Origin of the sequence: Rhodovulum sp. 12E13 (genome assembly GCF_003340565.1) — a bacterium.
GTDB lineage: Bacteria > Pseudomonadota > Alphaproteobacteria > Rhodobacterales > Rhodobacteraceae > HLUCCA09.
The window spans coordinates 56391-111352 of sequence record NZ_QPLK01000011.1 but is presented as its reverse complement, the minus strand read 5'-3'; the positions used below and the strand labels follow the sequence as shown (position 1 = coordinate 111352).

The following is a 54962-nucleotide window of genomic DNA, read 5'->3' as shown; positions in this document are numbered from 1 at the left end:
TCCATGTGCGCGGTATAGGCGGCGAGCCGCTCGGTCAGCTCGCCCACCAGCGCGCGGCCGGCCGCCGACATCTCCCCGCCCGCGGGTACCTCCTCGCCGAACTTCGCACGGCAGAACTTGGTGACGCGGCTGACGAAGTTGCCCAGCACGTCGGCGAGGTCCTTGTTGACACCCGCCTGGAACTTTTCCCACGTGAACTCCGCGTCGCCGCTCTCGGGCGCGTTGGCCAGAAGCCACCAGCGCCAATAGTCGGAGGGCAGCAATTCCAGCGCCTGGTCCATGAACACGCCGCGGCCCTGGCTGGTAGAGAATTGCCCTCCATCGTAGGTGAGATAGTTGAAAGACTTGATGTAGTCGACGAGCTTCCAGGGCTCGCCCGATCCCATGATCGTCGCGGGGAAGGACAGGGTGTGGAAGGGCACGTTGTCCTTGCCCATGAATTGCACGTATCGAACATCGTCCGCGCCCTCGTCGGTGCGCCACCAGCGCCGCCACGCGGCCTCGCCCAGCCCCTGCGCCTCGGCCCATTCGGCGGCGCAGGCGATGTATTCGATGGGTGCGTCGAACCAGACGTAGAAGACCTTTCCCTCCATCCCCGGCCAGTCCGCGTCGCCCTTCTTGACCGGCACGCCCCAGTCGAGATCGCGGGTGATGCCCCGGTCCTGCAGCCCGTCGCCGTCGTGCAACCACTTCTTGGCGATCGAGGTGGTCAGGATCGGCCAGCCGGTCTGCCCGTCGATCCAGGCGTCGAGCCGGTCCTTCAGGAGCGACTGGCGCAGGTAGAGGTGCTTGGTCTGGCGCACCTCGAGATCGGTCGAGCCCGAGATGGCCGAGCGCGGGTCGATCAGGTCCGTCGGGTCGAGCTGCTTCGTGCAGTTCTCGCACTGGTCGCCGCGCGCCTTCTCGTAGCCGCAGTTCGGGCAGGTGCCCTCGATGTAGCGGTCCGGCAGGAAACGGCCGTCGGCGACGGAATAGACCTGCCGCTCGGTCACTTCCTCGATATAGCCGTTCTCGGCGAGCCGGCCGGCGAAGTGCTGCGTCAGCCTGTGGTTCTGCGGGCTGGAAGAGCGGCCGAAATGGTCGAACGACAGGCGGAAGCCCTGGGCGAGCCGCGCCTGCACCCGGTGCATCCTGGCGCAATACTCGGCGACCTCCATGCCCGCCTTGGCGGCGGCGAGCTCGGCCGGCGTGCCGTGCTCGTCGGTGGCGCAGAGGAACAGCACCTCATGCCCGCGCGCCCGGACATAGCGGGCATAGAGGTCGGCGGGCAACTGCGAGCCAACCAGATTGCCGAGGTGCTTCACCCCGTTGATGTAGGGTATGGCCGAGGTGATGAGGATGCGCGCCATGCTGAGCCTTCCCGATATGCCGGCGTGTGCCTAGCCGAAGGACCCCGGCGATGCCAGCGCGACCTCGACGCGTGCGCCCGCCGCCGGAACGGCGCAACGGCCTTGCAAGGCCATTGCCGCGCGCGCATGCGCTCGGAAGGCGCTTGCAAGCGCCTTGCCCCGGCGGCGTCCGTCGCGCACCGCTCACTGGGCGGTGTAGCCGCCGTCGGCGAGGTGGTAGCTGCCGGTGATGAAGCTGGCCCCGTCCGAAAGAAGGAAGGCCACCAGCGGCGCGATCTCGTCCACCGTGCCGAGGCGCTTGACCGGGTGCATCCCCGCCACCGCCTCGAGCGTCGCGTCGTCGAGCGCCTCCAGGATCGGCGTCCTGACGAAGGCGGGGCCGACCGCGTTCACCCTGATCCCCTTTTCGGCATTCTCGATCGCAGCGACCTTGGTCATGCCAACGACGCCGTGCTTGGTCGCCGTGTAGGGCCCCGCGCCCGCGAACCCAACCGAGCCCAGGATCGACGAGATGTTGACGATGGCCCCGCCGCCGGCCTTTTCCATCTCCGGGATCGCGTATTTCATGCCGTAGAACACGCCCGACAGGTTGACCGCGATCACCTTGTCCCAGTTCGCCAGTTCGCAGTCGGCAAGCGGCCCCTGCTGACCGCCGATCCCTGCGTTGTTCACCAGCAGGTGCAATCCGCCGCCCGTCTCGGCCGCGAAGGCCACGGCAGCCTCGACAGACGCAGGGTCGGACACATCGCACGCCCGCGCGTGGGCCTGACCGCCCGCGCCGCGGATCTCGTCCACCAAGCCCGCGCAGGCTTCTTCCTCGAGGTCGGCGCAGATCACCGTCGCGCCACCGCGCGCCAGCTCGCGGGCGATCTCGGCGCCGATGCCCGACGCCGCGCCGGTCACCAGGGCGCACTTGCCGTCGAATCGAATCTCCATGTCCCACTCCTTTCGCTTCTTCCCCGCGGGACGCGCGATGCGCGGCCCGCGCCCTCCGTCGCGGACCAGCCTAACGCGAGCGGGCCCGGCGGGGATTGATCCGGCTCAACCTCGGTGCCGGGCGGGGCGGCGGGCAGGATACGGTCTGCCGTCTCACTCGTTGGCGTCCGGCGGCTCTGCGCGGGCCTGGCGCCGGGGTGTCGCCCCCGGCGGCGCCCCATCCCGCCGCGCGCCGAAGAGTCGGCCGATCGTGAAGGTCGTGCGCGGCAGCCAGACATAAGGTGTCCGCAGCTGCGGGGCGTCGCGCAGCCGCATCCGCACGAGCCCGAAGAGCACGAGGCCCGCATGCGCCACCGCGATCATCGCGAAGAGCGCCCCGGAGCCGAACCGCTCCATCAGGGTCGACGCGAGCAGCGGCGCCGCGATGGCCCCGAGCGCGAAGTAGAACATCAGCGCCGCCGAGAGCTCCACCCGCTCGTGGCTCGCGGCATGGTCGTGGGCGTGCGAGGCCGAGACCGAGTAGATGGGAAAGCTCACCGCCCCGAAGAGCATCGCGTTGAGGAACACCAGCGCGTGCGAGCCGCCGCCCACGACGACCGTCGTCACGCAGGCCCCGATCGAGGCGACAGACAGCCAGATCAGCACCCACCGCCGGTCGTATCGGTCGGCAAGCCAGCCCACGGGGTACTGCGCGAGCGCGCCCCCCAGCACCCAGGCGGCGAGGAACCACGCGATCCGGTCGGCCGACAGCCCCACCCCCTCGCCGTAGATCGGCGAGACCATGCGGAACGAGGCCGACGAGACCGCCGCCACCAGCACTCCCGCCACGGCCAGTGGAGAGAGGCGCCAGGCAAGCGCGGGGATAAGCCGGGGCGCCTCGGGCGTCTCGGGCGGCGAGGCGCGCGTCAGGGTGAGCGGCAGGATCGCCGCACAGCACAGCAGCGCGAGCACGTTGTAGGAGACGTAGGAGGCCGGCGCGAGCACCGCGACGACGAGCTGCGCGCAGAGGGAGCCGCCCATGTCGGCCACCCGGTAGGCCCCCATCACGCGGCCCCGGTTGGCGTTCTCGGCCTTGCCCTGCAGCCACGCCTCGACCACGGTGTAGCAGCCGGCGAGGCAAAGGCCCGTGGCGAGGCGCAAAAGCGCCCAGACATACGGATCGACCAGCATCATGTGCGCGATCAGGCCCATCGCGCCCATCGCGGTGAAGGCCGCGAAGGCACGCGAATGGCCGACCGAGCCCATCAGCCGCGGCGCCCACCAGCAGCCGATGAAGAAGCCCACGAAATGCGCCGACCCGAGCAGGCCGATCTGCGCATTGGTGAAGCCGAGTTCGAGGCCCGACAGCGCGTCGAGCGGCGCCACGCCCCCCGAGGAGAGCTGCAGCAGGATCACCGACAGAAACAGCGCGGCGTAGGAGATCACGAGGGGCATCGGGGAGGGGCTCCGGGGCGGCTCGCCCGCCACACTGCCCCGTCCACGTGCAAAGGTCAGGCAGAAAGGCGACCGTTCCCGTCGCGCCCTGTCCCTCAGTCGCCCCCTGTCCCTCCGTGGGCCTCTGCCCTCGGCCCCGCCACGCTCTGACGACCAGTCGTCCGCCTTGCGCTCCGGCCCGCCTCGCCGTCTGGCTCGTCCTCGCGTGTGCTCCTCCCGGCGCATGCCCGGCGCGAGCGCGTCGCTCGGGCTCCGGGATGCCCCCAGCCTTGCGTTCCGTCCCCCGGTTGTCGGCCACGCCGCGCGCGCAGCCCCGACCGTCCCGCCCTCGCCCTGGTCCGGCCTGCCGGGTCTCAGTAGCCGCGGGCGCGGTCGACGAGGTGAAGCAGTGGCTCCCCCGCCTCGCTCCGGCGCACGTTCTCGGCGATGACCTCGGCCGCCGTGGCGGGCCGGGTCTCAGAGGCGATGTGCGGTGTCACGGTCACCTTGGGGTGCCGCCAGAACGGATGGTCGGCCGGCAGCGGCTCCTGCCGGAAGACGTCGAGCGTGGCATGCCCGATCTGTCCCCGGTCGAGCGCGTCGAGTAGGGCGGCGTCGTCGATCAGCGTGCCGCGCCCCGGGTTGATGAGCACCGCCCCCGCCGAGGGCAGCGCCAGCGTCTCGGCGTTCATCACGTCGGCCGTGGCCGGCGTGTCGGGCAGCAGAAGCACGACGATCGCCGCCCCCCGCAGCGCGGGCGCGAGGCCCGGCTCGCCGGACAGGCACCTGATCCCGGCCACCTCGCGCGCGGTGCGCGACCACCCCGTCACCGGAAAGTTGAGCGCCGCGAGCGCCTGCGCGCAGGCCCGCCCGAGCGCGCCGAGGCCCAGTACCGTCACCGGACGGTCCCGCGCGAGCGGCGGCACGTGCCGCACCCAGTCGCCCGACTGGTGCGCGAGGCAATGGTCGATCCCGAGGTGATGGCGCAGCACGTGGCCCACCACCCATTCCACCATGCCCTCGGTCAGCCCCGCATCGACCATCCGCGCGAGCGGCACCCGCAGCGTGGGGTTGCCGACCACGTTCTCGACGCCGGCCCACAGGTTCAGCACCGCCTTGAGCCGCGTGTAGGGGGTGAAGTCCTGCACGTCCGAGTTCGGCGCATAGACGATGTAGTCCACCCGCGCCGGCTCGAGCGCCTCGGGCGACAGTTCGACCGCGCCCAGCCCGCGTTCGGCGAGCGCCCGCCGCAGGGGGGCCTCGTACTCTTCCCATGCGGCGGGTGACGCGGCGAATCGGATCACGGGCGGCATGCGGTCGGCTCCTCTCATGGGCTCCCGCACCCCACACCAGCCGACGCCCGTCGGCAACCCGATCGCCCCGGCGACCGCCCCATCATCTTGGCCCAAATACTCCGGGGGGAGGCGCCGCAGGCGCCGGGGGGCAGCGCCCCCCTGCGGCCTGTCCGCTCAGGCGCGGCCACGGGGGCGGTGCACGTGGGCCGACTGGACCAGCCCGAAGGCCACCATCAGCACCAGCATCGCCGAGCCACCGAAGCTCACGAGCGGCAGCGGCACGCCCACCACAGGGGCGAGCCCCATCACCATCGACATGTTCACGGCGAAGTAGAGGAAGAAGGCGCCCGCGATGCCGATCGTCAGGAGCGAGGCGAAGCGGTCGGAATTGGTCATCGCCGAGGCGAGGCAGAACAAGATGATCCCGCCGTAGAGAAGCAGCAGCGACGCCGCGCCGAGAAAGCCGAACTCCTCGGCGAGCGTGGTGAAGATGAAATCGGTGTGCTTCTCGGGCAGGAAGTTGAGGCGCGTCTGCGTGCCCTGCATGAAGCCGCGCCCCGTCCACCCGCCCGAGCCGAAGGCGATCGTGGACTGGGTGATGTGGTAGCCCGCGCCGAGCGGGTCCGACGTGGGGTCGAGGAAGGTATCGATGCGGCGGAACTGGTAATCCTGCAGAAGCTGCCAGTCCGTCCCGCGCGAGGCCATGACCGCGCTCACGGTGCCCACGCCCGAGGCGACGACGGCGGCGAAATAGGCCCAGTGGACACCGGCCGCGAACATCACGATCGCGCCGCCCACCACCAGCAGGATCGCCGTGCCGAGGTCGGGCTGGACGATCACGAGCGCGGTGGGCGCGAGGATCATCACCACGGGCAGCGCCACCCAGAGCGGGCGCGAGACCTTGTCGACGTCGAGCCAGTCGTAATAGGCCGCGAGCAGCATCACGAGCGTGATCTTCATCAGCTCCGAGGGCTGCAGGCGGATGAAGCCGAGGTCGATCCAGCGCTGCGCGCCGCCTGCGGCCATTCCCGCCACCTCGACCACCAGCAGGAGCGCGAAGGCGAAGCCGTAGGCCAGGAACGCGACGTTGCGCCAGAACCAGATCGGCACCATCGCGACCACGAACATCGCCGCGAGGCCCAAGCCGAAGCGCTCCATCTGCGGTCGTGCCCAGGGCTCCATCGCGCCGCCGGCGACCGAGTAGAGCATCAGGAACCCCATGCAGGCCACCGCCGTCAGCAGCAGCACGAGCGCCCAGTTGATGTGCAACAGCTTCGACAGGCCGGTGGGGACGGTCTGGACGCGATACTCGAGATAGCTCACGGCGCGTGCCCCCTCAGGCCCGGTCGGCCGGCGGCGTGCCGTCCTCGCGCAGGAGCGGCAGCGACGAGAACAGCGCCTCGAGTTCCGAGCGCTGGCTCGCGGGGAAGATCTCGAGCGGCGGCAGGTCGTCGTGCAGCGCCCGGGCGAGAATGTCGCGCGCCACCGGCGCCGCCGCGGCCGAGCCGCCGCCGCCATGCTCGACCACCACCGCGCAGGCGATGCGGGGGGCGTGGTAGGGCGCATAGCCGACGAACAAAGCGTGATCACGCTGTTCCCAAGGCACGTCCTCGTTGCGCACGACGACCGAGCGCACCTGGCTCGTGCCGGTCTTGCCGGCGATCTTGAGGTCGTCGGCCACGATGCGCGAGCGATAGGCGGTGCCGCGGCGGTGATTGTTGACGTCGAACATCGCCTTGCGGATCTGCGCCATCAGCGTGGGCGACAGGCCGAGCGGCCCGTCGCTCAGCACCGGCTGCTCGCGCCCGTCGACCGATTTCACCAGCCGCGGGCGGATCGCCTCGCCGGTGGCGAGCCGCGCGGTCATCACCGCCAGTTGCAGCGGCGAGGTCAGGTTGTAGCCCTGCCCGATCGCGGCGTTCAGGCTGTCGCCGATGCGCCATGTCTCGCCGCGGGTGCGCCGCTTCCAGTCCTTGTCGGGCACGAGGCCCTCGGCCACCGCCGACAGCGGCAGGTCGAACCGTTCGCCGAGACCGAAGCGGCGCGCCATGGCGGCGATCCGGTCGATGCCGACACGCTCGGCCAACTCGTAATAGTAGACGTCGCAGGACTGAACGACGCTGTCGTGCATGTCCATCCAGCCGTGACCGGCCCGCTTCCAGCAATGGAAGCGGCGCCCGCCCATCTCGCGGAAACCGGGGCAGAAGACTGTCTCGCCGGGGGTGACGACGCCCGCCTCGACGCCGGCGATGGCCACCAGCATCTTGAAGGTCGAGCCGGGCGGGTAGGTGCCCTGCACCGTCTTGGTGGCGAGCGGGCGGTGATCGTTCTCGGTCAGCGTGCGGTAGTCGGGCACCGAGATCCCGCGCACGAAGAGATTGGGATCGAACGAGGGCGCCGAGGCACAGGCGAGGATGTCGCCGGTGTGCACGTCCATCACCACGGCCGAGGCGCTCTCCTCGCCCATGCGCGCCTGGGCGAAGTTCTGCAGGCCGGCATCGATGGTCAACTGCAGGTCGGCGCCGCGCTCGCCCTCCTGGCGGTCGAGCTCGCGCATGACGCGCCCCGAGGCGTTGATCTCGATGCGTTTGGTGCCGGCGGTGCCACGCAGCATCGGCTCGAGCTTGCGCTCGACGCCGACCTTGCCGATCTGGAAGTCCGGGATCTGCAGCACCGGGTCGGGGTCTCCCCCCGCCTGCTCGAGATCGCGGTCCGAGACCGGGCCGACATAGCCCACGACATGGGCGAAATCGCCCTTGAGCGGGTAGTAGCGCGTGAGGCCCACCTCGGGCGTGACGCCCGGCAGGGCGGGCGCGTTGACGGCGACCTCGGCCACGTCCTCCCACTTGAGCTGGTCGGCCAGGGTGACCGGCACGAAGGGCGAGCGGCGCTCGATCTCGCGCAGCGCCCGCTCCACCTGCTCGTCGGAGAGGGGCACGAGGCCGCGCAGCTTGGCGATGGTCGTCTCGAGATCCCCCGCCTCCTCGCGCACGACGACGATGCGGTAATTCTGGGCATTATCGGCAAGGATGCGCCCCTGCCGGTCGAAGATCAGGCCGCGGACGGGGGGGACGAGGCGCAGGTTGACCCGGTTCTCCTCCGCCAGCAGGCGGAAGGCCTCGCCCTGCTCGACCTGCATCCAGCGCATCCGGCCGGCGAGCACGGCCATGAAGCCGAACATGCCCGCCCCCATGATCGCGGCGCGGCGCGAGATGCGACGGGCGCTTTCCTCGGTATCCTTCGGGGGTCTGCGCATGAGCCTATCCTAGCGGGGTCCGTGCCCGGGGGGAACGGCACGAATGGGTGAGCCGGCAAGACCGCGAAAGCGGCGACCGCAGAGGAGTGCGAGCGCAGGCCGGGCAACGCCCACCCACCGAGGCGCGGGCGCATCGGTGTCGGGGCATCCCCCCCGGCGGCATGAGCGGAGACGGCGCTGCGCCCCACGGCGACCGGGCATGCCTTGCGACCTCGCCGGAAGCGGGCGCCGGCGGTCTCGCACCCGGTCCGCCCCTCTACTGCGCGCCGAGGTGCCGTGCCGCGGGGCTGCCCCGCTCACGCCCGCGCCTCCGAGCCGCCATAGTCGCCGGGCGCGGGACGGCGCACCTTGAAAAGCCACACGGTCGCCGCGACGGCGGCCGGATAGACCGCCGCCGTGAACAGCGCCCGGAGGATGTCGAGGCCGAGCGGCGGGCGCGGGCTGATGGTCAGCGCGAGCACCGCCTGCGTGCCGGCGACCATCGCCAGCAGCACCGCCGTGGCCAGCACCCATTCCAGCAGGAACGGCAGCGCCCGCGTCGCCGCCTGCCGCCGCCGCAGGAACTCGGTCGCCACCAGCGCCGCCAGCGCCCCCAGCCCCGGCGGCCGCTGCAACAAGAGGTCGAGCGCGAGAAACAGCGCCACCACCAGCCATGCCGGTGCGTAGGCCGGCCGCCGCATCACCCATGCGATCGTCAGCGCGAGGATCGCGTCTGGCCCGGGCAGCGTGGCCGGGGCCACGTCGAGCGGCATCAATCGCACGATGGCCAGGACAGCCACCATCGCGGCGAAGAGCGCGCGGTAGCCCCAGAGGCGCGCGGCATAGGGGTCAACCACCGCCGCGCCCTTCCTCTGCCGCCTCAAGCTCGTCGGTTCCGGCCGGCTCGGGCGCTTGCACCGGCGGCAGTTGCGGCGGGATCAGCAGCGCCCCCGTCTCGTCGATCACCTCGGCCGAGTGCGAGCGGAGCACGCGCAGGAACTCGAGCCGCTGGTAGTCTGCCGCGAGCCGCACGCGCAACTGGCCCGACGCGGCCACCGCGACCTCGCCCACCAGCAGGCCCGCCGGGAACAGCCCGCCGTCGCCCGAGCTCACCACCCGGTCGCCCGCGCGGATCAGGCCCGGATCCTCGACGAAGCCGAGCTGCGGCGCGGCCGAGTTGTCGCCCATCAGCATCGCCCGCTGCCCCGAGGGCTGCACCGTCACGGGGATGCGGCTGGTCGGATCGGTCAGCAGCAGCACCCGCGCCGTATTCTTCCCGACGCCGGAGATGCGCCCCACCAGGCCGAGCCCGTCCATCGTGGCCCAGCCATCCACGATGCCGTCGCGCGCGCCCACGTTGAGCAGCACCGACTGTCGGAAGGGCGAGCCCGAATCGGCGATCACAACGCCCGAGACAGAGGTCAGTCGCGGATCGAGCCGCACGTTGTTGAGGGCGAGAAGCTTGGCGTTCTGCTGCTCGAGCTGCACCGCCGCCTCGCGCCACGCCTTCATCTGCTGCAACTCGCGCCTCAGGTCGCGGTTCTGCGCGTGCAGACGCTGGTAGGACTGGAAATCGCGCACCATGTCGGCCATCCGCCGGACCGGCACCGACACCCACTCGAAACGCGGCACCACCCGGTCGACGAGGTCGGCGCGGATGCGCTCCACCCGGGGGGAATCGATCCGCCACAGCAGGAACACGCCGAGGCACAGCAGGATGAGCACCCCGAGCCCGATGCGGCGGAGCGGCGAGACGTAGTCAAGCTCGGTGCGGTCCCGTGCCATGGGCGGGCCTCGCGGGCGGTCAGCTCTCGTAGTCTATAGCGTGGCGGAGTTGCTTTTCGTATTCCAGCGCCTTGCCGGTGCCGAGGGCGACGCAGTTGAGCGATTCGTCGGCCACCGAGATCGACAGCCCCGTCTGCTCGCGCAGCGCGAGGTCGAGATCGCCGAGCAGCGCCCCGCCCCCCGTGAGCATCACGCCGCGGTCGACGATGTCGGCGGCAAGGTCGGGCGGGGTGGCCTCGAGAGCCGTCATCACCGCCTCGCAGATCGCCTGCACCGGCTCGGCCAGCGCCTCGGCCACCTGGGCCTGGTTCACCTCGGTCTCCTTCGGCACGCCGTTGATCTGGTCGCGCCCGCGGATCAGCATCGAGGCGCCGCGCCCGTCGTCGGGCATCCGCGCCGAGCCGATCGAGGTCTTGATGCGCTCGGCGGTCGAATCGCCGATCAGGATGTTGTGCTGACGCCGCAGGTAGTTGACGATCGCGTCGTCCATCCGGTCGCCGCCCACCCGGATCGAGCGGGCGTAGACGATGTCGCCAAGGCTCAGCACCGCCACCTCGGTGGTGCCGCCGCCGATGTCGACGACCATGTTGCCGGTGGGGTCGGTGATCGGCATCCCCGCCCCGATGGCCGCCGCGATCGGCTCGGCGATGAGACCCGCGCGCCTTGCGCCGGCCGACAGCACCGACTGGCGGATGGCCCGCTTCTCGACCGGCGTGGCGCCGTGGGGCACGCAGACGATCACCTTGGGCTTGGTGAAGGTCGTGCGCTTGTGCACCTTGCGGATGAAGTGCTTGATCATCTCCTCGGCGGTATCGAAGTCGGCGATCACCCCGTCGCGCATCGGCCGGATCGCCTCGATCGAGCCGGGCGTGCGGCCCAGCATCAGCTTGGCGTCCTCTCCCACGGCGAGCACCTGCTTGCGCCCGTCCTTCACGTGGTAGGCGACGACCGAAGGCTCGTTGAGGATGATCCCCCGGCCCTTGACGTAGACGAGCGTGTTCGCCGTCCCGAGGTCGATCGCCATGTCGGAAGAAAACAATCCGCTGAGCAACGCCATCGTTGCGCCCTTCCCGTCTGAGGGCCCCCCGGCCCGCGCCTGCGACTCCCCACCCGCGGGGCTGGAGCCTTATACGAGCGCGCCCTGAACGGCGAAAGGGGCACCGCGCCAGGGTAGCCCGCACGAGCGGCGAGCAACGCCCGCCACGAGCGGCCTCGAGAGACCCGAATGTCGAAAAAGGACAAGCAGGGGGGCCGCAATTGGCACCTCTTCCAGTCGACGTTGCAGAATATGTGCAAGTGCAAATAAATTGGGGGAACGCACCGCCTTGCGTCCCCCCAAGGCCTCCGGAATGTGGGATTGCAGCTCAGGCACCCGGAGGCATCGTCTGCCGCCGGGGCGCGCACAAGCCCATGGGCGACAGCGATTTCGTATGTCGATCGTCGGGCCGATGCATCTCGCCCCGGCACACGCCGTCATATCGGGCAAGCCGGGCGGAAGGGAAGCCAATGGAATTCGAATTTTCGATTGGCTTTTCCTATGCGCCCGCCTATCCCCGCGCAGCCGGCCCCGTCGGGCCAAGGAAGCCGCATGTCCGCCCTGCCCACGCTCCGCCAGCTCCGCTATCTGATCGCCGTGGCCGAGCAGGCCCATTTCGGGCGGGCCGCCGCACGGCTCGGCATCTCGCAGCCCTCGCTCTCGCTCCAGATCGGCAACCTCGAGGACGTGCTCGGCCTGCGCCTCGTCGAGCGCGGGCGCGGCCCCGTCACCCTCACGCCCGCGGGGCGCGAGGTGCTCGCCCGCGCGCGCCGCGTGCGCGACGAAGTGCAGGGGATCGTGGATCTCGCCGCGACGATGGGGGTCGGGCTCGTGGGCACGCTGCGCCTCGGCACGACCCCCACGATCGGCCCCTACCTGCTGCCCCGCGTGGTGGCCCGCCTGCACGCGGATTTCCCCGACCTGCGCCTTTACGTCCGCGAGAGCGCGCCACGCCCGCTGCGCGACGCGCTGCTGGCGGGAGAGCACGACCTGATCCTGACACAGCTGCCCGAGCCCGGCGCCGACCTCGTCGCGCATCGCCTGTTCCGCGAGCCGCTCACCCTCGCCGTGCCCAAGGACCACCCCCTGGCCAACGAGGAGCAGATCGAGCCCGCCCAGATCGCGGGTCTCTCCATTCTCGGCCTGTCGCCCGCCTACGCGCTGCACGACCAGATCGCCGGCCTCTGCCGCGACCACGGGGCCGAGATGGTGCGCGACTACGAAGGCACATCGCTCGACGCGCTGCGCGCGATGGTCGGCATGGGGATGGGCGCGGCCTTCCTGCCCCGCCTCTACGTCGCCTCAGAGCTGGCCCCCCGCGACGAAGGCGTGGTGGCGATCCCCTTCAAGGGCGCCCGCGTCACCCGCACCCTCGGCCTCGTCTGGCGCCGCTCCGCTCCCGATGACGCGGCCTATCGAAAGCTCGCCGACATCCTGCGGGAGGTCGCCCGCGCCCGCTTCCGCGCCGAACTGATTCTCTGACCGCGCCTGCCCGCCCGCGCGGACCGCGTCCTGGCGGACGACGGCCCGCCCGCCCGGGCATCCCTCGCCTGCGCGCGCCGCGCCCGTTCCTTCTTCTTGCGCGAAATATCCCGGGGGGTGCGGGGGGCTGGCCCCCCGCTCCTGCCCCCGCCATCCCGCGTCTGCGCTGTCAGGAGACGTCCTTGTAGGAAATCTCCCGCGCGTCCGTGCCGGTCTTGCCGCGGCGCACGATCAGGCGGTTGAGCGCGGCGATGTAGGCCTTGGCCGAGGCCACGACGGTGTCGGTATCGGCGGCCTGGCCGGTCACGATGCGGCCGGCCTCCTCCATCCGCACAGAGACCGTCGCCTGCGCGTCGGTGCCGCCCGTGACGGCATGCACCTGGTAGAGCTGCAGCCGCGCCCCGTGGGGGAAGACCCGCTTGATCGCGTTGAACACCGCGTCGACCGGGCCGTCGCCTGTGGCGGTCACCTGGTGGTCCGTCCCCTCGACGGTCAGGGTCAGGTCGGCCGATTGCGGCGCCTCGGTCCCGCAGATGACGCGCAGGAACTTCAGCCGCAGGTGCTCGCCCTCGGCCTCGATCTGCGCGTCGGTCATGAGCGCGATCAGGTCCTCGTCGTAGACCTCCTTCTTGCGGTCGGCGAGCGCCTTGAAGCGCACGAAGGCGTCCTTGAGCTCGTTGTCGCCCAGCTCGTAGCCGAGTTCCTTCAGCTTCGCGCGCAGCGCCGCGCGGCCCGAATGCTTGCCCATCACCAGGTTCGATTCCGACAGGCCGATATCCTCGGGCCGCATGATCTCGAAGGTCTGGGCGTTCTTCAGCATCCCGTCCTGGTGGATGCCGCTTTCGTGGGCGAAGGCGTTCTTGCCCACGATCGCCTTGTTGTACTGCACCGAGAAGCCCGAGACGGCGGCGACCCGGCGCGAGATGTTCATGATCTTGGTGGTGTCGACGCCCGTCTCGAACGGCATGATGTCGCCACGCGTCCTGAGGGCCATCACCACCTCTTCGAGCGCGGTGTTGCCCGCCCGCTCGCCAAGGCCGTTGATCGTGCACTCGATCTGGCGCGCTCCGCCCGCCACGGCGGCCAGCGCGTTGGCCGTCGCCATGCCGAGGTCGTTGTGGCAATGGGTGGCGAAGATCACGTCTTCGGCCCCCTCCACCTCGTCGATCAGCCGGCGGATCAGGTCGGCCGATTCGACCGGCGCGGTGTAGCCAACCGTGTCGGGGATGTTGATCGTGGTGGCCCCCGCCCCGATGGCGATCTCGACCACGCGCCTGAGGTAGTCCCACTCGGTGCGCGTGGCGTCCATCGGCGACCACTGGACGTTGTCGCACAGGTTGCGGGCATGGGTGACCGTCTGGTGGATGCGCTCGGCCATCTCGTCCTGCGTGAGGTTGGGGATGGCGCGATGCAGGGGCGAGGTGCCGATGAAGGTGTGGATGCGGGGCGAGCGCGCATGCTTCACCGCCTCCCAGCAGCGGTCGATATCGGTCAGGTTGGCGCGGGCCAGGCCGCAGATCGTGGCGTCCTTCGCCTGCTCGGCGATCGCCTTGACCGCCTCGAAATCGCCCTCCGAGGCGATGGGGAAGCCCGCCTCGATGATGTCGACGCCCATCTCGTCGAGGAGCTGCGCGATCTCCAGCTTCTCGGCATGGGTCATGGTGGCGCCGGGCGACTGCTCGCCGTCGCGCAGGGTGGTGTCGAAGATCAGCACCCGGTCCTTGGCGGGCGTTGCGGTCTGGTCGGTCATGGCGGTGGTCCTTCTCTGGCGTGCCGTGGCTCCGGAGAGCCTGTTTCCGGGGCGCGTGGCTACCTCTGAGCGCTCGCGCCCGGGGGCACGCTCAGAGGCGGCTAAGGAGAAGGAGACCTGCCAGCACGGTGCTGGCGGCCGGGGCGCGGGCGATATGGTCGCGGCCGATCATGCGGCGCACAATAGCCGGGCGCGCGCCGGGCGAAAAGGGGCGATTTCGCGGCCGAGCGCGGAGGCCGGCATTCCGCGACACCGCCCCTCGCGGCGGGTGCTAGTCGGTGCGGCCGCGCAGGCTGGCGATCAGGTTTGACTCGAGGTCGAGCACGCGATCGGCGGCGTCGATCACGGCATGGTCGAGCGGGACAGGCCCCAGTTCCACCCCGCGGCTCAGCACCTCGACGATATGGCGCAGCGCGGCGATGCGGGCGTGCCGCTTGTCGTTGGCGGCGATCAGGTGCCACGGCGCGTCGTCTGTCGAGGTGCGCGCCAGCATGTCGTCGATGGCGCGGGTATAGTCGTCCCATTTCTCGCGGTTGCGGAAATCCTCGTAGGTCAGCTTCCACCGCTTCATCGGGTTGCGCAGCCGCTCCTCGAAGCGGGCGAGCTGCTCTTCGGGCGTGATGTGGAAGAACAGCTTGACCAGCCGCGTGCCGTCTTCGCGCAGCATCCGCTCGAAGTCGTTGATCTCGCCATAGGCGCTGCGCCACCGCGCCTTCGGCGTCAGCCCTTCCACGCGCTCGACCAGCACGCGGCCATACCACGACCGGTCGAAGGCCGAGATCGCGCCGGCGGGCGGCAACCGCTCCATGAAGCGCAACAGGTAATGCCGGTCGAGGTAGTAGTCGCGCGGCGCCCCGATGGGCCAGACCTTGAAACTGCGCGGATCGAGAGCTGCCGACATGCGCCGGATCGTGCCGCCCTTGCCCGCCGCGTCCCACCCCTCGAACACGACCACCGCCTTGTGGCCGCGGAAGAGATAGGTCTGCTGGATCGCCTTCAGCGCAAGCTGAAGCTCGGCGAGCTCGCGGGCGTAGGCCTTCTTGCCCAGCCGGGCGGACATGTCGAGGTCGGCCAGGCGGATCGGCCGCCTGGGGGTGCGCTTTGCCATGGCAGTCCCCGTCGCTGGGGCGGCCCGGGGCGGTCGGGCCACCTCCTGAGTCAAGCAGCATCCGGCAGCGAGGGCAACGCGGCGCTGTGCGCCGTCAGCCCGCGCGCGTCGCCGCTTCCGGCCGCGGGCGCCCCGTCTCGGCGCGGCGCTCGGTCACGGCGCTGCGCAAAAGGCCCACCGCCGCCTGCACTCCGTCGATCACCGGCACGGGCACGACGGGGCCGATGGCGCGGGCGAGGCCGGCCAGCGGGCCGCCGCCCAGAACGATGGCACATGCCCCCTGCCCGGCCATCTCGCGGGAGAGGCGGGCGAGGTCGGCCGCGCAGCGCTCCTGCACCGTCGAGGGGTCGCCTGCATCGCCATCGGGCAGCGACGCCACGCCGACGAGGCGCGGGCCGAGGCCGTGTGCCTCGGCCATCTCGCGCAGGCCGGGCGCGAGTTGCGCGCCGAAGGTGACGATGCCCGTCGGCCCGCCCAGCGCCCGCGCCGCGGCGAAGGCCGCGCCGGCCAGCCCCACCACGGGCAGGCCGGGCCTCGACGCGCGCACTGCCTCGGCGCCGGTATCGCCGAACGAGGCGAGCACGATGCCGTCGACCGGCCCGTCATGGGCGCGGATCGTCGCGAGCACCCCCTCGACCGCCTCCGCCGCGTCCGCGGGGGTCACGATCAGGGCCGGGCCGAAGGCGGCCGAGCGGGTGGTGAAGCGGTCGCCGGGCAGTGCCACGGCCTCGGCCGCGGCGGCGATCCGGTCGGTGACGCCTTGGCTGGTATTGGGGTTGACGATCAGCAGGCGCATCAGAGGATCACCGAGGGCAGCCACAGCGCGATGGCGGGAAAGACGTTGACGAGCAGCAGCGCCACCAGCATCGCGCCGATGAACCACAGCATCGAGGGGATGATCTTCGCGATCGAGATCCTCGCGATGGCGCAGGTGATCAGCACCACCGAGGCGACGGGGGGCGTCTGCTGGCCGATGCCGAGGTTGATCGTCAGGATCAGGCCGAAATGCACCCGGTCGATGCCCAGCTGGTCGGCCAGCGGCAGGAAGATCGGCACCAGCATCAGGATCGCCGGCGTGCCGTGGATGATCGTGCCCGCGAGAAGGAAGAAGGCGTTGATCGCGAACAGGACGACCCAGTAATTGTCGGAGATGCCGAGGATGCCCTGCGCGATCTCCTGCGGGATGCGCTGATTGGTGAGATACCAGCCGAGCAGGGTCGAGGTCGCCACGATGAACATCAGCATCGCCGAGCGCTTGCCCGCCACGCGCAGCGTGTCGATCAGCGTGCCGAGGCGCACCGTGCGGTAGAGCAGGACGGCCAGCACGATCGACCAGAAGGCGGCGATGGCGCCGGCCTCGGTCGCGGTGAAGATGCCACCGAGGATGCCCACCAGCACGAGGATCGGCAGCGTGAGCGGGATCGCGGCGTCCTTGCCCGTCTCGGCCACGCGGCGCAGCGAAAAGGCGCCCTCGGTCGGATAGCCGCGGCGGACGGAGATGAGATAGGCCGTCCCCATAAGCAGCGCACAGACCATGATGCCCGGCACGATGCCGGCGGCGAACAGCTCGGCGATCGAGGCGTTGGCGACGTAGGCGTAGAGGATCAGGTTGAGCGACGGCGGCACGATGATCGCCATCGTCGCCGAGGTCGAGGTGACGGCGGCGGCGAAGGCGGCCGGGTAGCCGCGCTTGCGCATCTGCGGGATCATCACCGAGCCGATGGCGGCCGCATCAGACGTGGCCGTGCCTGAAATCTCGGAAAAGAACAGCGATGTCAGTATGTTGACATGCGCAAGCCCACCGCGGATGTGACCGACGAGCGACGAGGCGAAGGCGATCAGCTTTTCCGCGATCCGGCCCTGGTTCATCACCTCGCCCGCGATCATGAACAGCAGCGCCGCGACGAGCAGGTAGTTGTTGGCCCCGCCGAAGGGGATCAGCCCGATGATCTGCGGCACGACGCCCGGGTCGAGCAGGATCATCGTGGCCGCCGTGACGCCGAGGACGAAGGCGATGGGCAGGCCCGCGATCAGGAGGGTGACGAGGAGGATCAGGATGATCCAGCCGGGATCGATCGGCATCACGCGTCCGCCTCGGGCAAAAGATCGGCCGGGTCGATCCGGCCCGTGAGCACGCCCACCAGGCGCACCGTGCAGAAGGCCGCGATCAGCACGCCGCCCACCGGCATCGCCGCGCGGAAGAGCAGCATCGGCAGGTCGATCGAGATCAGCTGCCGCCCGGCGAAGCTCGCCGCGGCGATCCCGCCATACCAGGCCAGCAGCAGCCCGAACCCGGCCATCAGCGCGAGGTTGAGCGCGGTGACCACCCGCATCGCACGCTGCGGCAACAGCCGCAGCACCGCGTCGAAGCCTAGATGCTCGTTCGTCCGTGTCAGGTAGGCCGCGCCGATGAAGGTCAGCGTGGCGAGGATGTGGGCGGGCAGTTCCTCGCCCCACGACACGCTGTCATTGAGGATGAACCGGGCGAAGACCGCCCAGTTCAGCAGGATCAGCAGGAGCCCGGCAAGGGCCACCACCGCGGCGTCGAGCGCCGCGCCGGCCCAGCGGTCGAGCCGCTCGAAGACATCCGCAAGACGGTCCATCGCGGGGCTCCCGGGTGCGCTCACTCGAGGCCGAGCGCGGTGCGCGTGGCCGCGATCATGTCTTCGCCGATCACGTCGACGAAAGTCGGGCTTTCGTAGAGGGGCGCAGCGGCCTGCTGGAAGGCGGCGAAGTCGATCTCGTTGACCTCGATCCTGTCCGACAGCGCGGCGATGGTCTCGACATCCGTCTGCTCTCCCCAGTCGAAGGTCCAGGGCGCGACGTCGGCCGCGACGCTCAGCACGGTCTCGCGCAGACCCTCGTCGAGCGAGTTAAGGAAGGGCTCGCCGAACACGAGGAAGGTGGGCAGATAGACGTGATTCGACAGCGACATGTAGCCCTGCACCTCGAACAGCTTGGCGGTGTCGACCACGTTGGCGGGGTTTTCCTGCCCGTCGATCACGCCCTGGTCGAGCGCCGAATAGACCTCGCCGAACGACAGGGGCGTGGCGTTGGCGCCGAGCGTGTTGAACATCTCGACCCGCTGGCGGTTCGTGGGCGTGCGGATCTTGAGCCCCTCGAGGTCGGCCGGCACGGTGATCGGGCGCACCGCGTTGGTGATCTGGCGGAAGCCGTTGTCCCACATCGCGGCGAGCACCATGCCGCTGCCGTCGAAGCCCTCGCGCAGCATGTCGCCCGCGGGGCTGGCGGCGAAGGTCTGCACCGCGGCGCGGTCCTCGAAGAGATAGGGCAGATCGAAGATGGCGGCGCGGGTGTTGATCTGCGCGATGGCCGAGGCCGAGAGCGAGGCATGGTGCGTGCCGAGGCCGAGGCCCTGCAGCACGTCCTCCTCCGAGCCGAGCGTGTTCGACATGAAGATCTGCACGTCGATCTCGCCCGGCGCGGCCGCTTCGAGGCGCTGCTCGTATTCCTGCAGGAAGACGTGGGCGAACGAGCCCTCGGGAAGCGACGAGTTGATCTGCAGCACCACCTGGGCCTGCGCGGCGAGCGGCAGGGCGATCGCCGCGGCGGTGGTGAAAAGAGTCTTTCTCAGTTGGGTCATGGCGTGCGTCCCTTTCGATCTGAGCGGCCGCCCGGAATCGGGCAATCCATGCGCAAATCCTGTTTCACAGAACGCTTTCGTGAAAAGCATTTTTCGCGCCTCGGCGCCGTGCGCCCCGCCAACCTGCCCGATGGTGCGGCATGTGCATGGCCGGCTGCCTGCGCGCAAGGCACCTCGCGAACGCTCAGAGCTCGCCCAGCCGGGCATGCCCCTCCTCGATCGCGCTCATCCGCCGCCGCCCCTCGGCGCCCGACAGCTCGATGGCGCGCGCCGCGATCAGGTTGCACACGGCCATCACCGCGACGTGGTTCAGAAGCGGCCCCGGCGCGCTCGTCGCGCAGCCGAAGCGCCAGCGTGCCGGCAGCGAGTCGAGCCCCGGCAGATCGCCGATCAGGGCGAGGGCGGCGCCGCTGTCATGCACCGCCGCCACCGCCTGCGGCAGAAGGGCAGGCGCCCGGCGCAGGGCGACCACGATCACGCAATCGCCCGGCCCCAGCGCGGTCAGGCCCTCTGCGAGCGTCTCGCCGTCGCGGGGAAAGACAGTCACGTCGGGAATCACCTGCTGCAGCTGCCAGCCGAGGTAGCGGGCCATCGGCTGGCCCGCGCGGAAGCCGCCGACGCGGACGCGCGGCGCGGCGAGGGCCGCCTCGGCCAGCGCGTCGATCTCGGCCGGGTCGAGCGCCGCCGCCGTCCGGTCGAGATTGAGGCGCGACTGCTCGAGATGGGCGGCGACGGCGCCCTCGAGCGGCGCGCCGCCCGAGCCGACGCGGAACAGCGGCGCGCCGGCCTGCTGCTCGGCCCGCACGGCCTGGCGCGCCTCCTCGAACGAGCCGTAGCCGATCTTGCGCACGAAGCGCGAGACGGTGGCGTTGGAGACGTTGGCGAGCCGGGCCAGTTCGGTCGCCGTGTAGCTGGCGATGTCGCCGGGGAAGCTGAGCACCACGTCGGCAAGGCGCCGCTCGCTCGGGTGAAGCTCCGAGAGAGCGCCGCGCACCCGCGCGACGAGGGAATCCCGAGGCTTCCGGTCCATGCCGTGAAACCTACTTTTCATGGCTGGCGCCGTAAAGCCGCCGGACGGCGCGCCCCTCCGTGTGGCAGGTGCCTTGCGGCGTCGGTCACGCGGCCTGGCGCGCCCCGGCAGGCTGCAGCGCGTAGCGGGTGTCGCGGCCGCGGGCGGCGGTCAGGCGCCACTCGGCGGGCGGCGCGGAGCGGTCGCGCAGGCGGGCGAGGCGCCAGCGCATCGCCTGCGGGCCGTCATGGGCCGGGTCGAGGCGCCAGCGGCTCTCGATGCCGGCCGCGCCCCCCTCGCCCGCCGACAGGATGAGACCGAGCGGCGCCGTTCCAGACGCTTCCGTCCCCGTTTCGGCGGCAAGGTGCAGGCGGCGCACCGGCGTCAGCGGCGGCGGCTCTGGCAACTCGGCCACCACCAGCGGCACCGCGCCCGCGCGCAGCCCCTCCTCCATGCACCACAGGATGTCCTCGCCGCGCACGGGGTGCACCACGATAAGGCGAGCGGGATCGATCCACTCGGTCACCCCCTCGCCGTTGAGCCGCTCGGGCATCCAGGCGGGCACGATCCACAGCACCGGCCCTGGCCGGGCCGCCGCCACGGCCAGCGCCAGCAGCCGCCGTGCCACGCCGCAGAACTCGTGCGCGCGGCCGAGGGCCAGCGCCATCTCGCCCAGCACCGGCAGGGCGGGCCGGCCGGCATGGGGCGCGCGGGCGAGCAGCGGATGATCGGGTCGGGCCATGGGCGGAGGGTAGCGTGTTCCCGTTTCGTTCTCAAGCCTTCGGCTTGCCCCCGCAGGTCTGCCCGCTCTACATGGCCGCGCAGGCAGGAGACGACGAAAGGGGCAGGACGATGCGCACGCGCAAGCTGGGAACGAGCGACCTCGAGGTGACCGAGTTCTGTCTCGGCACGATGACCTGGGGCAACCAGACGCCGCAAGACGACGCCCACCGCCAGCTCTCGCGCGCGCTCGACGCCGGCATCAACTTCCTCGACGCGGCCGAGATGTATCCGGTCAACCCGATCCGCGCCGAGACGGTCGGCCGGACGGAAGAGATCATCGGCGCGTGGTTCGCCGGCCCCGGCAAGGGGCGGCGGGGCGACTATGTCGTCGCCACCAAGATCACCGGGCCGAACGGCGGCTTCGTGCGCGACGGGCGCGGCATCGACGCCACGACGCTGCGCGAGGCCGTCGATGCCTCGCTCGCGCGCCTGCAGACCGACGTGATCGATCTCTACCAGCTGCACTGGCCCAACCGCGGCTCCTATCATTTCCGCCAGTACTGGGATTATGACCCCTCGAAACAGGATCGCGCGGCCACCGAGGCCAACATGCGCGAGGTGCTCGAGACGCTCGGCGCGCTGCAGGCGGAGGGAAAGATCCGCGAGGTGGGCCTGTCGAACGAGTCGGCCTGGGGCGCGGCCCAGTGGCTGCGCCTTGCCGCCGAGATGGATGCGCCGCGGATGGTGTCGATCCAGAACGAGTATTCGCTGCTCTGCCGGATGTTCGACACCGATCTCGCGGAGCTGTCGGTCAACGAGCGGGTCGACCTGCTGGCCTTCTCGCCCCTCGCGGCCGGCCTCCTGACGGGCAAGTATCGGCAGGGCGCGGTGCCCGAGGGCTCGCGCATGGCCATCAACGGCGATCTCGGCGGGCGGGCGACGGCACGGGCGCACGCGGCCGTCGACGCCTACGCGGCCATCGCCGAGCGGCACGGAATGGCGCTCGACCACATGGCGCTGGCGTGGTGCACGACGCGGCCCTTCATGGGGTCGATCATCTTCGGCGCGACGACCGACGCCCAGCTCGAGCACATCCTCGCCGGGCTCGACCTGACCCTCCCGGCCGAGGCGATGGACGAGATCGCCACCGCCCATCGCGCCCATCCGATGCCCTACTGACATGCGCGCCCTGGCGCTCCTGCCCCTCGTTGTCGCTCTCGCCGCCTGCCAGTTCGGCGCCGGCGGCGCGGACGAAGGGCCCGGCGGCGGAACAGCCGCGGGCGACGGGCCGCACGCGGGCTACGTCCTCGACGATGCGCCCGCAGCGGCGGACGAGACCGAGACAGCCGAGCCCGTGCCAGAGCCTGAGCCCGAGGCCGAGCGGGAGGCCGAGCCGATCCCCGAGCCGATCCCCGAGCCGGAGGCCGAGCCCGACCCGACGGACGCGCGCTTCGCCGCCGCGCGGGCGGCCTGCGAAAAGGAGGGCGGCCGGTTCGGCCGGGCGCCGGGTGGCGGCGAAGCGCGCATCTGCTTCCGCACGCCCCGCGACGCAAACGCGCCCTGCCGCACGGGGGCCGATTGCGAGGGCGCCTGCCTCGCCCGGTCGCGCACCTGCGCGCCGATCCTGCCGCTGCTGGGCTGTCACGACGTGATCCTGTCGAACGGCCTGCGCGCCACCGAATGCGTGCAATAGCGCCGCCGCGCCCCGCTCAGCCCGTGCGGTTGCGCAGCACCCCGGCGAAGCGGGAAAAGATGTCGGCGTTCGCCGCCACCAGCGCGCCGGTCTCGAAGATCTCGCGCCCCTCGTGCAGCGGCTCGACGAAACCGCCCGCCTCGCGCACCAGCAGGATGCCGGCCGCCACGTCCCACGGGCTCAGCTCGCGCTCCCAGAAGCCCTCGTAGCGGCCGGCCGCGACATAGGCGAGATCGAGCGCCGCCGCCCCCCAGCGCCGCACGCCTGCGCATTCGGGCATCAGCCGCGACAGGTCGTGCAGCATGGCCGGCAGCGTGCGCTTGGCGCCGAAGGGGATGCCGGTGGCGAAGACGGCGTCGGTCAGGCGCGACCGGCCCGACACGCGGATACGACTGTCGTTCATCCACGCCCCCGCGCCCTTCTCGGCGTAGAACAACTCGTCCTTCGCCGGGTCGAACACGACGCCGGCGACGACCTGCCCCTTGTGCTCGAGCGCGACCGAGACCGCCCAGTGCGGCATGCCGTGAAGGAAGTTCGTGGTGCCGTCGAGCGGGTCGACGATCCACCGCCGGGTCGGATCCTTGCCCTCGATCTCGGCCCCCTCTTCGGCCAACCAGCCGTAATTGGGACGGGCGCCCAGCAACTCCTCCTTCAGGATCGCCTCGGCCGCGATGTCGGCGCGCGAGACGAAGTCGCCCGGTCCCTTGCGACCGACCTGCAGGTTCTCGACCTCGCGGAAATCCTTCACGAGGCTGCGCCCGGCCTTGCGGGCGGCCTTGATCATGACGTTGAGATTGGCGCTGCCCTGCATGGGGCGACCTCCGCAGCGGAAAACCGAGCGCCGCCCCTACACCGCCACCCGGGAGGGGGCAAGGCACTCCCCGATGACGGCCGTCAATGACCCCTCCCGCCCGTCGCGGGATGCTCGGGCGGCAAGGGACCATCGTTTGGGAGAACGGCATGCAACGCAAGATCATCGCGGGCCTCGGCGCGCTCGTCCTGACGCTCGGCGCGGCCGGCGCCCAGGAAGCCGACATGGAGGCGGGGCGCGTGGAATACCTCTCGGCCTGCGCGGGGTGCCACGGGCGCGACGCCAGGGGCGACGGCCCGATGGCCGACCTGATGAACATCGAGACGCCCGACCTCACCAAGCTGACCGAGCGGGCAGGCGGCACCTTTCCATTCCGCAACACGCTGCTGCTGATCGACGGGCGCAACGAGGTGCGCGCGCACGGGGGCGAGATGCCTGTCTGGGGCGACCGCTACATGACCACGATGACACGCGCGCAGGACGAGATTCGCCCGCCGCGCTGGCCCGAAGACCCCGAACTGCTGGTACGCGGACGGCTGCTGTCGCTCGTCTACTACCTCGAGTCGATCCAGGAATGAGCGGATCCCGGCCCGGGGCGGCCGGGGTGCGCGCGGGGGAAGGCGCGGTGCGCCCGGCTCAGGCCGCGCGCATCGCGTCGGGAATCTCGCGCGCAAGCCGCAGGACGGTCTGCATGAAAGGCTTGTCGGCCTCGTCCTCGCGCACCGCTGCGTAAAGGCGCCTGGTGACGCCGGTCTCGGTCAGCGGGCGGATGGCGATCTCGCCGCGCGACCGTTCCTCGCGCAGCACCCAGTCGGGCAGCACCGCGACGCCCCGGTTCGACGCGACCAGCATCAGGATCACGGCGGTCAGTTCCACCTGCCGCACCGCCCGCGGCTCGACCCTGGCGGGCGTCAGCAACTCGCTGAACACGTCGAGGCGCGCCCGCTCGACCGGGTAGGTTATGAGCGTCTCGGTGCGGAAATCCTGGGCCTCGACGAACGGCTTCCCGGCGAGACGGTGCCGTGCGGCGCAGACGAAGACGGGGTGATAGTCGAACAGCGGCACGAAAGTGACGCCGGGCAGATCCTCGGGGTCGGACGAGATCACCATGTCGACCTCCTCGCGCATCAGCGCGGGCAGCGCGTCGAAGGCGAGGCCGGGGCGGATGTCGACGTCGACGTCGCCCCAGTCGCGGCGGAAGGCGTCGAGCACGGGAAACAGCCACTCGAAGCAGGCATGGCACTCGATGGCGATGTGCAGCCGCCCCGTCCGCCCCTGCCGGAGCGCGTCGAACTCCTGCGTCAGCGCCTCGATCTCGGGCAGGATGCGCTCGGCGGCGCGCAAGAGGCGCTGCCCGGCGGCCGACAGCCGCAGCGGCTTGGTGCGGCGCACGAACAGCTCGCAGCCCGCCTGCTCCTCGATCCCCTTCACCTGGTGGGAGAGCGCGGACTGGGTGATGTTGAGCATGTCCGCCGCCCGCGCGAGGCCGCCGGCCTCGTGAATGGCGCGGATCGTGCGGAGGTGGCGCAGTTCGATATGCATCCCGCCTCATGAAGTTCGTGACGAATATGACGTTGCCTCACAGATCGGCATACGCGATTTGAAGGGGCAGCACAAAGAGAGGTTCACGCATGTCGTCCGCTCCCTCCGTCTCGTTCGAGTTCTTCCCGCCCAAGTCGGTGGAGGCGTCGTTCCGCCTGTTCGACACGGTGCAGCATCTCGCGCCGCTCGGGCCCCGGTTCGTCTCGGTCACCTACGGTGCCGGCGGGACGACCCGCAAGCTGACGCACGAGGCCGTCGAGGCGCTGGTCAAGACGACCGATCTGACGGTGGCCGCGCACCTGACCTGCGTCGAGGCGACGAGGGAAGAGACGCTGGAGATCGCCAAGGGCTATGCCGAGGCCGGCGTGAAGGAGATCGTGGCGCTGCGGGGCGACCCGCCCAAGGGCGCCGAGCGGTTCACCCCCCACCCCGACGGCTTCGCCGATTCGGCCGAGCTCGTGGCCGCGCTCAAGGAGGTGTCGGATTTCACCGTGCGCGTCGGCGCCTACCCCGATCCGCACCCCGACGCGGGCTACGACGATGCCGACGTCGACTGGCTGAAGCGCAAGTTCGACGCGGGCGCCGACGAGGCGGTGACGCAGTTCTTCTTCGAGGCAGAGACCTTCTTCCGCTTCCGCGACAAGTGCGCGAAGGCGGGCATCGACAAGCCGATCCTGCCGGGCGTCCTGCCCATCGAGAACTGGAAGAGCGCGCGCCGCTTCGCGGTGAAGTGCGGCGCCTACATCCCCGCCTGGCTCGACGAGGCGTTCGAGAAGGCAGAGCGCGACGGCGATGGCCGCACCGATCTGCTCGCCACCTCAATCGCGACCGAGCTCTGCACCGAGCTGCGCGAGGGCGGTGTCGAGCACTTCCACTTCTACACGCTGAACAAGCCGGGCCTGACCCGCGACGTGTGCCACGCGCTCGGCGTCACCCCCGACATGCAGCTCGAGAAGGTGGCGTGACGCAAAAGCCTTGCTGAAGGCTTTTGCAAATCCCTTCTTCAAGGGATTTGCGGCGTGGCAAGCTGATGTCGCGCACCGGCCCGCAGGGCGTGTCTGAGGCCAAGGCCCCCGGTCACGACGGGGGCCTTGTCGGTGGCATCGAGAGAGGTCGCCCGCTCACGTGAGCGACGTGTCGATCCCCTTGCAGGCGTCCACGAGGCCGCGCACTGCCTCGACCGACTTGTCGAACATCGCCTGCTCGTCCTTGTTGAGCGCGATGTCGACGATGCGCTCGATACCGCCCGCCCCGATCACCGTGGGCACCCCGACATACAGGCCCTTCAGCCCGTATTCACCGTCGCACCAGGCCGCGCAGGGCAGCAGGCGCTTCTGATCCTTCAAATACGCCTCGGCCATCTCGATGGCGCTCGTCGCGGGCGCATAGAAGGCAGAGCCCGTCTGCAGGAGCTTGACGATCTCGGCGCCACCGTCGCGGGTGCGCTGCACGATGGCGTCGAGCTTCTCCTGGCTCGTCCACCCCATCTTGACGAGGTCCGGCAGCGGGATGCCACCGACCGTCGAATAGCGCACCAGCGGCACCATCGTGTCGCCGTGGCCCCCCAGCACGAAGGCGGTGACGTCCTTCATCGACACGTCGAACTCGAGGCTCAGGAAATGCCGGAAGCGCGCCGAGTCGAGCACGCCGGCCATGCCGCAGACCTTGGCATGCGGCAGGCCCGAGAACTCGCGCAGCGCCCAGACCATCGCGTCGAGCGGGTTGGTGATGCAGATGACGAAAGCGTCGGGCGCGTTCTCGCGGATGCCCTCGCCCACCGCCTTCATGACCTTGAGGTTGATGCCCAGGAGGTCGTCGCGGCTCATGCCCGGCTTGCGGGGCACGCCGGCGGTGACGATGCACACGTCGGCGCCGGCGATGTCGGCGTAATCCTGCGTGCCCTTCAGCTTCGCGTCGAAGCCCTCGGCCGGCCCGCTTTCGGCGATGTCGAGCGCCTTGCCCTGCGGGATACCCTCGGCGATGTCGAACATGACGACGTCGCCCAGCTCCTTCATCGCGGCGAGATGGGCGAGCGTGCCGCCGATCTGCCCGGCGCCGATCAGGGCGATCTTGGGTCTGGCCATTTTGGGATGTCCCTCGTTAGGTCTCGTCTGGCGGCGATGCCTAGACGAGGGGCTGGGGCCGCGCAAGGCGGCCGGACCCGTGGCACGGGGCTGCATCCACGGGGCTGCATCTCACGGGGAGGGACCGGGGTGCCGGATCTCGCGACGCTCGCCATCGCCGCGCCCGCGGCGCTCTGGGCGGGAATATCCAAGGGCGGCTTCGGCTCGGGCGCGGCCTTCGCCTCGGCGCTGATCCTCGCGCTCGTGTTCGACCCGGCCACGGCGCTCGGCATCATGCTGCCGGTGCTGATGCTGATCGACGTGGTGACGGTGCGGGGCTTCTGGAACCGCTGGCACGTGCCCTCGTCGTGGGCGCTGATCCTCGGCGGGATTCCGGGCGTGCTGCTCGGCGTGGCGCTGTTCGCGGTGGCCGACGACGACGTGATCCGCCTGCTGATCGCATCCGTCGCGCTCGGCTTCGTCGCCTGGCAGGTGGCGGGCCAGGCCGGGCTGATCAGGCTGCCGCTGGTGCCCTTCCGCTGGCGCAACGGTCTGATCGCGGGGGTGGTGGGCGGCTTCACCAGCTACATCAGCCATGCGGGCGGGCCGCCGGTGGCCGTCTTCCTGCTGAGCCAGGGCCTGGGCAAGACGGCCTTCCAGGCGACGACCGTGCTCGCCTTCTGGATCATCAACATCTTCAAGGCCGTGCCCTACGGCATCATGGGCTTCTTCACGCTCGAGACGCTCGAGATCGGGCTGTGGATGGCGCCGTTCGCGGTGGCGGGCGCGTTGATCGGCATCCGTGCCCACCACCTCGTGCCGGAGCGGCTGTTCTTCGGCATCACCTACGTGCTGCTTACGGCGACGGGGCTGAAGCTGGTATGGGATGCCCTGACCTGAACCCGCCGCGCCACCGGCAGGGTCAGGTCGGCTGCCCCGCCGGCCCGAGCGTCTCCTCGAGCGTTTCGAAGGCACGGCCGCTCGCCACAAGGCACATCATGCCACTCGGCATGGTGACCGTGATCGTCCAGGTGCCCGTTTCCTCGGAGGCGAACACCTCCATCACGGCGTTGTCGGAGCGCAGCCCGATCGACTGCCGGCTCTCGCCGTAGGCCTCCGCGAGTTGCTTGACGATCGCGTCGCGCTGCCCGCAGGTCCGCGGGGTCTGCTGCGCCTCGACGCTCGCCGCGGCCAGGAGCGCGAAGCCCACCGCGAACACGAACAGTTCCCTCATCGTCGCGTCCTTTCCCTTGGCTGGGCCCGGCCGCCCCTCGGGCCGGGCGCTCGCAACGGTCGGGGGCGCCCCGCCGCCCTCACCGAAGGCGTCACGGACCTGCCGCGCTCCGACGCGTCGTTGAGCCGCAAGCCTCGCCGGCAAGCGTCGAGAATCGGTAAACCCATCGCCCGGAGGCCCCTCTCTCCGGCAGCACGCGGGCAGATGCCACGCGCGAGCGGGCAATCATGTTACGCAATTCTGCACCGCGGCATGATCATTCTTGCGCGCCGCCACGGCATCTGGTCTGACACCCGCCCGAGAAGATGGAGAGAATCATGGCGCGACCCGTCCGTCCCTACCGATCGGTGCTCTACATTCCCGCCTCGAAGGAACGGGCGCTCGAAAAGGCGAGGACGCTCGCGGCCGATGCCATCATCTTTGACCTCGAGGACGCGGTGACGGTCGAGGAAAAGCCGCGCGCCCGCGCCCTGCTGGTCGAGACGCTGACGGAGGGCGGCTACGCGCCCCGCGCGCAACTGGTGCGGATCAACGGGATGGAGACGGAGTGGGGCGAGGCCGATCTCGCCGCGCTGATGGAGATCGGCCCCGAGGCGATCCTGCTGCCCAAGGTCGAGAGCGCCGCGCAGATCGAGGCGGTGGCCGCCCGGCTCGACTCCCACCCCGACTGCAGGGACACGGCGATCTGGGCGATGATGGAGACGCCGCGCTGCCTGTTCACCGCGCCCGAGATCGCCGCAGCGCCGCGCATGGCCGGGTTCGTGATGGGCACCAACGATCTCGCCAAGGATCTCGGCACCCGCTTCCGCGCCGACCGCCTGCCCCAGCAATGGGCGCTGCAGACCTGCCTCGCCGCCGCCCGCGCCGAAGGGATCGCCTGCGTCGACGGCGTCTACAACGCCTTCCGAGACGCCGACGGGCTGCGCGCCGAATGCGAGCAGGGCCGCGATCTGGGCATGGACGGCAAGACCGTCATCCACCCGTCGCAGATCCGCATCGCCAACGAGGTGTTCTCGCCCACCGAGGAAGAGATCGCGCTGGCCCAACGCCAGATCGACGCCTACGAGGAAGCCTGCCGGCAGGGCCAGGCCGTGGCCGTGGTCGATGGCAAGATCGTCGAGAACCTGCACGTCGCCATCGCCCGCGCGACGCTCGCGCAGGCCGAAGCGATCGAAACCCTGTCGAAACAGGAGGCCGCGTGATGGCCGCCCTTTACTGGCTGATCCTGCTCGCCGGCATCGCGCTGTGGTGGGGGGCGCACCTGTTCAAGCGGGCCGCGCCCGCCCGCCGCGCGGCGATGGGCGACAAGGGCAAGGGCCTAGTGGCGCTGGCCCTGCTCGGCTCCATCGTGCTGATGGTGATCGGCTATCGCGGCACGCCGTTCGTGAACGTCTGGTACCCGCCCACCTTCCTCATCCACGTCAACAACCTGCTCGTGCTGGTGGCCATCTACATGATGAGCCCGGCGCCCAAGAAGGGCCGCCTGCTCAACAATTGGCGCCACCCGATGCTCGCCGGTTTCGGCCTGTGGGCCTTCGGCCACCTGCTGGCCAACGGCGACCTGACGGCCATCGTCACCTTCGGCGGGCTGCTGGCCTGGGCGCTGGTCGAGATGCGCGTCATCAATGCCGCCGAGCCGGAATGGAGCCCCAATCCGCCGGGGCAGATCAAGTTCGACGCGATCTTCTTCGCCGCCTCTGTGGTCGCGCTGCTCGTCATCGGCGTGATCCACGGCTGGCTGGGGCCATGGCCCTTCGGCGGGGCGGGGCCGTTCGCCGGGGGGATGTGATGCGCGCCTACCGCTTCCTCACGGGCGACGACGATTCGGCCTTCTGCCACAAGGTGACGAAGGCGCTGGCCGAGGGGTGGGAGCTCTACGGCCCGCCGACCTACGCCTATGACGGGGCGAACGGCGGGATGCGCTGCGGGCAGGCGGTGGTCAAGGACGTGCCCGGCACCGACTACGCCCCCGACCTCAAGCTGGGAGAGCTCTAGTGCCCAAGACCAACCCGGGCCGCTTCTTCGAGGACTACACGCTCGGAGAGACGATCGTGCATGCCGTGCCGCGCACGCTGTCGGGCGGCGAGCGGGCGCTCTACCAGGCGCTCTACCCGCTGCGCCACACGATGTCGTCGTCGGATGCCTTCGCGCAATCCTGCGGTCTGTCGGCCGCGCCGCTCGACCCGCTGATCGTGTTCCACACCGTCTTCGGCAAGACGGTGCCCGACATCTCGCTCAACGCGGTGGCTAATCTCGGCTACGCCGAGGGCCGGTTCCTGTCCCCCGTGCTGCCCGGCGACACGCTGCGCGCCACCTCCGAGGTGATCGGGCTCAGGCAGAACTCGAACGGCAAGTCGGGCGTCGTCTGGGTGCGCACCACGGGCCTCAACCAGCGCGACGAACCGGTGCTGTCTTACGTCCGCTGGGTGATGGTGCGCAAACGCGACGAGGGGTCGGACGGGCCAGAGCCACACCTGCCCGAGCTCGCCGCCCATGTCGCGCCGGAGGACCTGGTGATCCCCGAGGGCCTCGACTTCACCGATTACGATTTCGACCTCGCCGGCGAGCCGCATCGCTGGGGCGACTACGAGATCGGCGAGATGATCGACCATGTCGACGGCTCGACCGTGCAGGAGACCGAGCACATGCTCGCCACCCGCCTGTGGCAGAACACGGCGCGGGTGCACTACGACGAAAGCTACCGCCCCGACGGCCGGCTCCTCGTCTATGGCGGGCATGTCATCAGCCTCGCGCACGCCCTCAGCTTCAACGGTCTCGCCAACGCGCAGATGATCGTGGGCATAAATGCCGGCGCCCATGCCAACCCCTGCTTCGCGGGCGACACGGTGCGCGCGTGGTCCGAGGTGCTCGACAAGGCCGATACGCCCGCGCCGGGCGTCGGCGCGCTGCGGCTGCGCCTCGTGGCGATCCGCACCGGCACCGACCCGTTCACGCTCAAGGGGCCGGAGGGGCGCTACAAGTCGGGCGTGCTGCTCGACCTCGATTACTGGGCGCTGATGCCCAAGTGAGGCGCATCGTTCCCGCGCCCGGGAAGCGTGATCACGTCGGATCGGCATTGGCAGGACGACGACTCTCGGCGGTGACGGAGGGATTCGGTGGGGCGAGATGCCGGCATGAAAGGCGCGCCACGCACCCCAGCCTGGCCCGCGATCACAGCCGCACCGAATGTGATCACATATTGTCGCCAAACCCCGGCCTTGCGCCAAAAGACCGCGCCCGCACGGGCCTGCGCCCCGTGACAAGCCCTCGGAAAGCATTAGAGATACAGGCCGACGCGTGGCGAGCCCGCGCCGCCGCAGCCGACCGCCCAACCGGAGGACAGCCATGGCCGACGTGAACCGGGGGAACCGCCCCCTGTCTCCCCACCTGCAGGTCTACCGGCCCCAGATCACCTCGGTCTCGTCGATCCTCACCCGCATCTCGGGCATCTCGCTCATCGTCGGCGCGCTCGGCCTCGTCTGGTGGCTGCTTGCCGCGGCGACCTCTCCGGAGGCGTTCGCCGTGGCCGACGGCGTGTGGACATCGCCCTTCGGCTGGCTGGTGCAGCTCGGCTCGGTCTGGGCGCTGTGGTATCACTTCCTCGCCGGCGCCCGGCACCTCTACTGGGATACCGGCCGCGGCCTCGAGATCGAGACGGCGGAAAGGCTCGGCTGGGCCTGCGTGATCGGCTCGGTCGCGCTGACCGTGCTCACCTTCGCCATCTTCATCGCCGTCTGAGGGAGACCGACATGGCCTACATGACCGCCCGCAAGCGCGCCGTCGGCCTCGGCTCGGCCCGGACCGGCACCGAGCATCACTGGCAGATGACGATCTCGTCCTATGCGCTGCTGATCCTCACGCCGCTTTTCCTGATCGCCTGGGGGCCGATGCTGGGGCAGAGCCACGAGGCCGTGCTCACCCACTTCGCCCGGCCCTTCCCTGCCATCGTGACGGGCCTGATGCTGGTCGTCGGTCTCCAGCACTTCCGGCAGGGTGTGCAGACCGCGATCGAGGACTATACCGATGGGGTGACGCGGCACCTGATGATCGTCGCCGCTGCCTGCGTGAGCTATGGCGCGATGGCGACGGGGCTGTTCGCCCTCGTGCGCCTCGCGCTCTAGTTTCCGCCCCGACGCCAGCGCCGCAGCCGCGCCCGCACCGCCACAGGGAGTGACCATGACCGCCTACGACATCCAGCACCACACCTACGACGTCGTCGTCGTCGGGGCCGGCGGCTCGGGCCTGCGCGCAACCCTCGGCATGGCCGAGCAGGGCCTGCGCACCGCCTGCGTGACCAAGGTGTTTCCGACGCGCTCGCACACCGTGGCCGCGCAGGGGGGCATCGCCGCGTCCCTTGGCAACATGGGCCCCGACCACTGGCAGTGGCACATGTACGACACGGTGAAGGGGTCGGACTGGCTGGGTGACACCGACGCGATGGAATATCTCGCCCGCGAGGCGCCCAAGGCGGTCTACGAGCTCGAGCATTACGGCGTGCCCTTCTCTCGCACCGAGGAGGGCAAGATCTATCAGCGTCCGTTCGGCGGCCACACCACGCAGTTCGGCGAGGGGCCGCCGGTGCAGCGCACCTGCGCCGCCGCCGACCGCACCGGTCACGCGATCCTGCACACGCTCTACGGCCAGTCGCTGAAGCACAACGCCGAGTTCTACATCGAGTATTTCGCGACCGATCTCATCATGTCGGAAGACGGCCAGTGCCAGGGCGTCCTGGCCTGGAAGCTCGACGACGGCACGCTGCATGCCTTCAACGCCAAGATGGTCGTGCTGGCCACCGGCGGCTACGGCCGCGCCTATTTCTCGGCGACCTCGGCCCATACCTGCACCGGCGACGGCGGCGGCATGGTCGCGCGCGCCGGCCTGCCCCTGCAGGACATGGAGTTCGTCCAGTTTCACCCCACCGGCATCTACGGGGCAGGCTGCCTCATCACGGAAGGCGCGCGCGGCGAGGGGGGCTACCTCACCAACTCCGAGGGCGAGCGCTTCATGGAGCGCTACGCCCCCACCTACAAGGATCTCGCCAGCCGAGACGTCGTCTCGCGCTGCATGACGATGGAGATCCGCGAGGGCCGGGGCGTCGGCCCCAACGGCGATCACATCCACCTGCACCTCAACCACCTGCCGCCCGAGACGCTGCAGCTCCGCCTGCCCGGCATCTCCGAATCCGCGCGCATCTTCGCCGGGGTCGACGTCACGAAGGAGCCGATCCCGGTGCTGCCGACCGTACACTACAACATGGGCGGCATCCCGACGAACTACTGGGGCGAGGTGCTCGCCCCCACCGCCGACGACCCCGACCGCATCGCGCCGGGCCTGATGGCGGTGGGCGAGGCCGGCTGCGCCTCGGTCCACGGCGCCAACCGCCTCGGCTCGAACTCGCTGATCGACCTCGTGGTGTTCGGCCGCGCGGCGGCGATCAGGGCGGGCGAGGTGGTCGACCCATCCGAGCCCAACCGCCCGCTCAACGAGGCGAGCCTCGACAAGGCGCTCGACCGCTTCGACCGGGTACGCCACGCCGACGGCGCCGTGCCGACGGCCGAGCTGCGCCTCGAGATGCAGAAGACCATGCAGGAGGACGCCGCCGTCTTCCGCACCTCCGAGACGCTTGCCAAGGGGGTCGACCGGATGTACGACGTGGCGTCGAAGATGGACGACCTCTCCGTCACCGACCGTTCGCTCATCTGGAACTCCGACCTGATGGAGACGCTGGAGCTGACCAACCTGATGCCCAACGCGCTGGCCACCATCGTCAGCGCCGAGGCGCGCAAGGAGAGCCGCGGCGCCCATGCCCACGAGGACTATCCCGACCGTGACGACGAGACATGGCGCAAGCACACGCTCGCCCGCGTCAACGGCAAGGTCGAGCTCGACTACCGCCCCGTCCACCTCAACCCGCTGCTTGGGCACAACGAGGGCGGCATCGAGCTGAAGAAGATAGCACCCAAGGCGCGGGTGTATTGATCGAACGTTACCGATGGAGCAGACTGAAAGGGGAGGCGTCATATCGCCAGTGCACTTCGTGTGCACTCCGGATGTCATATGGCCGGAGCTGAAGGACGGCGCAGTGCCCGAGTTGTCTGGGCAGCGCTTGTCCGATCTATCTGGCGGCATCACCAATTCCTGGGTGCAGCGGACCTATTACCACCTCGCACGGGCGGGCCTACCGGTCACGCTCGGAACAACGACAATGCCTGGCAAGATCAACGTGGTCGGGGTGCGGGATTTCGGCCGCCGCGCTGCCCGTGCCGACTGCTTCACCCTGATCCCGCGCGGCGATGCGCACAGCCCGATGCTGGCAGATTTCGTTATCCTCCAGAACGGTGTGCGCGGCGACGGCCCGCGCCGACTGTCCATCCCGCACTGGCCGCAGCCAGGCATCCTGCCACGCGATTCCGGGCGCGGCGTGCGGATCGAGCGGCTGGTCTACAAGGGGCGGCGTTACAATCTTTCCGAGGAGTTCCGCAGCCAATCCTTCATTGACAGCCTCGGGGCACTGGGCGTCTCGCTCGAAGTGGACGGGTTCGACAAACTCCGCGGCGAGCACAGCTGGAACAACTACTACAACGCCGATCTTGTGCTAGGCGTCCGCGACGTAACCCGCTACGACGCTTCGAAGAAGCCGGCCAGCAAGCTCATCAACGCCTGGCTGGCGGGCACGCCGGCCCTGCTCGGGCCGGAGCCGGCCTACCGTGAACTTCGTCGGAGCGACCTCGACTACATCGAGGTCTTTACACCGAACGACGTGCTCACCGCCATCGAGCGGTTGCAGGCCGAGCCGAACACGTATCGCCGGATGGTCGCCTGTGGGACCGATCGAGCCGCCTCCTATTCCGAGGCGGCGCTGACGCGAGTCTGGATCGACGCGCTAGCTGGGCCCGTCGCGGCGGCCTTCGCGGCATGGAAACGGAAACCCCGTGCGCTGCGCCTGCTGCGCTACGGGGCGGGACTCGCACTGGAAGGCTCTTCCAAGCGGATCGACCGGGTCCGCTCGCGGTACGGACCTCGCATCCTAAGCACGCGCGCCCTGAGATGACCCGCATGGCCGCACCCCGCATCGCGATCTGCTTTTTCGGCATCACGCGGTCGCTGCGCTTCACCTTTCCCACCATCCGCGACAACGTGCTCGCGCCCGCCCGCGCCGCAGGCGAGACGCGCATATTTGCCCATCTCTATCGCCAGAGCAGGGTGGAGAGCATCCGCACCGGAGAGGCTGTCGACATCGACCCCGAGGAATACCGGCTGCTCGGCGCCGACGAGGTGCAGCTGGAGATGCCCGACGCCGCCTTTTCCGCGCTTCCCTATGACGAGATCGTCGCGCACGGCGACATCTTCCAGAACGGCCTGCATTCGCTGGGCAACCTCGTCCGGCAATTGCATTCGCTGCGCCGGGTGACACAGGCGGCGCTGCTCTGGGAGCCGGATATCGTGCTCTTCTGCCGACCGGACCTGCACTATTTCGACAGTTTCGAAAGGCCCATCGCCCGCGCTCTCTCGCGCCGGAGGCCGGCGTGCCACCTGCCCTACTGGCAGACCCATCACGGCTACAACGACCGCTTCGCCCTTGTACGGGGCGCTCACCTCGCGCGCGTGTACGGCCTGCGTGCCGAGCGCGCGCTCGACTATTGCCGCTCCGGAACGGAGAACGGCTCGCGCCCGCTGCACTCGGAATCGTTGCTTCGCTGGGTGCTGCGGGAAGAGCGGGTACGCCCGCTGGCAGTGCGCGCGGCACGGATCCGGGCCAACGGCGAGACGGCGCCGCGCGAGTTCTTCGATCGCCACTGGGTTACAGTGAGCCACACCGCCATCCACTACAGTCGGCTGCCGCAGCGGATGAAGGACGGCCTGCACAAGGGGCTGAACATTGCGCAGGCCGGAATCGACCGCGTGATCTACGGCAATCGCGCAGACCCGTGGGAGGGCTGGGTCAAGCGCGGGCAGATCCGGGTGCGCCGCGACGCGGCGTGACGCAGCGTGACGGGGCGGGCCTTCGCCTCTCGCGCATCTTGCGCCGGCTGAGTCTTTCCTGCCGCAGGGGGGGCACGATCTGACGGGCGAGAGTTGCCGCTTGCGGGCCGGTTTGCCATCGTGGGTCCAGCAGCCGGGAGGTCGTGCCATGTCGGTCAGGGTCGTATCGCGTCGCGTCGTGCCGGGGACAATCGCGCTCGTCGGGCTGCTCGCGGCCTGTGTCCCCAGCCCCAATACGCCGCTCCGGGGCGAACGGGCCGAGGCGCGTGCCGTGGCCGAACGCCTCGTCGCTGCCCGCGATCCGGTGATCGAGCCCGGGCCGGTGGCGCAATGCGCCGCCGCCTCGGCCACCGGCGACGAGGCCGCGGCCCTCCTGGCCGCCGACCGGGCGGGCGATGCCGTGGCGGCGCAGGCCGCGCTCGAGGTGATGCTGCGCAAGACCACCACGCAGGCCTGCCTCGCCGAGGCGGGCAGCCCCGACTTCCTCTGACGCGCGGCCGTTTCGCTGCCTTGCGGCGAAGCGACGCTCGCCCCCCCCGTGGCAGAGCCTGCGGTGGCGGACTATAGTCCGCTCAAACAGAGAGGTCCCATGGTCCAGCTCACCCTGCCCAAGAACTCCACCATCCGCACCGGCAAGACGTGGCCCAAGCCCGAGGGCGCCACGAATGTCCGGAAATTCAAGGTCTACCGCTGGTCGCCCGACGACGGCGAGAACCCCCGCGTCGACACCTACCATGTCGACATGGATACCTGCGGGCCGATGGTTCTCGACGCGCTCATCAAGATCAAGAACGAGATCGACCCGACCCTGACCTTCCGCCGGTCCTGCCGCGAGGGCATCTGCGGCTCCTGCGCGATGAACATCGACGGGATCAACACGCTCGCCTGCACCTACGGGATGGACGAGATCAAGGGCGACGTGCGCATCTACCCCCTGCCCCACATGCCGGTGGTCAAGGATCTCGTGCCCGACCTGACGCACTTCTACGCGCAGCACGCCTCGATCCAGCCCTGGCTCGAGACCAGGACGGCCGAGCCCGAGCACGAATGGCGCCAGTCGATCGACGACCGCGAGAAGCTCGACGGCCTCTACGAGTGCATCATGTGCGCCTGCTGCTCCACCGCCTGCCCGTCCTACTGGTGGAACGGCGACAAGTATCTCGGCCCGGCCGCGCTTCTGCACGCCTACCGCTGGATCATCGACAGCCGCGACGAGGCGACGCCCGAGCGGCTCGACGACCTCGAAGACCCCTTCAAGCTCTATCGCTGCCACACGATAATGAACTGCGCGAAGACCTGCCCGAAGGGCCTGAACCCGGCCAAGGCGATCAGCCAGATCAAGGGCATGCTGGTCGAGCGGCAGGTCTGACGGCGGCGGGTCCGAGGGTCGAAGGTCCGAGGGCCGGCCGTCTGGCACGGACACGGCGCCACGCGGCGCAGGTGGCCCAAGCCGAGGCTCGGCGGGCGACGCCCCTCGGGGCCACCGCCCGCCGGCGGGTCAGACGGCGCCCGCCACCGCCCGCCTGGCCATGACCTTGACGAGATGGGCGCGGTAGGGCGCGCTGGCGTGGATGTCGGCAGCCATGTCGCCCTCGCCGACCTCGCAGCCGTCGACGGCCTCGGGCGCGAAGCTGGCCGACAGGGCCTCCTCCATGCCCGAATGGCGGAAGACCCCGTCGGCGCCCGCCCCCGTGACGGCCACGCGCACCCCCGCAGCCGTTTCGGCCACGAAGACGCCCACGATGGCGTAGCGCGAGGCGGGATTGCGGAACTTCATGTAGGCCGCCCGTTTCGGCGCCTCGAAACGGATCGCGGTGATGATCTCGCCCTCCTCGAGCGCTGTCGCGAACATCCCCTCGAAGAAGTCGTCGGCCGCGATCTCGCGCGTGCTGGTCACCACCGTCGCGCCGAGGCCGAGCACCGCGGCCGGGTAGTCGGCCGCGGGGTCGTTGTTGGCGACCGAGCCGCCGATCGTGCCCATGTGGCGCACCGCCGGGTCGCCGATGCCGGCCGCGAGGCAGGCGAGCGCGGGGATCGTCTGCTGCACCCCCTGATGCCCCGCCACTTCGGCATGGGTCGTCGCGGCGCCGATGGTGACGGTCGCCCCCGACACGGTGATGCCCCTGAGCTCGGGAATGGCCCGGATGTCGACCAGCGCCGAGGGCGAGGCGAGGCGCTGCTTCATCGTGGGCAGCAGGGTCTGGCCGCCGGCGAGCACCATCGCCTCGTCCGAGGCCGAGAGCGCGGCCGCCGCGTCGGACAGGCTGGCGGGCTTGTGGTAGGTCGTGGGATACATGTCAGCCTCTCCTCATTCCGCGGCGACCGGGCTGCGCGCCCAGGCCAGCGCCTGCCAGACCGCCATCGGCGTGGCCGGCATCTGCAGATCGTCGGTTCCGATCGCGTCGGTGATCGCGTTGATGACAGCGGGCGGTGCCCCGATGGCGCCGGCCTCGCCGCAGCCCTTCAGCCCCAGCGGGTTGTTGGGCGAGGGCGTCGAGTGGTGGTCGAGCACGTAGGACGGCACGTCGTCGGCCCGCGGCATGCAGTAATCCATGTAGCTGCCCGTCACGAGCTGGCCGTCCTCGTCGTAGACGACCCGTTCCAGCAGCGCCTGCCCTATGCCCTGCGTGACGCCGCCATGCACCTGCCCCTCGACGATCATCGGGTTGATGATCGTGCCGAAATCGTCGGCCGCGGTGAACTGCACGACCTCGGTCACGCCGGTCTCGGGGTCGACCTCGACCTCGCAGATCAGCGCGCCGGAGGGGAACGAGAAGTTGACGGGATCGAAGAACGCCCCCTCCTTCAGCCCCGGCTCCAGCCCCTCGGGCAGGTTGTGGGCGGTGTAGGCCGCGAGCGCCACCTCGTGCCACCCCATCTTCCGGTCGGTGCCGGCGACCTTCACCTCGCCGTTCTCGATCACGAGGTCGTCCTCGGACGCCTCGAGCGTGTGGGCGGCGATCTTCTTGGCCTTCGCCTCGACCTTGTCGAGCGCCTTCATCACGGCCGACATCCCCACGGGCCCCGAGCGCGAGCCGTAGGTGCCCATGCCGAACTGCACCTTGTCGGTGTCGCCGTGGACGATCTGCACGTTGTCGATGGGCACGCCGAAGCGGTCGGAGACCAGCTGGGCGAAGGTCGTCTCGTGGCCCTGCCCGTGGCTGTGCGCGCCGGTCAGGATCTCGACCGTGCCGACCGGGTTCACCCGCACCTCGGCGCTCTCCCACAGGCCCACGCCCGCGCCGAGCGAGCCGACCGCGGCCGAGGGCGCGAGACCGCAGGCCTCGATGAAGGTGGAGTAGCCGAGGCCCCGCAGCTTGCCGCGCGCCTCCGCCTCGGCCCGGCGCTCGGGGAAGCCGGCCACGTCGGCCGCCTTCTGCGCCTTGTCGAGGATGGCGTCGAAATCGCCCGAGTCGTAGGCCAGGATCACCTGCGTCTGGTAGGGGAACTCGCGGATGAAGTTCCTGCGGCGCAGTTCGGCCGGGTCCATCCGCATCTCGCGGGCGGCCACCTCCATCATCCGTTCGATCATGTAGGTGGCCTCGGGCCGGCCCGCGCCGCGATAGGCGTCGACGGGCACGGTGTTCGTGTGGACCGCCCGGACCGTGCCGTAGATCGCCGGGATGTCGTATTGCCCCGACCACAGCGTGCCGTAGAGGTAGGTCGGCGTCACGGTGGCAAAGAGCGAGGCGTAAGCGCCCAGATTGGCGATCGTGTCGACGTGGAAGGCGACGATGCGGCCCTCGTTGTCGAAGCCCATCTTCGCCTTCGTCACATGATCGCGGCCATGCGCGTCGGTCAGGAAGGCTTCGCCGCGCTCCGACGTCCACTTGACCGACCGGCCGGTCTTCATCGAGGCCCAGAGGCAGGCGATCTCTTCGGGGTAGATGTAGATCTTGGAGCCGAAGCCGCCGCCCACGTCGGGGGCGATCACCCGCAGCTTGTGCTCGGGCGCGACGTTGTAGAAGGCCGACAGCACCAGCCGCGCGACGTGCGGGTTCTGGCTGGTGGTGTAGAGGGTGTAATGGTCCTCGGCCTCGTCATAGACGGCCACGGCCGAGCGTGGCTCCATCGCGTTGGGCGACAACCGGTTGTTGACGATGTCGAGCTCGGTGACATGCGAGGCATTGGCCATCGCCGCATCGGTCCTGGCCTCGTCGCCCAGCTCCCAGGTGTAGATCAGGTTGCCGGGGACGTTCTCGTGCACCTGCGCGGCGCCCTCCTCCAGAGCCTTGTCGGCGACCACCACCGCGGGCAGCTCCTCGAAATCGACCTCGACGGCCTCCGCCGCGGCGCGGGCCTGCGCCTGCGTCTCGGCCACGACGATGGCGATCGCGTCGCCGACGTAGCGGCCGTATTCGGTGACGAGCGGGCTCCAGACGCCCGTCTTCATCGGAGAGCCGTCCTTCGAGGTGATGGCCCAGCCGGCGATCAGGTCGCCGATCCCGTCGGCCTTCAGCTCGGGGCCAGTATGGACGGCGATCACGCCCTCCATCGCCAGCGCGGCCGAGGCGTCGATCCCGTTGATCCGGGCATGGGCCACCGGGCAGCGGACGAAGGCGGCATAGGCCTGGTTCTCGACGCGGATGTCGTCGGTATACTTGCCCTTGCCGGTGGTGAACCGTCTGTCTTCCTTGCGCTTGGCGCGTGCGCCGATCCCGTCGGTCATTGGCTTGCCTCCCTCACTCGGCGGCGGCGGCCGGGGCCGCCTGCATCTTCTGTGCGGCGTCCTCGATGGCGCGCACGATGTTGTGGTAGCCCGTGCAGCGGCAGATGTTGCCCTCGAGCTCGTGGCGGATCGCCTCTTCGGTCAGGGGCAGCCCCGACGCCTTGTAGCGCTCGACCATGTCGATCCCGGTCATGATCATGCCGGGCGTGCAGAAGCCGCACTGAAGGCCGTGATGGTCGTTGAAGGCGACCTGCATCGGGTGCAGCTCCTTGCCCTGCGCCACGCCCTCGATCGTGGTCACCTCGGCCCCGTCGAGCGCGACGGCGAGCGCGGTGCACGCCTTCACCGCGCGCCCGTCGACATGCACCACGCAGGCGCCGCACTGGCTGGTGTCGCAGCCCACATGCGTGCCGGTCAGCCGCAGTTCCTCGCGCAGAAAATCCGACAGAAGCGTCGTGTCGGGCACGTCGCGCGTCTGCGCCTTGCCGTTCACGGTCATGGTGACCTTGGTCATCGGGTCCCTCCCTCTCTGGCGGGCCGCATGGCGCCCGCTGGATACCTTCGCCCTCGCGGCCGGCCGTTCAGGCCGGCCGCAGGCCGCCGTCGGGGGAGGGAATGCAGGGCGCCGGCGGCACGGCTGCCCGAAGGCACCCCGTGCCGATCCGTGGATCGCCCGTGGCTGGCATGGATGCGGTCCTCCCCGCGGACACTCGCGGCCCTTGCCGGCGAGCCTAGCGGCACAACGCAGCGGCGCAAGATGTTTCGCAGGCCGCCCCGCCCGGCCCGGCCTTGCCCGTCAGGCGAGCGGCGTGGCCTGCGCTTGCATGTCGCGCCTGCGCGCGCCGCCTTCCGCGCCGCCCAGAACGGCCGTCAGGTCGGCGAGGCTGTCGAGCGAGTGGCAGGCGTGGAACGCGTCGACATGGGGCATGAGCGCCCGGATGCCCGCCGCCTTCGGCGCGAAGCCCTCCCACCGCAGGAGCGGGTTGAGCCAGATCAGCCGCCGGCACGACAGGTGCAGCCGCTCGGCCTCGGCCGCGAGCCTGTCCGTCTCGCCCCGCTCCAGCCCGTCGGTGATGAGCAGCACGACGGCTCCCCGCCCCAGCACCCGCCGCGACCAGTCGCGGTTGAACCGGGCGAGCGCCGCGCCGATCCGCGTGCCCCCCTCCCAGTCGCGCGCCTCCTGCCCGATGGCGGCCAGCGCGGCGTCGGGCTCTGCCCGCGCCAGCGCGCGGGAGACATTGGTGAGCGCCGTGCCGAAGGTGAAGGCATGCACCTTTCCCCATCGCCTGTGCTCGGCATGGGCGAGAGCATGGAGGAACCGAAGGAGCATCCGCGAATAGACCGACATCGAGCCCGAGATGTCGCAGAGCGTCACGAGGTCGGGGGGGCGCGGCTCGGGCGCGCGGCGGGCCAGCCGCTGCACCTCGCCGCCCCGCCGCATCGCCTGCCGGAGCGTCGCGCGCGGGTCGGGCCGGCCGCGGGGAGCGGGCCGCGCCCGGCGGGTGGCGAGCGGAGGCAGGTCGAGATCGAGCGCGCGGATCGCCGCCTCGGCCTCGCGCAACTCGGCCCCGCTCATCTGCTCGAAGTCGCGCCCCCGCAGCACCGCCCGCTCCGAGGCGGTCATCAGCGCGCGCATCTCCACCTCGGTCTGCTCCTTGCGCGGCGGGCGCGCGGGCGGGTCGCCAAGCGCCTCGGCTGCGCGGCGATGGCCGGCGTCGCGGGCCTTGGGCGCGGTGTCGTCGCGCATCTGCGGCGACATCATGTGGATCATCTGTGCGATCAGGTCGGGGTCGCGCCAGAACAGCGCGAAGACCTGGTGGAACACCTCGAGCTGCTCGGCCCGGCTCACCATCGTCGCCCGAAGAACGTGATAGAAATCGTCGCGCCGGGTGAAGCCCGCAGCCTCGACCGCGCGGAGCGCCGTCTCGACCTGCGCCGGCCCGACCCGCACGCCCGCCTTGCGCAGCGCCCGCGCGAAATGCACGATGTTCTCGACGAGGCGCCCCTCGGCCCCGGCCCGCGCCTGGCCCTGCGGCGCCCCCGTCACGCGCGCTCCGACAGCCGACCCTTCGCCTCGTCCAGGAGCCGTGTCGTCTCGGCCCCGGCAAGGCGGGCGATGTCGTCCTGGTATTTCAGCACGGCGCCCATCGTGTCGGTCACCATCTCGGGCGAGAGCGCCACAGCGTCGAGCGCCACGAGGCAGCGCGCCCAGTCGATTGCCTCGGCCACGCCCGGCGCCTTGAACAGGTCCTCGCCGCGCAAGCCATGGACGAAGGCCACCACCTCGGCCGACAGCCGCTCTTCCGCCTCGGGCACCCGGGCGCGCAGGATCGCCAGCTCGCGGTCGAAGGCGGGGTAGTCGACCCAGTGGTAGAGGCAGCGGCGCTTGAGCGCGTCGTGCACCTCGCGGGTGCGGTTCGAGGTCAGCACCACGATGGGCGCCTCCTCGGCCCGCACCGGGCCGATCTCGGGGATCGTCACCTGGAAGTCCGACAGCACCTCGAGCAGGAACGCCTCGAACGGCTCGTCTGTCCGGTCGATCTCGTCGATCAGCAGCACGGGCGGGCCCTCGGCGTGGGGCTCGAGCGCGTCGAGCAGCGGGCGGCGGATCAGGTAGTCGGCCGAGAACAGCTCGCGCTGCAGCGTCGAGCGGTCGGCCTCGCCCGCGGCCTCGGCGGTGCGGATCGCCACCATCTGCGCGGCGAAGTTCCACTCGTAGATCGCAGAGGCTGCATCCAGCCCCTCGTAGCATTGCAGGCGGATCAGCCGGCGGCCGAGCGCCGCGGCCAGCGCCTTGGCGATCTCGGTCTTGCCGACGCCCGCCTCGCCCTCGAGGAACAAGGGCTTGCCGAGGGTCAGCGCGAGGAAGGTCACCGTGCCGAGGCCGCGGCCGCAGACATAGTTCTGCCCCTCGAGCAGGCCGATGGTCTCGTCGATGCTGCCGGGCACGCCGGTCATGCGCTCTCCCCCCTCGTCATGTCAGCCCCTAGGGGTAGTTTGACCGGCCCGCCCTGTCCATCCGCGTGCCGCTCTTCGGCCACCCCTTGCCGCGGGGCGCGGCAGACGGCATCTATCGGGCAAAAGGACGACCGCCATTCTGACCCGGACCGATACGCTCGAGAGGATGTCGGCGCGCGATCCGCTCGCCGCCCTGCTCGCCGCGCCCGAGGGCGCCACGCTCGCGATCATCGCGGGCGTCGAGGGGCCGTCCTATCGCCCCGTGGGCGCGATGATGACGGTCCTCTCCGAGACGGAGCGCGCCGGCACCCTCTCGTCGGGCTGCATCGAGAACGACATCGCGCTGCACGCCATGCGCGTCGCGGGCACGGGGCGGCCCGAGACGATCCGCTACGGCCGCGGCTCGCCCTTCGCCGACATCCAGCTGCCCTGCGGCGGGGGCCTCGACATCCTGCTGCTGCCCCGCCCCGATCGCGATGTGCTCGCGCAGGTCGCCGACAACCGCGCCGCCCGCCGCCCCTGCACGCTGGAGATCGACATGGGCAGCGGCGCGATGCGCGTGGCCGGGAGCGGCGCGACGGGCCGCGAAGATGACCTTCTGCGGGTGCGTTTCGAGCCGGCCGTGCGCTTCCTCGTCTTCGGCAAGGGGCCGGAGGCGAGCACCTTCGCCGCGCTCGTCCAGTCGGCGGGCTATCCCAACCTGCTTCTCTCGCCCGACGACGAGACCCTGGCCGACGGCGCGGCAGCCGGCTGCGAGACCCGGGCACTGACGATGCCGGGCTTTCCGGACGACCTCGCCGCCGACCACCGCACCGCGGTCGTGCTGTTCTTCCACGACCACGACTGGGAGCCGCCGATCCTCGCCGGCGCGCTCGACACGCCCGCCTTCTACATCGGCGCCCAGGGCTCGCAGCGCGCCCGCGACGCCCGCCTGCTGATGCTCGAGGGGATGGGCGTGGGCGCCGAGGCCCGCGCGCGGCTGCACGGGCCCGTCGGCCTGATCCCCTCGGCGCGCGATGCCGGCACGCTCGCGGTGTCGGTGCTGGCCGAGGTGCTGGCCTGCGCCATGGCGCCCGCCGCGCCCGCCAGCGCCCCGGCGTGACCGCCGCCATCCTGCTCGCTGCCGGCGCCTCGCGCCGCTTCGGGGCGCAGAACAAGCTGCTCGCCGCCTTCCGCGGGCGCCCTCTCGTGACCCACGCGGCCGAGGCGCTGCGCGCCTCGGGCCTCGCCCCCCTGATCGCCGTCACGACCAGCCCCGATGTCGCGGCCCTGTTGCCCGGCTTCCACCTCGTCTCGCCCGACCGGCCCGACCCCGAGCAATCCGACAGCCTGCGCGCCGGCGTGGCCGAGGCACGGCGGCTTGGCGCCCCTTCCGCCCTCGTCGCGCTCGCAGACATGCCGGGCGTCACGCCCGACCTGCTGCGCACGGTCGCCGCCCGCGCCACCGCGACCGAGGCCGCCGCGGCGAGCGACGGCCTCCGCGCCCTGCCGCCGGCCTGCTTTCCCGCCGCCCTCTTCGACGCCCTGCTGGGGGCGACCGGCGACCGCGGCGCGCGCCCGCTGCTCGCCGGCCTACCGCCCGCGCAGCATGTGCCCGCCCCGCCGGAGGCCCTGCGCGACATCGACACGCCGGGCGATCTCGCCGCGCAGGCGTGAGCCGACCGCCTTCGCCGGCGCCGCCGCCGTTCCGCCCCCCTCGTCTCGGCGGCCGTGCAATGGTATGCTATTCCCCGTTTTACCTCCTGGCCCGGGGGCCGCGACCACGGAACGACCCGATGCAGCACGTCTTCGCCAACCGCCGCGTCGCGGGAGCGGCGCTGGCCGACGCCCTCGCCGAGAGCGCCGCCGAGCGCCCCGACCCGGTGCTGCTCGCCCTGCCCCGCGGCGGCGTTCCCGTCGCGCTCGAGATCGCGAGCGCTCTCGGCGCGCCGCTCGATCTGGTGCTCGTGCGCAAGATCGGCGTGCCGGGGCAGCCCGAACTGGCCGCCGCGGCCGTGGTCGACGGCGACGCGCCCCAGATGGTCGTCAACGACGAGATCGTGCGCGCCACGGGCATGAGCACGTCCGAGCTCGCAACGGCCCGGGACGAGCAGTTGCGCGAGATCGCGCGCCGCCGCGCCGCCTGGCTCGATGGCCGCTCCCCCGTCGACGTCACGGGCCGCGACGTCATCGTGGTCGACGACGGCATCGCCACCGGCGCCACGATGCGAACCGCCCTGCGCGCGCTCCGCCGCCAGGGGCCGCGCAGCCTCACCCTGGCCGTGCCGGTGGCCGCGCCCGACGCGCTCTTGGCGATTCGCGGCGAGGTCGACCGCGCCCTCGCCCTCGTCACGCCCGAGCCGTTCCGCGGTGTCGGCGCCCATTTCCGCGACTTCCACCAGCTCGACGACCAAGAGGTCCGCGACCTGCTGAACGAGGCCGACCGGCTCCCTCGCAACACCGGTCGCAACGACACCACCACGGGGTCCTGAGCCACCCGTCCGGCCGCCCGCGCCCGGCTTCTTTCTGTTCCAAATACGCAAATTCCGCCGATGCCGGCCGCGCCGGCGCCAGGCCAGTTGCGAACCGCTCGCAAAGCCCTTGACTTCCTGAGAACGCTTCTCAATATCACGTCCAACGCGAGCGCACCGCGGCCACCCCTTTCCAGGAGCGATTCCGCATGACACTCACCAAGCGTTCCTTCCTCGCCGCCCTCGCGGCGCTGGTCCTGCCCGCCCACGCCGCGTTCGCCCAGGAGCGGCTGAGCGTCGTCGCCACCACCGGCATGATCGCCGACGCCGCAAGCGAGGTGGGGGGCGATCTCGTCGAGGTGCAGGCGCTGATGGGCCCGGGGGTCGATCCCCATTCCTACCGCCAGACCCGCACCGACATCGTCGCCATGGCGCAGGCCGATCTCGTGCTGTGGCACGGCCTCTACCTCGAGGCGCAGCTCGAGGGCTTCCTGCTCGATCTCGCCGAGCGACGGCCAGTGGTTGCGGTAGCCGAGGACCTGCCGCGCAACCTGCTGATCGGGCACGACGATTACGACGACAAGTTCGACCCGCATGTCTGGATGAATCCCAATCTCTGGGCGCGTGTCGTCACCCGCGTGCGCGACGCGATGATCGAGGTCGCCCCCGAGCACGAGGCCGCCTTTTCCGCCAACGCCGACGCCCATCTCGAAGAGCTGGAACAGCTGGCCACCTATACCACGCAGGTGCTCGCCTCGGTGCCGGCAGACGCCCGCGTGCTGCTCACCTCGCACGACGCCTTCAACTATTTCGGCTCGGCCTACGGCTTCGAGGTCATCGGCATCCAGGGCATCTCGACCGAGAGCGAGGCCGGCCTGCAGCGCATAGCGGAGCTCGTCGACCTCCTGGTGGAGCGCAACGTGCGCGCCGTCTTCGTCGAGACCTCGGTCAGCGACCGCAACATCCGCGCGCTGGTCGAGGGCGCGGCGGCCGCAGGCCACGATGTCGAGATCGGCGGCGAGCTCTTTTCCGACGCGATGGGGGAACCCGGCACCTACGAGGGAACCTATCTCGGCATGATCGACCACAACGCCACCACCGTCGCCCGCGCACTGGGCGGCGAGGCGCCCGCCCGCGGCATGCAGGACATGCTCAACTGAGAAGGAGACCCGCGTGACCCCACCGGCCAGCCTGAAGCTCGCCAGCCACGAAGGGCGCGCCGCAGAGGCCGCCCCCGGCCCCGAGGCCGCCCTCGCGATCCGGGGGCTCACGGTCTCCTACGGGCAGACGCCCGCGGTGTTCTCGGCCGATGCCACCTTTCCCGCGCGCACGATGAGCGCCATCGTCGGGCCGAACGGCGCGGGCAAGTCGACCCTGCTCAAGGCGGCGCTCGGGGTGATCCCGCGCGTCTCCGGCGAGGTCACGGCCTTCGGCAGGCCGGTGGCGGAGGCGCGCGAGCGCATCGCCTACGTCCCCCAGCGCGCGAGCGTCGACTGGGATTTCCCCGCGACCGCGGGCGACGTCGTTCTGATGGGGCTCTATCGCCGCATGGGCCTGCTCGGCCGGGTCACGGGCGCCCACCGGCGCACGGTGCGCGCCTGCCTCGGCCGCGTCGGCATGGCCGATTTCGAAGGCCGCCAGATCGGCGAGCTTTCGGGCGGGCAGCAGCAGCGCGTGTTCCTCGCCCGGGCGCTCGCGCAGGGGGCCGATCTCTACCTGCTCGACGAGCCCTTCGCGGGCGTCGACGCCGCCACCGAGCGGGCGATCATCGACGTGCTCAAGGCCCTGCGCGACGAAGGGCGCGCGGTCGTGGCCGTCCACCACGACCTGTCGACCGTCACGCGCTATTTCGAGCACGTGCTGATGCTCAATGTCCGCCCCGTGGCCGAGGGCCCGGTCGAGACGGCGTTCACCGCAGAGGCGCTCGATGCGACCTATGGCGGCCGCCTCGCCGCCACGCACATGGACAGCCTGATCCTCGCCACCGCCTGACGCGAGGGCCGCGCGATGGACACCCTGATCTCCGCCCTGCTGCTCCAGGCCGGCTACAACGCAGCCCTGGTCGGGATCGGCGCCGCGCTGCTCGGCGTCGCCTCCGGCGCGGCGGGCACCTTCCTCGTGCTGCGCAAGCGCGCGCTGGTATCCGACGCCGTGGCCCACGCCACGCTGCCGGGCGTCGGCCTCGCCTTCGTCGCGATGGTGGCGCTCGGCGGCGACGGGCGCGCGCTCGCGGGCCTGCTCGCGGGTTCGGCGCTGAGCGCCTGGGTCGGGCTGCTCGCGGTGGAGTGGATGACACGCCGCACCCGCCTGCCGGAGGATGCCGCGATCGGCGCGGTGCTGTCGGTCTTCTTCGGGCTGGGCATCGTGATCCTGACCCTGATCCAGACGATGTCGGCCGGACGGCAGGCGGGTCTCGAGGATTTCCTGCTGGGCGCGACGGCGGGCATGCTCTTTTCCGACGCCGCGATGATCGCCGTGGGCGGGGCGGTGGCGGTGGCCCTCGTCTGGGCACTGCGCCGGCCGATGACGCTGGTGGCCTTCGATGCCGAATACGCCGCCGCCACCGGAACGGACGTGCGCCGCGTCGACCTTGCCATGATGGCGCTCGTGATGGGCGTCACGGTGATCGGGCTCAAGCTCGTGGGTCTCGTCCTGATCGTGGCGCTGCTGATCATCCCGCCCGTCACCGCCCGATTCTGGACCGAGCGCTCGGGCCGCATGGTGTGGGGCGCGGCGGCCCTCGGCGGCGCGTCGGGCTATCTCGGTGCGGCGATCTCGGCCTCCGCGCCCGCCCTGCCCACGGGGCCGATCATCGTGCTGGTCGCCGCCGCGCTCTTCGCGCTGTCGCTCCTGTTCGCGCCGGCGCGCGGCGTGCTGGCGGCGATGCTGCGCCAGCGCCGCTTCCAGGCGCGGGTGCACCGGCGGCAGGGCCTCCTCGCGCTGGCGCGCAGCGAGCCGATCCTCGAGCCCTACACCATCCGCGTGCTCGTGGCCGAGGGGCTGCTGCGCCGCGACGGGGTGGCGACCGAGGCGGGCCGGGCCGAGGCCGCCCGCATTGCCCGCGACGAGAAGCGGTGGGAGGTGGCGCGCGAGATCCACCGAGACGCGGCGCTGACCGGCCGCTACGACGGATTGACCCCCATCGACGCGGTCTTCACCGCCGACGAGATCGCCGAGTTCGACCGGCGGCTCGGCCCGCCCATGCCGGTCGGGGGCATGGCGTGATGGGGGCCGAGTTCGTCCAGTTCTCGTTGCCGCCGATCCTGATCGGCACGCTCGCGGCCATCGCCTGCGCGCTGCCCGGCAACTTCCTGATCCTGCGGCGGCAGGCGCTGATCGGCGACGCGATCAGCCATGTCGTGCTGCCCGGCATCGTCGTGGCGTTCCTCGTCACCGGCACCGTCGCCGCGCTGCCCATGCTCGTCGGCGCGGGCGGCGCGGCGCTGGTCGCCGTCGTGCTGATCGAGGTCATCCGTCGCCTGGGGCGGATCGAGCCGGGCGCGGCCATGGGCGTGACCTTCACCACGCTCTTCGCGGCCGGCGTGCTGCTGCTCGAACGGTCCGACACCTCCAGCGTCCATCTCGACGTGGAGCATGCCCTGATGGGCAACCTCGAGTCGCTCGTCTGGCTCGACGCGACAGGCTGGGCCTCGCTCGCCGACCCCGCCGCGCTTGCGGGCCTGCCGCCCGAGCTGCCGCGCATCGCGGCGGCCTGCGCGGTGGTGGTGGCGCTGACGGCGCTGTTCTGGCGGTGGCTCAGGATCTCGACCTTCGACGAAGGGTTCGCCCGCGGGCTCGGCCTGCCGGTGGGCGCCATCGGCCTCGGCCTCGTGGCGACGGCGGCGCTCGCGGCGGTGGCGGCGTTCGACGCGGTCGGCTCGATCATCGTGATCGCGATGTTCATCTGCCCGCCTGCCGCCGCCCGCCTGATGACCGACCGGCTGGAGGTGCAGGTGGCCTGGTCGGTCGCCTTTGCGACGCTTTCGGCGGTCGCCGGCTACGTGCTGGCAGGCTACGGCCCGCTCTGGCTCGGCCACCCCCACGCGGTGAGCGCCGCGGGCATGATCGCCGTCGTCTCGGGCGCGATACTCGCCCTTGCCTGCCTCTTCGGCCCCCGCCGCACCCGCTCCGGCGCCGCCACCGGCAGCGGGTAGGAGCGGCGCCGCCGCGTTGACACCCGGCCGCCGGCCACCCAAGACACGTGCGAGCCTAGCCGAGCCGAAAGCCCCATGCGCAACGCCACATACGCCACGGCCCTCGCCCTGATGATCGGCTGGCTTCTCTGGGTCGGCCGGCCGGTCCTGCTGCCGGTGATCGCCGCCATCATCTCGGTCTACGTCATCTCCACCGCCGCGGCGAGCATGCAGGCCGTCCCCCTCCTTGGCCGGCTGCCGGCCTGGGCGCGGCGCGCGCTGATCCTCGCGGGCTTCACCGCTGCCGTGGTCGGGCTGTTCGTGCTCGTCATCAACAACCTCACTCAGGTCGTCGCCGTCCTGCCGCGCTACGAGAGCAACCTGGAGGCGCTGGTGACGCGGGCGGCGAGCCTTCTGGGCATTGAGGATCAGCCGACCTGGGCCAACCTGCGCCGCGCCACCATCGACCAGATCGACGTGCGCGGCCTGCTGGCGCCCACGCTGCTCTCGATCCAGGGCTTCGGGGTAACGCTGTTTCTCGTCGTGCTCTACGCCAGCTTCTTCATGGCCGAGCGGGGAACGATGGCGCAGAAGGTGATGATCGCCATGGGCGGGGCGGAGGCCGGCGACCGGGCGCTGTCGATCCTCGTTCGCATCAACGACCGGATCGGCACCTACCTTTTCGTCAAGACGGTGATCAACGTCATCCTCGGCGCGATCTCGTTTGTCATCATGCTGGTGCTCGGAATCGAGTTCGCGCTGTTCTGGGCGGTGCTGATCGCGTTCCTCAACTACATTCCCTATCTGGGCTCCGTCGTCGGCGTGATCTTTCCCGTCCTGCTGTCGCTCGCGCAGTTCGGCACGCTGTGGATGACCGGGGTGGTGCTCGTGTCGCTGACCGCCGCGCAGATGTTCGTCGGCGCGTGGATGGAGCCGCGGATGATGGGGCGGGCCTTCAACCTCTCGCCCTTCGTCGTGCTCCTCGCGCTCGCGTTCTGGAGCGCGCTCTGGGGCGTGCCGGGCGCGCTGCTCGCGGTGCCGATGACGGCGAGCCTCGTGCTCGTGCTCTCCGAGATCGAGGGGACGCGCCCGATCGCCGTGATGCTGTCGGCCAGCGGGCGGATCTGAGGGGCGACCCCACGCAGGCGTGACCGGCCCGGCGGAAACGTCGGTCGCCCCGGCGCGTTCGGGCGTTGTCCGATCGGAAAGGGAGACGCCCAATGCGAGTCATCATGGCCCTTGCAACGCTCGCCGCGCTGGCCGCGTGCACACCCACTGGCGGGGGCGGGTCCGCCGACACGCCGGTGAGCCGCTCCGAGGCGCGGTTCCCCGGGCCCGACGCGCAGTCGCGCCACCGCCCGGTCGAGCTGCCGGCGGGCGGATAGGCCCGGGCGACCGTCAGGGCACGGCCGGCACCGCCGCGCGCTGGCCGGCCGGCGCTCCGGCAGCCGGCGAGAAGGGCACTTCTGACAGGGCGATCACCTCGCCGCGCTCCGCCGCCTCCTGCGCGGCGAGCCCGATGGCCACCGCCGCCCAGCCGTCGCGCAGGCTTACCTCGACCGGGCCTTCGCCCCGCACCGCCGCGTTGAACCTCACATGCTGGTAGAAGGTCGAGCCGTTGTGGTCGCCGGCCTCGAGCAGCGTCGGGTCCACCGGACTCTCGACAACCTGCGGGCCCTTGGGCTCGCGCGGGCTGACGATGACGCGCGGCACGGGCGCGGGGCCAAGATGCGACGGCCAGAAGCGCGACGGCCCCGGCACCAGCGCCTCGATCTTGCCTGCCGGTCCCACCGCCGACAGCTCCTCCTGGTAGCGCGAGCCTTCGGCGAACATGCACAGCTCGAGCATCGCGCGGGCGCCTCTGGCGAACTCCACGACCACGTAGGCATTGTCCCACACGTCCGGCACCCGGTCGCCGTAGCGCTCGTCGAGATGGTTCACCGCCTGCCCCGCGCTCGCCATCACCCGCACAGGCTCGTCGGCCAGTGCCAGCCGCATCAGGTCGAAGAAGTGACAGCACTTCTCGACCAGCGTGCCGCCCGACGTCCGGTTGAAGCGGTTCCAGTTGCCGACCTTGTCGAGAAACGGAAAGCGATGCTCGCGCACGGTCAGCATCTTCACCCCGCCGGTGGCGTGTTCCAGCGCCTCGAGAAAGGTCGCGATGGGGGGCATGTAGCGATACTCCATGGCCACCCAGACGGGGGCGGGATAGGCCGCCTCGAACGCCAGCAGACGGGGCACGTCGGCCGCGCATGTGTAGAGCGGCTTCTCCACCAGCAGCGGCAGCGGGCGGCGGGCGGCGATTTCCTCGAGCTGACTGACGTGCAGGTGATTGGGCGAGGCGATCACCAGCGCGTCGAGGTCTTCCACCGCCAGCAGCTCGGCCAGCCCCTCGCAGACCTGCGCGGCCGGCACGATGGCGAGCGCGCGGGCGCGCTGCTCGGCGTCGGGTTCGAGGATCGCCGCGACGCGCGCCCCCGGCACAAGCGCGAGATTGCGCAGGTGCTCCTGGCCCATCATGCCGGTGCCGATCACGCCGTAGTTCACTGTGTCCATGCCTGTCCTCATGTGATCCGCTGGACGTAGACCGCCTGTTCGGGGTCGATCCATGTCAGCGAGTATTCCACCGCCGCGCCGTCCTGCGCGCGGCCGATCCTCTGCACGCAGGGGCACGGGGCGCCGGCCCCCTGCCCGAAATCGGCCGGCGCCCATTCGGGCACGCGCCCCAGCCCCACCCTGTCCTCGGCGGCCGCGATCCACAGGCCCACGGCCCGCCTGAGGGCGTGGTAGAGCGGCGCCTCGAGCATCGCCGGCGTCAGGTCGGGCAGGCGGGATGCGTCGATCCATATCTCTTCGAGCGCCGCCGGCGCATCGTCGAGCAGACGCAGCCGGCGGATGCGCTGCGCCTCGTCGCCCGGGCCGAACTCGGGGGCGCCCGCCGGCTTCGCGGTGCGGCGCAGGTCGAGGATGCGGGCCGAGGGCACGCCGCCGCCGCCGGGCTTTTCCAGCCGGAAGAAGGCGTAGATGCCGGCCACGTCTTGCCCGGCCCTGATGTAATTGCCCGAGCCGTGCCGCCGTTCGAGAAGCCCGCGCTCCTCGAGCGCGGCGAGCGCCTTTCGCAGGGTGCCGACCGCCACGCCGAAGGAGGCCGCCATGTCGCGCTCGGGCGGCAGGCGCGCGCCGTCGGCGAGCCGGCCCGCCATGATCTCGCGCATCAGGTGCCGTTCCACCACCGCGTAGAGCGGGGCGGCAGCTGACGCGGGCTCGGGCGGGGGCGGTGGGTGCATGAGGGCTGAGTCGGCGGGCAATTGATACACGATTGATCTACATCAAGGCGGGTGCTACGCAACCCCCGACTCGCAGCACGCGACAGATTCGCACGACCGGAAGGACCGCCGCCCGACATGACCATCGTTCCCGTCACCTCTGCCGATCTCGATGGCGCCGAAGTCTCGTGGTTCGCCGCCCTGTGTTCCGACGACTATCGCCATCTGGGCGTGCCCGAGGGCGATCTTCGCTCGTCGTGGGCGCACTGCTCGTCGATCCTGAAAGAGGCCGAGCGCCAGGGCTTTCGCAACATCCTGTGCCCCTCGTCCTACCAGGTGGGGCAGGACACGCTGTCGTTCGTGGCCGCCGGCAGCCAGGTGACGGACCGGATCAACATGCTCGCCGCGATCCGCTGCGGCGAGATGCAACCGATCATGCTCGCCCGCACCGTTGCCACGCTCGACCACATGCTCGAGGGGCGGCTCACGCTCAACGTGATCTCGTCGGACTTCCCCGGCGAGACCGCCGACAGCGCCTATCGCTACCAGCGCTCGCGCGAAGTGGTGGAGATCCTCAAGCAGGCATGGACGCGGGACGAGATCAACTACACCGGCGAAATATATGACTTCAAAGGGATCTGGGCCGATCCGGCCAAGCCCTACCAGACCGGCGGCCCGCTGCTCTATTTCGGCGGCTACTCGCCCCACGCGCTGGAGTTGTGCGGCCAGCATTGCGACGTCTACCTGATGTGGCCCGAGACGCAGGACATGCTCGCCGAGCGCATGAAGGCCGTGAACCAGGTGGCTGAAAAGTATGACAGAACACTCGACTACGGCCTGCGGGTGCACATGATCGTGCGCGACACCGAGGCCGAGGCCAAGGAGTATGCCGAAGAACTCGTGAGCCAGCTCGACGACGAATACGGCCGGCTGATCCGCGACCGGGCGCATGACAGCTCCTCGCTCGGCGTGTCGCATCAGAGCCGCGCGCGCGAGCTCGCCGACGAGTTCGGCTACGTCGAGCCGCATCTGTGGACTGGGATCGGCCGCGCACGCTCGGGCTGCGGCGCGGCCCTTGTCGGATCGACCGATCAGGTCATGTCGCAGATCGAGGAGTACCGGAAGATGGGCATTCGCGCCTTCATCTTCTCGGGCTACCCCCATCTCGACGAATGCAAGCATGCCGGACAGAGGATCCTGCCCAACATGAAGACCGTCTCGCTGCCCCAGGCCTACGGCCGCGTGCCGGCCAAGACGCCGGCCACCCCCCTCGGTGTCGGGGAGCGCAAGTGATGCCGATGGAGCGTGTGCAGCTGACCGACGGCCTGTCGTTTTCGCGCCTCGTGTACGGGATGTGGCGGCTGACCGACGACGACGATACCTCGCCCGCCCACGTCCAGGCCAAGGTCGAGGCGTGCCTCGAACAGGGCATCAC

The 54962-nt window shown here is 70.6% G+C and carries 56 protein-coding genes (2 of these 56 cut by a window edge); 28 read left to right on the top strand and 28 right to left on the bottom strand.

Annotated elements, in window-relative coordinates; all coding sequences use genetic code 11:
- The 9 genes from metG to DLJ49_RS11640 form a co-directional block, all read right to left on the bottom strand.
- Positions 1–1349, bottom strand: partial view of a methionine--tRNA ligase gene (metG, locus tag DLJ49_RS11680; protein WP_115393732.1) — the 5' portion only. 373 nt of this gene lie to the left of the window's left edge; 1349 of the gene's 1722 nt are visible here — the first part of the coding sequence; it begins with the start codon at positions 1347–1349; its stop codon lies beyond the left edge, outside the window.
- A 183-nt stretch (positions 1350–1532) separates the two neighbouring features.
- Positions 1533–2285, bottom strand: a complete 753-nt coding sequence (locus DLJ49_RS11675; RefSeq protein WP_115393731.1) for an SDR family NAD(P)-dependent oxidoreductase — start codon at positions 2283–2285, stop codon at positions 1533–1535.
- Between the two features lie 153 nt (positions 2286–2438).
- Positions 2439–3719, bottom strand: coding sequence for an MFS transporter (locus DLJ49_RS11670; RefSeq protein WP_115393730.1), 1281 nt, complete (start codon positions 3717–3719; stop codon positions 2439–2441).
- 353 nt (positions 3720–4072) lie between these two features.
- Complete coding sequence (locus DLJ49_RS11665; RefSeq protein ID WP_115393729.1) at positions 4073–5011, bottom strand: 2-hydroxyacid dehydrogenase; 939 nt, start codon at positions 5009–5011, stop codon at positions 4073–4075.
- A 156-nt stretch (positions 5012–5167) separates the two neighbouring features.
- Entirely contained in the window at positions 5168–6316 is a 1149-nt protein-coding gene (gene rodA / locus DLJ49_RS11660; protein WP_115393728.1) for a rod shape-determining protein RodA, read from the bottom strand.
- A 13-nt stretch (positions 6317–6329) separates the two neighbouring features.
- Positions 6330–8249 carry a penicillin-binding protein 2 gene (mrdA, locus tag DLJ49_RS11655; RefSeq protein ID WP_115393727.1) on the bottom strand — a complete coding sequence of 640 codons (1920 nt, stop codon included), beginning with the start codon at positions 8247–8249 and terminating at the stop codon, positions 6330–6332.
- A 296-nt stretch (positions 8250–8545) separates the two neighbouring features.
- Complete coding sequence (locus DLJ49_RS11650) at positions 8546–9085, bottom strand: rod shape-determining protein MreD (protein WP_115393726.1); 540 nt, start codon at positions 9083–9085, stop codon at positions 8546–8548.
- Positions 9078–10013 carry a rod shape-determining protein MreC gene (gene mreC, locus DLJ49_RS11645; RefSeq protein ID WP_115393725.1) on the bottom strand — a complete coding sequence of 312 codons (936 nt, stop codon included), beginning with the start codon at positions 10011–10013 and terminating at the stop codon, positions 9078–9080. The genes DLJ49_RS11650 and mreC overlap by 8 nt, the downstream gene beginning before the upstream one ends.
- A 19-nt stretch (positions 10014–10032) precedes the next feature.
- The gene (locus DLJ49_RS11640; protein WP_115393724.1) at positions 10033–11070 is read right to left on the bottom strand and encodes a rod shape-determining protein; all 1038 of its coding nucleotides are present in this window, start codon (positions 11068–11070) and stop codon (positions 10033–10035) included.
- 531 nt (positions 11071–11601) lie between these two features.
- Between DLJ49_RS11640 and DLJ49_RS11635 the strand changes: the two genes are divergently transcribed.
- Complete coding sequence (locus DLJ49_RS11635) at positions 11602–12531, top strand: hydrogen peroxide-inducible genes activator (protein WP_115393723.1); 930 nt, start codon at positions 11602–11604, stop codon at positions 12529–12531.
- Positions 12532–12700: 169 nt separating this feature from the next.
- On the opposite strand, the gene DLJ49_RS11630 is transcribed toward DLJ49_RS11635, so the two are convergent.
- The 8 genes from DLJ49_RS11630 to DLJ49_RS11595 all read right to left on the bottom strand — a co-directional run bounded on the left by DLJ49_RS11630 (position 12701) and on the right by DLJ49_RS11595 (position 20744).
- Complete coding sequence (locus tag DLJ49_RS11630; RefSeq protein ID WP_115393722.1) at positions 12701–14281, bottom strand: 2-isopropylmalate synthase; 1581 nt, start codon at positions 14279–14281, stop codon at positions 12701–12703.
- A 271-nt stretch (positions 14282–14552) separates the two neighbouring features.
- Positions 14553–15389: a polyphosphate kinase 2 family protein gene (locus tag DLJ49_RS11625; protein ID WP_115393721.1), complete on the bottom strand. Its 837-nt coding sequence runs from the start codon at positions 15387–15389 to the stop codon at positions 14553–14555.
- A 94-nt stretch (positions 15390–15483) separates the two neighbouring features.
- Positions 15484–16185, bottom strand: coding sequence for an aspartate/glutamate racemase family protein (locus tag DLJ49_RS11620; protein WP_115393720.1), 702 nt, complete (start codon positions 16183–16185; stop codon positions 15484–15486).
- Entirely contained in the window at positions 16185–17471 is a 1287-nt protein-coding gene (locus DLJ49_RS11615) for a TRAP transporter large permease (protein ID WP_115393719.1), read from the bottom strand. The genes DLJ49_RS11620 and DLJ49_RS11615 overlap by 1 nt, the downstream gene beginning before the upstream one ends.
- Positions 17471–17992: a TRAP transporter small permease gene (locus DLJ49_RS11610; RefSeq protein ID WP_115393718.1), complete on the bottom strand. Its 522-nt coding sequence runs from the start codon at positions 17990–17992 to the stop codon at positions 17471–17473. The genes DLJ49_RS11615 and DLJ49_RS11610 overlap by 1 nt, the downstream gene beginning before the upstream one ends.
- Positions 17993–18012: 20 nt before the next feature.
- Positions 18013–18993, bottom strand: a complete 981-nt coding sequence (locus DLJ49_RS11605; RefSeq protein WP_115393717.1) for a TRAP transporter substrate-binding protein — start codon at positions 18991–18993, stop codon at positions 18013–18015.
- A 184-nt stretch (positions 18994–19177) separates the two neighbouring features.
- Complete coding sequence (locus tag DLJ49_RS11600) at positions 19178–20023, bottom strand: MurR/RpiR family transcriptional regulator (protein WP_115393716.1); 846 nt, start codon at positions 20021–20023, stop codon at positions 19178–19180.
- An 85-nt stretch (positions 20024–20108) separates the two neighbouring features.
- Positions 20109–20744: a hypothetical protein gene (locus DLJ49_RS11595; protein WP_115393715.1), complete on the bottom strand. Its 636-nt coding sequence runs from the start codon at positions 20742–20744 to the stop codon at positions 20109–20111.
- A 110-nt stretch (positions 20745–20854) separates the two neighbouring features.
- Here DLJ49_RS11595 and DLJ49_RS11590 point away from each other — a divergent pair, with 110 nt between their 5' ends.
- Together DLJ49_RS11590 and DLJ49_RS22105 are read left to right on the top strand one after the other, a co-directional pair.
- The gene (locus DLJ49_RS11590; RefSeq protein WP_115393714.1) at positions 20855–21904 is read left to right on the top strand and encodes an aldo/keto reductase; all 1050 of its coding nucleotides are present in this window, start codon (positions 20855–20857) and stop codon (positions 21902–21904) included.
- Between the two features lies 1 nt (position 21905).
- Positions 21906–22418 carry a hypothetical protein gene (locus DLJ49_RS22105; protein ID WP_199533357.1) on the top strand — a complete coding sequence of 171 codons (513 nt, stop codon included), beginning with the start codon at positions 21906–21908 and terminating at the stop codon, positions 22416–22418.
- Positions 22419–22434: 16 nt separating this feature from the next.
- Here the strand turns inward: DLJ49_RS22105 and DLJ49_RS11580 are convergent, their stop codons facing one another.
- A complete protein-coding gene (locus tag DLJ49_RS11580) occupies positions 22435–23229 on the bottom strand; it encodes an inositol monophosphatase family protein (protein WP_115393713.1) in 795 nt (264 codons plus the stop codon).
- Between the two features lie 149 nt (positions 23230–23378).
- Between DLJ49_RS11580 and DLJ49_RS11575 the strand changes: the two genes are divergently transcribed.
- The gene (locus DLJ49_RS11575) at positions 23379–23807 is read left to right on the top strand and encodes a c-type cytochrome (protein ID WP_115393712.1); all 429 of its coding nucleotides are present in this window, start codon (positions 23379–23381) and stop codon (positions 23805–23807) included.
- Between the two features lie 58 nt (positions 23808–23865).
- On the opposite strand, the gene DLJ49_RS11570 is transcribed toward DLJ49_RS11575, so the two are convergent.
- Positions 23866–24771 carry a LysR family transcriptional regulator gene (locus DLJ49_RS11570; protein WP_115393711.1) on the bottom strand — a complete coding sequence of 302 codons (906 nt, stop codon included), beginning with the start codon at positions 24769–24771 and terminating at the stop codon, positions 23866–23868.
- An 89-nt stretch (positions 24772–24860) separates the two neighbouring features.
- Here DLJ49_RS11570 and metF point away from each other — a divergent pair, with 89 nt between their 5' ends.
- Positions 24861–25736, top strand: a complete 876-nt coding sequence (metF, locus tag DLJ49_RS11565; RefSeq protein WP_115393710.1) for a methylenetetrahydrofolate reductase [NAD(P)H] — start codon at positions 24861–24863, stop codon at positions 25734–25736.
- 156 nt (positions 25737–25892) lie between these two features.
- Here the strand turns inward: metF and mdh are convergent, their stop codons facing one another.
- Positions 25893–26855 (bottom strand): malate dehydrogenase, encoded by a 963-nt coding sequence (gene mdh, locus DLJ49_RS11560; RefSeq protein ID WP_115393709.1) that lies wholly within the window; start codon positions 26853–26855, stop codon positions 25893–25895.
- A gap of 129 nt (positions 26856–26984) precedes the next feature.
- Between mdh and DLJ49_RS11555 the strand changes: the two genes are divergently transcribed.
- Positions 26985–27734: a sulfite exporter TauE/SafE family protein gene (locus tag DLJ49_RS11555; protein ID WP_233488964.1), complete on the top strand. Its 750-nt coding sequence runs from the start codon at positions 26985–26987 to the stop codon at positions 27732–27734.
- A 22-nt stretch (positions 27735–27756) separates the two neighbouring features.
- On the opposite strand, the gene DLJ49_RS11550 is transcribed toward DLJ49_RS11555, so the two are convergent.
- Positions 27757–28068 carry a hypothetical protein gene (locus tag DLJ49_RS11550; RefSeq protein ID WP_115393707.1) on the bottom strand — a complete coding sequence of 104 codons (312 nt, stop codon included), beginning with the start codon at positions 28066–28068 and terminating at the stop codon, positions 27757–27759.
- A gap of 317 nt (positions 28069–28385) precedes the next feature.
- Here DLJ49_RS11550 and DLJ49_RS11545 point away from each other — a divergent pair, with 317 nt between their 5' ends.
- The 11 genes from DLJ49_RS11545 to DLJ49_RS11495 all read left to right on the top strand — a co-directional run bounded on the left by DLJ49_RS11545 (position 28386) and on the right by DLJ49_RS11495 (position 37420).
- Entirely contained in the window at positions 28386–29270 is an 885-nt protein-coding gene (locus DLJ49_RS11545; protein ID WP_115393706.1) for an HpcH/HpaI aldolase/citrate lyase family protein, read from the top strand.
- The gene (locus tag DLJ49_RS11540; protein WP_115393705.1) at positions 29270–29857 is read left to right on the top strand and encodes an NnrU family protein; all 588 of its coding nucleotides are present in this window, start codon (positions 29270–29272) and stop codon (positions 29855–29857) included. The genes DLJ49_RS11545 and DLJ49_RS11540 overlap by 1 nt, the downstream gene beginning before the upstream one ends.
- Positions 29857–30063 carry a DUF1737 domain-containing protein gene (locus DLJ49_RS11535; protein WP_115393704.1) on the top strand — a complete coding sequence of 69 codons (207 nt, stop codon included), beginning with the start codon at positions 29857–29859 and terminating at the stop codon, positions 30061–30063. The genes DLJ49_RS11540 and DLJ49_RS11535 overlap by 1 nt, the downstream gene beginning before the upstream one ends.
- Entirely contained in the window at positions 30063–31097 is a 1035-nt protein-coding gene (locus DLJ49_RS11530; RefSeq protein WP_115393703.1) for a MaoC/PaaZ C-terminal domain-containing protein, read from the top strand. The genes DLJ49_RS11535 and DLJ49_RS11530 overlap by 1 nt, the downstream gene beginning before the upstream one ends.
- Positions 31098–31413: 316 nt before the next feature.
- Complete coding sequence (gene sdhC / locus DLJ49_RS11525; RefSeq protein ID WP_115393702.1) at positions 31414–31806, top strand: succinate dehydrogenase, cytochrome b556 subunit; 393 nt, start codon at positions 31414–31416, stop codon at positions 31804–31806.
- An 11-nt stretch (positions 31807–31817) separates the two neighbouring features.
- Entirely contained in the window at positions 31818–32189 is a 372-nt protein-coding gene (gene sdhD, locus DLJ49_RS11520) for a succinate dehydrogenase, hydrophobic membrane anchor protein (protein ID WP_115393701.1), read from the top strand.
- A gap of 55 nt (positions 32190–32244) precedes the next feature.
- The gene (gene sdhA, locus DLJ49_RS11515) at positions 32245–34047 is read left to right on the top strand and encodes a succinate dehydrogenase flavoprotein subunit (protein WP_115393700.1); all 1803 of its coding nucleotides are present in this window, start codon (positions 32245–32247) and stop codon (positions 34045–34047) included.
- 13 nt (positions 34048–34060) lie between these two features.
- On the top strand, positions 34061–35119 hold the full coding sequence (locus DLJ49_RS11510; protein WP_147277302.1) for a glycosyltransferase family 1 protein: 1059 nt from the start codon (positions 34061–34063) through the stop codon (positions 35117–35119).
- 5 nt (positions 35120–35124) lie between these two features.
- Positions 35125–36051, top strand: a complete 927-nt coding sequence (locus tag DLJ49_RS11505; RefSeq protein WP_115393698.1) for a hypothetical protein — start codon at positions 35125–35127, stop codon at positions 36049–36051.
- Between the two features lie 148 nt (positions 36052–36199).
- The gene (locus DLJ49_RS11500) at positions 36200–36541 is read left to right on the top strand and encodes a hypothetical protein (RefSeq protein ID WP_115393697.1); all 342 of its coding nucleotides are present in this window, start codon (positions 36200–36202) and stop codon (positions 36539–36541) included.
- Between the two features lie 99 nt (positions 36542–36640).
- A complete protein-coding gene (locus DLJ49_RS11495; RefSeq protein WP_115393696.1) occupies positions 36641–37420 on the top strand; it encodes a succinate dehydrogenase iron-sulfur subunit in 780 nt (259 codons plus the stop codon).
- Positions 37421–37549: 129 nt separating this feature from the next.
- Here the strand turns inward: DLJ49_RS11495 and DLJ49_RS11490 are convergent, their stop codons facing one another.
- The 5 genes from DLJ49_RS11490 to DLJ49_RS11470 all read right to left on the bottom strand — a co-directional run bounded on the left by DLJ49_RS11490 (position 37550) and on the right by DLJ49_RS11470 (position 43678).
- Positions 37550–38347, bottom strand: a complete 798-nt coding sequence (locus DLJ49_RS11490; RefSeq protein ID WP_115393695.1) for an FAD binding domain-containing protein — start codon at positions 38345–38347, stop codon at positions 37550–37552.
- 12 nt (positions 38348–38359) lie between these two features.
- A complete protein-coding gene (locus DLJ49_RS11485; protein WP_115393694.1) occupies positions 38360–40720 on the bottom strand; it encodes a xanthine dehydrogenase family protein molybdopterin-binding subunit in 2361 nt (786 codons plus the stop codon).
- Between the two features lie 13 nt (positions 40721–40733).
- The gene (locus DLJ49_RS11480; protein WP_115393693.1) at positions 40734–41234 is read right to left on the bottom strand and encodes a (2Fe-2S)-binding protein; all 501 of its coding nucleotides are present in this window, start codon (positions 41232–41234) and stop codon (positions 40734–40736) included.
- 282 nt (positions 41235–41516) lie between these two features.
- Positions 41517–42767, bottom strand: coding sequence for a vWA domain-containing protein (locus tag DLJ49_RS11475; RefSeq protein WP_115393692.1), 1251 nt, complete (start codon positions 42765–42767; stop codon positions 41517–41519).
- A complete protein-coding gene (locus tag DLJ49_RS11470; RefSeq protein WP_115393691.1) occupies positions 42764–43678 on the bottom strand; it encodes an AAA family ATPase in 915 nt (304 codons plus the stop codon). Before DLJ49_RS11470 ends, DLJ49_RS11475 begins: the two co-directional genes overlap by 4 nt.
- 166 nt (positions 43679–43844) lie before the next feature.
- Here DLJ49_RS11470 and DLJ49_RS11465 point away from each other — a divergent pair, with 166 nt between their 5' ends.
- The 9 genes from DLJ49_RS11465 to DLJ49_RS21770 all read left to right on the top strand — a co-directional run bounded on the left by DLJ49_RS11465 (position 43845) and on the right by DLJ49_RS21770 (position 51646).
- Positions 43845–44780, top strand: a complete 936-nt coding sequence (locus DLJ49_RS11465) for an XdhC family protein (protein ID WP_115393690.1) — start codon at positions 43845–43847, stop codon at positions 44778–44780.
- Complete coding sequence (locus DLJ49_RS11460; protein WP_158547454.1) at positions 44777–45334, top strand: nucleotidyltransferase family protein; 558 nt, start codon at positions 44777–44779, stop codon at positions 45332–45334. The genes DLJ49_RS11465 and DLJ49_RS11460 overlap by 4 nt, the downstream gene beginning before the upstream one ends.
- A gap of 119 nt (positions 45335–45453) precedes the next feature.
- On the top strand, positions 45454–46149 hold the full coding sequence (locus DLJ49_RS11455; RefSeq protein ID WP_115393688.1) for a phosphoribosyltransferase: 696 nt from the start codon (positions 45454–45456) through the stop codon (positions 46147–46149).
- A 188-nt stretch (positions 46150–46337) separates the two neighbouring features.
- Positions 46338–47288, top strand: coding sequence for a metal ABC transporter solute-binding protein, Zn/Mn family (locus DLJ49_RS11450; RefSeq protein WP_115393687.1), 951 nt, complete (start codon positions 46338–46340; stop codon positions 47286–47288).
- A 31-nt stretch (positions 47289–47319) separates the two neighbouring features.
- Positions 47320–48120, top strand: coding sequence for a metal ABC transporter ATP-binding protein (locus tag DLJ49_RS11445; protein ID WP_233488972.1), 801 nt, complete (start codon positions 47320–47322; stop codon positions 48118–48120).
- Between the two features lie 15 nt (positions 48121–48135).
- A complete protein-coding gene (locus DLJ49_RS11440) occupies positions 48136–49353 on the top strand; it encodes a metal ABC transporter permease (RefSeq protein ID WP_115393685.1) in 1218 nt (405 codons plus the stop codon).
- Positions 49353–50282 carry a metal ABC transporter permease gene (locus tag DLJ49_RS11435; RefSeq protein ID WP_115393684.1) on the top strand — a complete coding sequence of 310 codons (930 nt, stop codon included), beginning with the start codon at positions 49353–49355 and terminating at the stop codon, positions 50280–50282. The genes DLJ49_RS11440 and DLJ49_RS11435 overlap by 1 nt, the downstream gene beginning before the upstream one ends.
- A 75-nt stretch (positions 50283–50357) precedes the next feature.
- The gene (locus DLJ49_RS11430) at positions 50358–51389 is read left to right on the top strand and encodes an AI-2E family transporter (protein WP_115393683.1); all 1032 of its coding nucleotides are present in this window, start codon (positions 50358–50360) and stop codon (positions 51387–51389) included.
- Between the two features lie 92 nt (positions 51390–51481).
- A complete protein-coding gene (locus DLJ49_RS21770) occupies positions 51482–51646 on the top strand; it encodes a hypothetical protein (RefSeq protein WP_158547453.1) in 165 nt (54 codons plus the stop codon).
- A 13-nt stretch (positions 51647–51659) separates the two neighbouring features.
- Here DLJ49_RS21770 and DLJ49_RS11425 read toward each other — a convergent pair whose 3' ends face one another.
- Complete coding sequence (locus DLJ49_RS11425; protein WP_115393682.1) at positions 51660–52817, bottom strand: Gfo/Idh/MocA family protein; 1158 nt, start codon at positions 52815–52817, stop codon at positions 51660–51662.
- Positions 52818–52825: 8 nt separating this feature from the next.
- On the bottom strand, positions 52826–53548 hold the full coding sequence (locus DLJ49_RS11420; protein WP_115393681.1) for a GntR family transcriptional regulator: 723 nt from the start codon (positions 53546–53548) through the stop codon (positions 52826–52828).
- Positions 53549–53665: 117 nt separating this feature from the next.
- On the opposite strand from DLJ49_RS11420, the gene DLJ49_RS11415 reads away from it, so the two are divergent.
- Both DLJ49_RS11415 and DLJ49_RS11410 read left to right on the top strand, forming a co-directional pair.
- A complete protein-coding gene (locus DLJ49_RS11415; RefSeq protein ID WP_115393680.1) occupies positions 53666–54820 on the top strand; it encodes an LLM class flavin-dependent oxidoreductase in 1155 nt (384 codons plus the stop codon).
- A gap of 5 nt (positions 54821–54825) precedes the next feature.
- Positions 54826–54962: the 5' portion of an aldo/keto reductase gene (locus tag DLJ49_RS11410; protein WP_115393745.1), read on the top strand. Its footprint extends 757 nt past the window's final position; only the first 137 of its 894 coding nucleotides appear in the window; its start codon is at positions 54826–54828; the stop codon falls past the right edge of the window.

Excerpts from the sequence above, each read along its gene's own strand:
- DLJ49_RS11675 (WP_115393731.1), bottom strand. The coding sequence starts at position 2,285 with ATGGAGATTCGATTCGACGGCAAGTGCGCCCTGGTGACCGGCGCGGCG.
- DLJ49_RS11670 (WP_115393730.1), bottom strand. The coding sequence starts at position 3,719 with ATGCCCCTCGTGATCTCCTACGCCGCGCTGTTTCTGTCGGTGATCCTG.
- DLJ49_RS11665 (WP_115393729.1), bottom strand. The coding sequence starts at position 5,011 with ATGCCGCCCGTGATCCGATTCGCCGCGTCACCCGCCGCATGGGAAGAG.
- mrdA (WP_115393727.1), bottom strand. The coding sequence starts at position 8,249 with ATGCGCAGACCCCCGAAGGATACCGAGGAAAGCGCCCGTCGCATCTCG.
- mreC (WP_115393725.1), bottom strand. The coding sequence starts at position 10,013 with ATGGCACGGGACCGCACCGAGCTTGACTACGTCTCGCCGCTCCGCCGC.
- DLJ49_RS11640 (WP_115393724.1), bottom strand. The coding sequence starts at position 11,070 with ATGGCGTTGCTCAGCGGATTGTTTTCTTCCGACATGGCGATCGACCTC.
- DLJ49_RS11635 (WP_115393723.1), top strand. The coding sequence starts at position 11,602 with ATGTCCGCCCTGCCCACGCTCCGCCAGCTCCGCTATCTGATCGCCGTG.
- DLJ49_RS11630 (WP_115393722.1), bottom strand. The coding sequence starts at position 14,281 with ATGACCGACCAGACCGCAACGCCCGCCAAGGACCGGGTGCTGATCTTC.
- DLJ49_RS11625 (WP_115393721.1), bottom strand. The coding sequence starts at position 15,389 with ATGGCAAAGCGCACCCCCAGGCGGCCGATCCGCCTGGCCGACCTCGAC.
- DLJ49_RS11620 (WP_115393720.1), bottom strand. The coding sequence starts at position 16,185 with ATGCGCCTGCTGATCGTCAACCCCAATACCAGCCAAGGCGTCACCGAC.
- DLJ49_RS11615 (WP_115393719.1), bottom strand. The coding sequence starts at position 17,471 with ATGCCGATCGATCCCGGCTGGATCATCCTGATCCTCCTCGTCACCCTC.
- DLJ49_RS11610 (WP_115393718.1), bottom strand. The coding sequence starts at position 17,992 with ATGGACCGTCTTGCGGATGTCTTCGAGCGGCTCGACCGCTGGGCCGGC.
- DLJ49_RS11605 (WP_115393717.1), bottom strand. The coding sequence starts at position 18,993 with ATGACCCAACTGAGAAAGACTCTTTTCACCACCGCCGCGGCGATCGCC.
- DLJ49_RS11600 (WP_115393716.1), bottom strand. The coding sequence starts at position 20,023 with ATGGACCGGAAGCCTCGGGATTCCCTCGTCGCGCGGGTGCGCGGCGCT.
- DLJ49_RS11595 (WP_115393715.1), bottom strand. The coding sequence starts at position 20,744 with ATGGCCCGACCCGATCATCCGCTGCTCGCCCGCGCGCCCCATGCCGGC.
- DLJ49_RS11590 (WP_115393714.1), top strand. The coding sequence starts at position 20,855 with ATGCGCACGCGCAAGCTGGGAACGAGCGACCTCGAGGTGACCGAGTTC.
- DLJ49_RS22105 (WP_199533357.1), top strand. The coding sequence starts at position 21,906 with ATGCGCGCCCTGGCGCTCCTGCCCCTCGTTGTCGCTCTCGCCGCCTGC.
- DLJ49_RS11580 (WP_115393713.1), bottom strand. The coding sequence starts at position 23,229 with ATGCAGGGCAGCGCCAATCTCAACGTCATGATCAAGGCCGCCCGCAAG.
- DLJ49_RS11575 (WP_115393712.1), top strand. The coding sequence starts at position 23,379 with ATGCAACGCAAGATCATCGCGGGCCTCGGCGCGCTCGTCCTGACGCTC.
- DLJ49_RS11570 (WP_115393711.1), bottom strand. The coding sequence starts at position 24,771 with ATGCATATCGAACTGCGCCACCTCCGCACGATCCGCGCCATTCACGAG.
- metF (WP_115393710.1), top strand. The coding sequence starts at position 24,861 with ATGTCGTCCGCTCCCTCCGTCTCGTTCGAGTTCTTCCCGCCCAAGTCG.
- mdh (WP_115393709.1), bottom strand. The coding sequence starts at position 26,855 with ATGGCCAGACCCAAGATCGCCCTGATCGGCGCCGGGCAGATCGGCGGC.
- DLJ49_RS11550 (WP_115393707.1), bottom strand. The coding sequence starts at position 28,068 with ATGAGGGAACTGTTCGTGTTCGCGGTGGGCTTCGCGCTCCTGGCCGCG.
- DLJ49_RS11545 (WP_115393706.1), top strand. The coding sequence starts at position 28,386 with ATGGCGCGACCCGTCCGTCCCTACCGATCGGTGCTCTACATTCCCGCC.
- DLJ49_RS11540 (WP_115393705.1), top strand. The coding sequence starts at position 29,270 with ATGGCCGCCCTTTACTGGCTGATCCTGCTCGCCGGCATCGCGCTGTGG.
- DLJ49_RS11535 (WP_115393704.1), top strand. The coding sequence starts at position 29,857 with ATGCGCGCCTACCGCTTCCTCACGGGCGACGACGATTCGGCCTTCTGC.
- sdhC (WP_115393702.1), top strand. The coding sequence starts at position 31,414 with ATGGCCGACGTGAACCGGGGGAACCGCCCCCTGTCTCCCCACCTGCAG.
- sdhD (WP_115393701.1), top strand. The coding sequence starts at position 31,818 with ATGGCCTACATGACCGCCCGCAAGCGCGCCGTCGGCCTCGGCTCGGCC.
- sdhA (WP_115393700.1), top strand. The coding sequence starts at position 32,245 with ATGACCGCCTACGACATCCAGCACCACACCTACGACGTCGTCGTCGTC.
- DLJ49_RS11510 (WP_147277302.1), top strand. The coding sequence starts at position 34,061 with ATGGAGCAGACTGAAAGGGGAGGCGTCATATCGCCAGTGCACTTCGTG.
- DLJ49_RS11505 (WP_115393698.1), top strand. The coding sequence starts at position 35,125 with ATGGCCGCACCCCGCATCGCGATCTGCTTTTTCGGCATCACGCGGTCG.
- DLJ49_RS11500 (WP_115393697.1), top strand. The coding sequence starts at position 36,200 with ATGTCGGTCAGGGTCGTATCGCGTCGCGTCGTGCCGGGGACAATCGCG.
- DLJ49_RS11495 (WP_115393696.1), top strand. The coding sequence starts at position 36,641 with ATGGTCCAGCTCACCCTGCCCAAGAACTCCACCATCCGCACCGGCAAG.
- DLJ49_RS11490 (WP_115393695.1), bottom strand. The coding sequence starts at position 38,347 with ATGTATCCCACGACCTACCACAAGCCCGCCAGCCTGTCCGACGCGGCG.
- DLJ49_RS11485 (WP_115393694.1), bottom strand. The coding sequence starts at position 40,720 with ATGACCGACGGGATCGGCGCACGCGCCAAGCGCAAGGAAGACAGACGG.
- DLJ49_RS11480 (WP_115393693.1), bottom strand. The coding sequence starts at position 41,234 with ATGACCAAGGTCACCATGACCGTGAACGGCAAGGCGCAGACGCGCGAC.
- DLJ49_RS11470 (WP_115393691.1), bottom strand. The coding sequence starts at position 43,678 with ATGACCGGCGTGCCCGGCAGCATCGACGAGACCATCGGCCTGCTCGAG.
- DLJ49_RS11465 (WP_115393690.1), top strand. The coding sequence starts at position 43,845 with ATGTCGGCGCGCGATCCGCTCGCCGCCCTGCTCGCCGCGCCCGAGGGC.
- DLJ49_RS11455 (WP_115393688.1), top strand. The coding sequence starts at position 45,454 with ATGCAGCACGTCTTCGCCAACCGCCGCGTCGCGGGAGCGGCGCTGGCC.
- DLJ49_RS11450 (WP_115393687.1), top strand. The coding sequence starts at position 46,338 with ATGACACTCACCAAGCGTTCCTTCCTCGCCGCCCTCGCGGCGCTGGTC.
- DLJ49_RS11440 (WP_115393685.1), top strand. The coding sequence starts at position 48,136 with ATGGACACCCTGATCTCCGCCCTGCTGCTCCAGGCCGGCTACAACGCA.
- DLJ49_RS11435 (WP_115393684.1), top strand. The coding sequence starts at position 49,353 with ATGGGGGCCGAGTTCGTCCAGTTCTCGTTGCCGCCGATCCTGATCGGC.
- DLJ49_RS11430 (WP_115393683.1), top strand. The coding sequence starts at position 50,358 with ATGCGCAACGCCACATACGCCACGGCCCTCGCCCTGATGATCGGCTGG.
- DLJ49_RS21770 (WP_158547453.1), top strand. The coding sequence starts at position 51,482 with ATGCGAGTCATCATGGCCCTTGCAACGCTCGCCGCGCTGGCCGCGTGC.
- DLJ49_RS11425 (WP_115393682.1), bottom strand. The coding sequence starts at position 52,817 with ATGGACACAGTGAACTACGGCGTGATCGGCACCGGCATGATGGGCCAG.
- DLJ49_RS11420 (WP_115393681.1), bottom strand. The coding sequence starts at position 53,548 with ATGCACCCACCGCCCCCGCCCGAGCCCGCGTCAGCTGCCGCCCCGCTC.
- DLJ49_RS11415 (WP_115393680.1), top strand. The coding sequence starts at position 53,666 with ATGACCATCGTTCCCGTCACCTCTGCCGATCTCGATGGCGCCGAAGTC.